The organism is Herbaspirillum frisingense GSF30, from assembly GCF_000300975.2.
In the GTDB taxonomy this organism is placed as follows: domain Bacteria; phylum Pseudomonadota; class Gammaproteobacteria; order Burkholderiales; family Burkholderiaceae_D; genus Herbaspirillum; species Herbaspirillum frisingense.
Genome location: NZ_AEEC02000016.1, coordinates 56,167 through 113,297, shown reverse-complemented (window position 1 = coordinate 113,297; position 57,131 = coordinate 56,167). Strand labels below are relative to the sequence as shown.

49 protein-coding genes (2 of these 49 only partly in view) are annotated in these 57,131 nt (G+C 64.7%); 21 read left to right on the top strand and 28 right to left on the bottom strand.

The genetic code is table 11. The annotated features are described in order from the left end of the window. From tal to pgi, 4 genes are all read right to left on the bottom strand, one after another. A protein-coding gene (gene tal, locus HFRIS_RS12995; RefSeq protein WP_006463829.1) for a transaldolase crosses the window boundary here: on the bottom strand, positions 1 to 686 show its 5' portion. 250 nt of this gene lie to the left of the window's left edge; only the first 686 of its 936 coding nucleotides appear in the window; its start codon is at positions 684 to 686; the stop codon falls past the left edge of the window. Positions 687 to 806: 120 nt separating this feature from the next. Continuing rightward, positions 807 to 1,661 carry an SIS domain-containing protein gene (locus HFRIS_RS12990; RefSeq protein ID WP_034310514.1) on the bottom strand — a complete coding sequence of 285 codons (855 nt, stop codon included), beginning with the start codon at positions 1,659 to 1,661 and terminating at the stop codon, positions 807 to 809. A 38-nt stretch (positions 1,662 to 1,699) separates the two neighbouring features. Continuing rightward, positions 1,700 to 3,166, bottom strand: coding sequence for a glucose-6-phosphate dehydrogenase (gene zwf / locus HFRIS_RS12985; RefSeq protein WP_006463827.1), 1,467 nt, complete (start codon positions 3,164 to 3,166; stop codon positions 1,700 to 1,702). Between the two features lie 50 nt (positions 3,167 to 3,216). Further along, the gene (gene pgi / locus HFRIS_RS12980; protein WP_006463826.1) at positions 3,217 to 4,890 is read right to left on the bottom strand and encodes a glucose-6-phosphate isomerase; all 1,674 of its coding nucleotides are present in this window, start codon (positions 4,888 to 4,890) and stop codon (positions 3,217 to 3,219) included. 385 nt (positions 4,891 to 5,275) lie between these two features. On the opposite strand from pgi, the gene edd reads away from it, so the two are divergent. Together edd and HFRIS_RS12970 are read left to right on the top strand one after the other, a co-directional pair. After that, the gene (gene edd / locus HFRIS_RS12975; RefSeq protein WP_006463825.1) at positions 5,276 to 7,147 is read left to right on the top strand and encodes a phosphogluconate dehydratase; all 1,872 of its coding nucleotides are present in this window, start codon (positions 5,276 to 5,278) and stop codon (positions 7,145 to 7,147) included. Further along, on the top strand, positions 7,144 to 7,773 hold the full coding sequence (locus HFRIS_RS12970) for a bifunctional 4-hydroxy-2-oxoglutarate aldolase/2-dehydro-3-deoxy-phosphogluconate aldolase (protein WP_006463824.1): 630 nt from the start codon (positions 7,144 to 7,146) through the stop codon (positions 7,771 to 7,773). The genes edd and HFRIS_RS12970 overlap by 4 nt, the downstream gene beginning before the upstream one ends. Positions 7,774 to 7,848: 75 nt before the next feature. Here HFRIS_RS12970 and lgt read toward each other — a convergent pair whose 3' ends face one another. Both lgt and HFRIS_RS12960 read right to left on the bottom strand, forming a co-directional pair. Beyond that, the gene (gene lgt, locus HFRIS_RS12965) at positions 7,849 to 8,685 is read right to left on the bottom strand and encodes a prolipoprotein diacylglyceryl transferase (protein WP_006463823.1); all 837 of its coding nucleotides are present in this window, start codon (positions 8,683 to 8,685) and stop codon (positions 7,849 to 7,851) included. Positions 8,686 to 8,793: 108 nt separating this feature from the next. Next, a complete protein-coding gene (locus HFRIS_RS12960; RefSeq protein ID WP_006463822.1) occupies positions 8,794 to 9,696 on the bottom strand; it encodes a LysR family transcriptional regulator in 903 nt (300 codons plus the stop codon). 233 nt (positions 9,697 to 9,929) lie between these two features. On the opposite strand from HFRIS_RS12960, the gene HFRIS_RS12955 reads away from it, so the two are divergent. Next, positions 9,930 to 10,244, top strand: a complete 315-nt coding sequence (locus HFRIS_RS12955) for a c-type cytochrome (protein WP_006463821.1) — start codon at positions 9,930 to 9,932, stop codon at positions 10,242 to 10,244. Positions 10,245 to 10,520: 276 nt separating this feature from the next. Here the strand turns inward: HFRIS_RS12955 and HFRIS_RS12945 are convergent, their stop codons facing one another. The 5 genes from HFRIS_RS12945 to HFRIS_RS12925 all read right to left on the bottom strand — a co-directional run bounded on the left by HFRIS_RS12945 (position 10,521) and on the right by HFRIS_RS12925 (position 16,129). Then, positions 10,521 to 11,525 carry a transketolase family protein gene (locus tag HFRIS_RS12945; RefSeq protein WP_006463819.1) on the bottom strand — a complete coding sequence of 335 codons (1,005 nt, stop codon included), beginning with the start codon at positions 11,523 to 11,525 and terminating at the stop codon, positions 10,521 to 10,523. Then, positions 11,522 to 12,367: a transketolase gene (locus tag HFRIS_RS12940; RefSeq protein WP_006463818.1), complete on the bottom strand. Its 846-nt coding sequence runs from the start codon at positions 12,365 to 12,367 to the stop codon at positions 11,522 to 11,524. The genes HFRIS_RS12945 and HFRIS_RS12940 overlap by 4 nt, the downstream gene beginning before the upstream one ends. A gap of 35 nt (positions 12,368 to 12,402) precedes the next feature. Further along, positions 12,403 to 14,259 carry a TRAP transporter large permease gene (locus tag HFRIS_RS12935; protein WP_006463817.1) on the bottom strand — a complete coding sequence of 619 codons (1,857 nt, stop codon included), beginning with the start codon at positions 14,257 to 14,259 and terminating at the stop codon, positions 12,403 to 12,405. Beyond that, positions 14,256 to 15,305 (bottom strand): TRAP transporter substrate-binding protein, encoded by a 1,050-nt coding sequence (locus tag HFRIS_RS12930; protein WP_006463816.1) that lies wholly within the window; start codon positions 15,303 to 15,305, stop codon positions 14,256 to 14,258. The genes HFRIS_RS12935 and HFRIS_RS12930 overlap by 4 nt, the downstream gene beginning before the upstream one ends. 74 nt (positions 15,306 to 15,379) lie before the next feature. After that, positions 15,380 to 16,129 carry an SDR family NAD(P)-dependent oxidoreductase gene (locus HFRIS_RS12925; RefSeq protein ID WP_006463815.1) on the bottom strand — a complete coding sequence of 250 codons (750 nt, stop codon included), beginning with the start codon at positions 16,127 to 16,129 and terminating at the stop codon, positions 15,380 to 15,382. Between the two features lie 227 nt (positions 16,130 to 16,356). Here HFRIS_RS12925 and HFRIS_RS12920 point away from each other — a divergent pair, with 227 nt between their 5' ends. Further along, the gene (locus HFRIS_RS12920; protein ID WP_006463814.1) at positions 16,357 to 17,244 is read left to right on the top strand and encodes a LysR substrate-binding domain-containing protein; all 888 of its coding nucleotides are present in this window, start codon (positions 16,357 to 16,359) and stop codon (positions 17,242 to 17,244) included. Positions 17,245 to 17,309: 65 nt separating this feature from the next. Here the strand turns inward: HFRIS_RS12920 and HFRIS_RS12915 are convergent, their stop codons facing one another. From HFRIS_RS12915 to HFRIS_RS12905, 3 genes are all read right to left on the bottom strand, one after another. After that, positions 17,310 to 18,203, bottom strand: a complete 894-nt coding sequence (locus HFRIS_RS12915; RefSeq protein WP_006463813.1) for a hypothetical protein — start codon at positions 18,201 to 18,203, stop codon at positions 17,310 to 17,312. 56 nt (positions 18,204 to 18,259) lie between these two features. Beyond that, a complete protein-coding gene (gene cls, locus HFRIS_RS12910) occupies positions 18,260 to 19,675 on the bottom strand; it encodes a cardiolipin synthase (protein WP_006463812.1) in 1,416 nt (471 codons plus the stop codon). Between the two features lie 245 nt (positions 19,676 to 19,920). Beyond that, entirely contained in the window at positions 19,921 to 22,470 is a 2,550-nt protein-coding gene (locus HFRIS_RS12905; protein WP_006463811.1) for a PepSY domain-containing protein, read from the bottom strand. Between the two features lie 335 nt (positions 22,471 to 22,805). Here HFRIS_RS12905 and HFRIS_RS24810 point away from each other — a divergent pair, with 335 nt between their 5' ends. Beyond that, positions 22,806 to 23,186, top strand: a complete 381-nt coding sequence (locus tag HFRIS_RS24810; RefSeq protein WP_006463810.1) for a type II toxin-antitoxin system RelE/ParE family toxin — start codon at positions 22,806 to 22,808, stop codon at positions 23,184 to 23,186. After that, positions 23,170 to 23,607, top strand: a complete 438-nt coding sequence (locus HFRIS_RS24805; protein WP_102663128.1) for a helix-turn-helix domain-containing protein — start codon at positions 23,170 to 23,172, stop codon at positions 23,605 to 23,607. Before HFRIS_RS24810 ends, HFRIS_RS24805 begins: the two co-directional genes overlap by 17 nt. Before the next feature lie 51 nt (positions 23,608 to 23,658). On the opposite strand, the gene HFRIS_RS12895 is transcribed toward HFRIS_RS24805, so the two are convergent. Continuing rightward, positions 23,659 to 24,492, bottom strand: coding sequence for an alpha/beta hydrolase (locus tag HFRIS_RS12895; protein WP_006463808.1), 834 nt, complete (start codon positions 24,490 to 24,492; stop codon positions 23,659 to 23,661). A 38-nt stretch (positions 24,493 to 24,530) separates the two neighbouring features. Continuing rightward, complete coding sequence (locus HFRIS_RS12890; protein WP_006463807.1) at positions 24,531 to 25,445, bottom strand: LysR substrate-binding domain-containing protein; 915 nt, start codon at positions 25,443 to 25,445, stop codon at positions 24,531 to 24,533. A gap of 263 nt (positions 25,446 to 25,708) precedes the next feature. Between HFRIS_RS12890 and HFRIS_RS12885 the strand changes: the two genes are divergently transcribed. Genes HFRIS_RS12885 through maiA form a run of 4 tightly spaced genes read left to right on the top strand, consistent with a single transcriptional unit; the run spans position 25,709 to position 30,413 of the window. Next, positions 25,709 to 27,052, top strand: a complete 1,344-nt coding sequence (locus HFRIS_RS12885; RefSeq protein WP_006463806.1) for an MFS transporter — start codon at positions 25,709 to 25,711, stop codon at positions 27,050 to 27,052. Further along, positions 27,049 to 28,386, top strand: a complete 1,338-nt coding sequence (hmgA, locus tag HFRIS_RS12880; protein WP_006463805.1) for a homogentisate 1,2-dioxygenase — start codon at positions 27,049 to 27,051, stop codon at positions 28,384 to 28,386. The genes HFRIS_RS12885 and hmgA overlap by 4 nt, the downstream gene beginning before the upstream one ends. Next, on the top strand, positions 28,383 to 29,729 hold the full coding sequence (fahA, locus tag HFRIS_RS12875) for a fumarylacetoacetase (protein WP_006463804.1): 1,347 nt from the start codon (positions 28,383 to 28,385) through the stop codon (positions 29,727 to 29,729). Before hmgA ends, fahA begins: the two co-directional genes overlap by 4 nt. Before the next feature lie 36 nt (positions 29,730 to 29,765). Further along, positions 29,766 to 30,413, top strand: a complete 648-nt coding sequence (gene maiA / locus HFRIS_RS12870) for a maleylacetoacetate isomerase (RefSeq protein WP_006463803.1) — start codon at positions 29,766 to 29,768, stop codon at positions 30,411 to 30,413. Positions 30,414 to 30,425: 12 nt separating this feature from the next. Here the strand turns inward: maiA and HFRIS_RS12865 are convergent, their stop codons facing one another. The 9 genes from HFRIS_RS12865 to HFRIS_RS12825 form a co-directional block, all read right to left on the bottom strand. Then, positions 30,426 to 30,875, bottom strand: coding sequence for a MaoC family dehydratase (locus HFRIS_RS12865; protein ID WP_006463802.1), 450 nt, complete (start codon positions 30,873 to 30,875; stop codon positions 30,426 to 30,428). A 155-nt stretch (positions 30,876 to 31,030) separates the two neighbouring features. Continuing rightward, positions 31,031 to 33,058 carry a flagellar filament capping protein FliD gene (fliD, locus tag HFRIS_RS12860; RefSeq protein WP_006463801.1) on the bottom strand — a complete coding sequence of 676 codons (2,028 nt, stop codon included), beginning with the start codon at positions 33,056 to 33,058 and terminating at the stop codon, positions 31,031 to 31,033. 316 nt (positions 33,059 to 33,374) lie between these two features. Then, entirely contained in the window at positions 33,375 to 33,869 is a 495-nt protein-coding gene (locus tag HFRIS_RS12855) for an Lrp/AsnC family transcriptional regulator (RefSeq protein ID WP_081626852.1), read from the bottom strand. Between the two features lie 133 nt (positions 33,870 to 34,002). After that, complete coding sequence (locus HFRIS_RS12850) at positions 34,003 to 35,379, bottom strand: aspartate aminotransferase family protein (protein ID WP_039875619.1); 1,377 nt, start codon at positions 35,377 to 35,379, stop codon at positions 34,003 to 34,005. Between the two features lie 191 nt (positions 35,380 to 35,570). Next, the gene (locus HFRIS_RS12845; RefSeq protein WP_006463798.1) at positions 35,571 to 36,473 is read right to left on the bottom strand and encodes a GNAT family N-acetyltransferase; all 903 of its coding nucleotides are present in this window, start codon (positions 36,471 to 36,473) and stop codon (positions 35,571 to 35,573) included. 73 nt (positions 36,474 to 36,546) lie between these two features. Further along, positions 36,547 to 38,028 carry an NAD-dependent succinate-semialdehyde dehydrogenase gene (locus HFRIS_RS12840; RefSeq protein ID WP_006463797.1) on the bottom strand — a complete coding sequence of 494 codons (1,482 nt, stop codon included), beginning with the start codon at positions 38,026 to 38,028 and terminating at the stop codon, positions 36,547 to 36,549. Positions 38,029 to 38,069: 41 nt separating this feature from the next. Continuing rightward, entirely contained in the window at positions 38,070 to 39,362 is a 1,293-nt protein-coding gene (locus tag HFRIS_RS12835) for an NAD(P)/FAD-dependent oxidoreductase (protein ID WP_006463796.1), read from the bottom strand. A gap of 185 nt (positions 39,363 to 39,547) precedes the next feature. Beyond that, positions 39,548 to 40,474 carry a 2-hydroxyacid dehydrogenase gene (locus tag HFRIS_RS12830; RefSeq protein ID WP_006463795.1) on the bottom strand — a complete coding sequence of 309 codons (927 nt, stop codon included), beginning with the start codon at positions 40,472 to 40,474 and terminating at the stop codon, positions 39,548 to 39,550. A gap of 19 nt (positions 40,475 to 40,493) precedes the next feature. Beyond that, complete coding sequence (locus HFRIS_RS12825) at positions 40,494 to 41,381, bottom strand: GNAT family N-acetyltransferase (protein WP_006463794.1); 888 nt, start codon at positions 41,379 to 41,381, stop codon at positions 40,494 to 40,496. 567 nt (positions 41,382 to 41,948) lie between these two features. Here HFRIS_RS12825 and HFRIS_RS12820 point away from each other — a divergent pair. The 7 genes from HFRIS_RS12820 to HFRIS_RS12790 all read left to right on the top strand — a co-directional run bounded on the left by HFRIS_RS12820 (position 41,949) and on the right by HFRIS_RS12790 (position 50,455). Further along, entirely contained in the window at positions 41,949 to 42,617 is a 669-nt protein-coding gene (locus HFRIS_RS12820; RefSeq protein WP_006463793.1) for a haloacid dehalogenase type II, read from the top strand. A 216-nt stretch (positions 42,618 to 42,833) separates the two neighbouring features. After that, positions 42,834 to 44,465 carry an ABC transporter substrate-binding protein gene (locus HFRIS_RS12815; RefSeq protein ID WP_006463792.1) on the top strand — a complete coding sequence of 544 codons (1,632 nt, stop codon included), beginning with the start codon at positions 42,834 to 42,836 and terminating at the stop codon, positions 44,463 to 44,465. Positions 44,466 to 44,566: 101 nt separating this feature from the next. Continuing rightward, positions 44,567 to 45,523 carry an ABC transporter permease gene (locus HFRIS_RS12810; protein WP_006463791.1) on the top strand — a complete coding sequence of 319 codons (957 nt, stop codon included), beginning with the start codon at positions 44,567 to 44,569 and terminating at the stop codon, positions 45,521 to 45,523. Next, entirely contained in the window at positions 45,520 to 46,401 is an 882-nt protein-coding gene (locus tag HFRIS_RS12805; protein ID WP_006463790.1) for an ABC transporter permease, read from the top strand. The genes HFRIS_RS12810 and HFRIS_RS12805 overlap by 4 nt, the downstream gene beginning before the upstream one ends. A 4-nt stretch (positions 46,402 to 46,405) precedes the next feature. Beyond that, positions 46,406 to 48,328 carry an ABC transporter ATP-binding protein gene (locus HFRIS_RS12800; protein ID WP_006463789.1) on the top strand — a complete coding sequence of 641 codons (1,923 nt, stop codon included), beginning with the start codon at positions 46,406 to 46,408 and terminating at the stop codon, positions 48,326 to 48,328. Between the two features lie 59 nt (positions 48,329 to 48,387). Beyond that, entirely contained in the window at positions 48,388 to 49,128 is a 741-nt protein-coding gene (locus HFRIS_RS12795) for a cupin domain-containing protein (RefSeq protein ID WP_039875585.1), read from the top strand. Position 49,129: 1 nt separating this feature from the next. Next, positions 49,130 to 50,455 (top strand): NAD(P)/FAD-dependent oxidoreductase, encoded by a 1,326-nt coding sequence (locus HFRIS_RS12790; RefSeq protein WP_006463787.1) that lies wholly within the window; start codon positions 49,130 to 49,132, stop codon positions 50,453 to 50,455. Positions 50,456 to 50,476: 21 nt separating this feature from the next. Here HFRIS_RS12790 and HFRIS_RS12785 read toward each other — a convergent pair whose 3' ends face one another. Next, positions 50,477 to 51,421 carry a LysR substrate-binding domain-containing protein gene (locus HFRIS_RS12785; protein ID WP_006463786.1) on the bottom strand — a complete coding sequence of 315 codons (945 nt, stop codon included), beginning with the start codon at positions 51,419 to 51,421 and terminating at the stop codon, positions 50,477 to 50,479. A gap of 150 nt (positions 51,422 to 51,571) precedes the next feature. Between HFRIS_RS12785 and HFRIS_RS12780 the strand changes: the two genes are divergently transcribed. The 3 genes from HFRIS_RS12780 (at position 51,572) to HFRIS_RS12770 (ending at position 54,761) form a co-directional block, all read left to right on the top strand. Beyond that, a complete protein-coding gene (locus HFRIS_RS12780) occupies positions 51,572 to 51,976 on the top strand; it encodes a RidA family protein (RefSeq protein ID WP_006463785.1) in 405 nt (134 codons plus the stop codon). Between the two features lie 66 nt (positions 51,977 to 52,042). Next, positions 52,043 to 53,518, top strand: coding sequence for an aldehyde dehydrogenase family protein (locus tag HFRIS_RS12775; protein WP_006463784.1), 1,476 nt, complete (start codon positions 52,043 to 52,045; stop codon positions 53,516 to 53,518). 31 nt (positions 53,519 to 53,549) lie between these two features. Then, complete coding sequence (locus HFRIS_RS12770) at positions 53,550 to 54,761, top strand: M20 aminoacylase family protein (RefSeq protein ID WP_006463783.1); 1,212 nt, start codon at positions 53,550 to 53,552, stop codon at positions 54,759 to 54,761. Here HFRIS_RS12770 and HFRIS_RS12765 read toward each other — a convergent pair. After that, the gene (locus tag HFRIS_RS12765; RefSeq protein ID WP_006463782.1) at positions 54,748 to 55,878 is read right to left on the bottom strand and encodes a DSD1 family PLP-dependent enzyme; all 1,131 of its coding nucleotides are present in this window, start codon (positions 55,876 to 55,878) and stop codon (positions 54,748 to 54,750) included. The genes HFRIS_RS12770 and HFRIS_RS12765 overlap by 14 nt on opposite strands. A 150-nt stretch (positions 55,879 to 56,028) precedes the next feature. After that, a complete protein-coding gene (locus HFRIS_RS12760; RefSeq protein WP_006463781.1) occupies positions 56,029 to 56,925 on the bottom strand; it encodes a LysR family transcriptional regulator in 897 nt (298 codons plus the stop codon). A gap of 90 nt (positions 56,926 to 57,015) precedes the next feature. Here HFRIS_RS12760 and HFRIS_RS12755 point away from each other — a divergent pair, with 90 nt between their 5' ends. Further along, positions 57,016 to 57,131 carry the 5' portion of a hypothetical protein gene (locus HFRIS_RS12755; RefSeq protein ID WP_006463780.1) on the top strand. The gene runs 85 nt beyond the window's last position, so 116 of the gene's 201 nt are visible here — the first part of the coding sequence; the start codon lies at positions 57,016 to 57,018; its stop codon lies off the right edge, out of view.

The following is a 57,131-nucleotide window of genomic DNA, read 5'->3' as shown; positions in this document are numbered from 1 at the left end:
GCCAGTTCGACGATCTGCGACGTGTTGCGGAAGCTCGCGCCCATCACTTCGGTGGCGTAGCCGAACTTGCGGTAGTAGTTGTAGACCGCCTTGACCGATTGCACGCCGGGATCGTCGCTGCCGGTATATTCCTGGCCGGTGGATTTCTTGTACCAATCGTAGATGCGGCCGACGAAGGGGGAGATCAGTTGCACGCGGGCCTCGGCGCAGGCGATGGCCTGCGGCAGCGAGAACAGCAGGGTCAGGTTGCAGCGGATGCCGTCCTTTTCCAGGATCTCGGCGGCACGGATGCCTTCCCAGGTGGAGGCGATCTTGATGAGCACGCGCTCGCGGGCGATGCCGGCTTCTTCGTACAGGCGGATCAGCTCGCGGCCCTTGGCGACGGTGCCTTCGGTATCGAAGGACAGGCGGGCATCGGTCTCGGTGGAGACGCGACCCGGGATCAGCTTCAGGATCTCCAGACCGAAGGCGATCAGCAGGCGGTCGATGATGGCATCGGTACTCTTGCCGGCGTGGGCCTTGACCACCGACTCCAGCAGCGGCTTGTACTCGGCCTTCTGCACCGCCTTCAGGATCAGCGAGGGGTTGGTGGTGGCATCCTGGGGCGCAAAGGCCTTCATGGCCTGGAAGTCGCCGGTATCGGCCACGATGGTGGTGTACTGCTTCAACTGTTCAAGCTGGCTCATGGAAAGTCCTGTTGCTAGGGTGAAGAATAAGGATAGGCATTGTACGCAATGGCCGTTTCCTGTCTGTCGGTGAATGTCGCTAAATCACTGATCCTTGATCTGCCGCTGCGCTTGGCACGCTTAGCGGAAGAAGGAGTCGAATTGCATGTCGAATTTCTGCAGCGACTTCTGCGCGTTCTGCATCTTCTTGCGGAATTCCGGGCCGCGTCGCAGCGCCAGTCCCACCGCCAGGATATCGATCACCACCAGGTGCGCCAGGCGCGCCGAGATGGGGGTATAGGGGTCGATGTTGAAGGACAGGTCGATCGGCACCAGTACCGTGGCCAGTTCGGCCAGCGGGGTGCCGGAAGGGCCGAGCACGATGATGTCGGCACCGCCCTTGCGCGCCAGCTGGATCGAGCGCAGCAGGGCGGCGTTGCCACCGCGCTGCGAGATCGCCACCACGCAGTCGCCGGCCTTCAGGAGCGAGGCCGCGATGCTGTGGATGTGCGGGTCGGAATACGCCACGGTGGGCACGCCCGAGCGGAAGAACTTGTGCTGCGCGTCGTTGGCCACGATACCGGAGGTCCCCTGGCCGTAGAACTCGATCTTGTTGGCCCGTGCCAGTACGTCCAGCGCCAGCTGGATGGCATCCGGATTGAGGTGGTTGCGCAGGTCCAGCAGGGTATTGATGGAACGGCTGCAGATCTTGTTGACCAGATCGGCGGCCAGGTCGTCCTGGGCCAGCGTTTCATCTGCGCCCGGCAAGGCCAGCGCCAGGCTCTGGGCGAGCTTGAGCTTGAAGTCATGCCAGCCCTCGTAACCGATGGCGCGGCAGAAACGGATCACGGTCGGTTCCGACACTTCCGCATTCTTGGCCAGCGCCGTCAGGTTCTCGGCCAGGGCCAGTTGCGGGTTGGCCAGGATGGTCGCAGCCACCTTCTTCTCCGACTTGGAGAGGGAGTTGATGTGGGTGCGGATGGAGTCGAGCAGCATGGACATGACGGTGACCTGGTGACGCTAGCGGGCGCTGGTCAGACCTCGGGCAGGGCTTCTTCGCGCCACTGCAGTCCGTCGCGACCGATCAGGGCGCTCGCCGCAGCAGGCCCCCAGGTACCGGCGTTGTAGGGGACCGGGTCGGCCTCCTGCTGGTCCCAGTAATCGATGATGGGCTCCACCCATTCCCAGGCGGCCTCCAGTTCGTCGCTGCGCATGAACAGTGTCAGATGACCGCGCAACACGTCCAGCAGCAGGCGTTCGTAGGCGTCCATGCGCGGGGTCTTGAACTTCTCGCGGAAGTCCAGCTCCAGCTCCACCGGACGCAGGCGCATGCCATCGCCAGGCTGCTTGGCCATCAGGTTCATGTGCAGGCCTTCGTCAGGCTGCAGTCGGATCACCAGGCAGTTCGGAGTGTCGTTCTGGTGCGCGAAGATGGAATGCGGCACGCTCTTGAAGCGCACCACGATCTCGGCCAGGGAGTCGGCCATGCGCTTGCCGGTACGCAGGTAGAACGGCACGCCGGCCCAGCGCCAGGTGTCGATCTCGGCCTTGACTGCGACATAGGTCTCGGTGCGCGAGTCGGGGTTGGCATCGGCTTCCTTGCGGTAGCCCGGCACGGCCACGCCATCGACATGGCCGGCGCGGTACTGGCCGCGCACCACGTTCATGGCCAGCGTGGTGGGGGTAAAGCGCTTGAGCGAGCGCAGCACCTTGAGCTTTTCGTCGCGCACGGCGTCGGCCGAGTTCGATACCGGCGGTTCCATGGCGACGATACAGAGCAGTTGCAGCAGGTGGTTCTGCAGCATGTCGCGCAGGGCGCCGGAGGTGTCGTAGTAGTCGAAGCGGCCGCCCACACCGAGTTCTTCGGCGATGGTGATCTGCACGTCGGAAATCCATTCGCGCCGCCACAGGGGTTCGAACAGCACGTTGCCGAAGCGCAGCGCCAGCAGGTTCTGCACCGCTTCCTTGCCGAGGTAGTGGTCGATACGGAAGATCTGCGATTCCTGGAAGAAGCGGCCGACCTGGGCGTTGATGTCGCGGGCGCTCTTGAGGTCGCGGCCCAGCGGCTTTTCCAGCACCACGCGGGAGGTCGGCGTGACCAGTCCGGCCTTGGACAGGTTTTCGCAGATCGAGGCGAACAGGCTGGGCGGAGTCGCCAGGTAGAACACCCGCGCCAGGCCGGCGATGTCGCGCAGGGCATCCTTCAGGTGGCTGAAGCTGTCGGCTTCCTTGGCGTTGACCGAGGCGTATTGCAGGCGGCCGGTGAAGCGTTCCCAGACGCTGGCATCCAGGTTGGCGGCCGGCACGTGGGGTTTGGAATCCTTCTCCACCAGCTTGAGGAAGTCTTCACGCGATTTCTCGTCGCGGCCCAGGCAGATGATGCGTGCATCGGGCGGCAGGTCGCGGGCGCGGTCTCGGGCATACAGCGCGGGCAGCAGCTTGCGCATCGAGAGGTCGCCGGTGCCGCCGAATAAAACCAGATCGAAATCAGAAGTAGCCATGGTGTGTGTCGTCTCTTTGTACGTGAAGTAGCGGATGGAGCGCTACGTGTTTAGTGGCCCTGCCGGCTGGCCTGGGCGGCCTGGCGGGCCAGGGCGATCAGGGCGCTGGTGGAGGCGTCGTGGCGTGCGGCCTGCACAGCATCCTCGGCCTGCAGTTCGCCCAGGATGGTCTTGGCCAGCACCTTGCCCAGTTCCACGCCCCACTGGTCGAAGCTGTTGATGCCCCAGATCGCGCCCTGCACGAAGGTCTTGTGCTCGTACAGCGCAATCATCGCGCCCAGGGCATGCGGGCTCAGTTCCGGCAGCAGCAGGGTATTGCTGGGGCGGTTGCCCTCGAAGGTTTTGTGCGGGATCAGGGCCGCGAGTTCCGCTTCGGGCAGACCTTGTGCCTGCAGATCGGCGCGCACCTCGTCGGCGTCCTTGCCGCGCATGAAGGCTTCGGACTGCGCGAAGCAGTTGGCCAGCAGTGCTTCCTGGTGTCCGGCGATCCCATGCGAGGGTTTGAGGACGGCGATGAAATCGATGGGCGTGATGTCGGTACCCTGGTGCAGCAGCTGGAAATAGGCGTGCTGGCCGTTGGTACCAACGTCGCCCCAGATGGCCGGACAGGTCAGGGTCGTGACCGGCGTGCCGTCACGGGTGATGCGCTTGCCGTTGCTCTCCATGTCCAGTTGCTGCAGGTAGGACGGGAAGAAGCGCAACCATTGGTGATAGGGGGCGATGCTCAGCGAGGCGCTGCCGAGGAAGTTGCGATTCCAGATGCCCACCAGCGCCTGGATTACCGGCATGTTCGATTCCAGCGGGGCTTCACGGAAATGGCGGTCCATATCGTGCGCGCCGGCCAGGAAGGCAGCGAAATTGTCGTAGCCGACCAGCAGCGCCACCGGCAGGCCGATGGCCGACCAGACCGAATAACGGCCACCCACCCAGTCCCAGAAGGGGAACATGTTCTCGGTATCGATGCCGAAGGCGGCCACCTCGGCCGCATTGGTGGAGACAGCCACGAAATGCCGGGCCAGGTCTGCGGGCTTGCCGTGCTGCAAGAACCAGGCGCGCGCCGAACGGGCGTTGAGCATGGTTTCCTGGGTGGTGAAGGTCTTGGAGGCGACGATGAAGAGCGTGGTCTCGGGATCGACGCGGGAAAGCACCTCTTCCAGGTCATGGCCATCGACATTGGAAACAAAGTGGGCGCGCAGGCGTGGGTGCGCGTAGGCGCGCAGGGCGGTGCACACCATCTGCGGGCCCAGGAAGGAGCCGCCGATGCCGATATTGACGATGTCGGTAATCTCGCGTCCGCTGTAGCCGCGCCAGGTACCGCTGCGCACGCGCTCGCTGAATGCGCGGATGTGCTTGAGCACCGCATGAACCTCTGACGCAACGGGTTGTCCGTCCACTACGGCCCCGGCCACATTTTCGGGCGCGCGCAGCGCGGTGTGCAGGACGGCGCGATGTTCGGTAAAGTTGATCTTCTCGCCATTGAACATGGCATCGCGCAGGGCTTCCACGCTGCGCTCGCGGGCCAGGCTCATCAGCAGCGCGAGGGTGTCGGTGTCGATGCGGTTCTTGGAGTAGTCCAGCAGGAGCCCGGCGGCGCGCACATGCATGCGCTCGAAACGGTCGGGCTGGCGGGCGAACAGATCGCGCATGTGCCACTGGACAGCCGTGGCGTGGTGTTCTTGCAATGCCTTGAAGGCGGCCGTGTCGGTCAGGGCGGGTGTATGCATGAGTCGGAGATGGGTTGGCTGTCGTGGCCTGTCATGTCTGGCTGCGGCATCCATCCCTGCGATCCATGCGCCATGTCGTCATGCGCATTGCAGGAAAAGAGCCGGGCAGGCCGTGTTCATGTTCTTGGGACAATGCGGGTGACTATACATCAAATGCCGCCGAAGTGGTAGTTTCACTACAGTTTATGACGGCCCTGTTACATTGCCTGTCGGCATCCATGCCGGTAGCCGGGAAGTGAAGACTGATAAGGCTTTTGAAGCGGATTGATGTTCACCAATGAAAAGATGCACGGTTTGGCCATGCTGCAGTGCTCTAAGTGTATGATTTCATTCGCGCAAATTTATGTAGTAAAATTACAGTGTTAACGCTAACAGGAAACCGACAATGCCTCTCAACGCTACCTTAGCCAGCGTCACCCAACGCATCGCCGAACGTAGCCGTCCTTACCGGACCGCTTATCTCGAACGCCTGGAAGCGGCCCGCCGCAAGGGCGCGCAGCGCGGCGCACTGGCCTGCACCAACCTGGCCCACGGCTTCGCCGCCTTCCCCGCCAATGACAAACTGAAGCTGAAGGAAGACAAGGCGCCCTCGCTGGCGATTGTTTCGGCCTACAACGATATGCTCTCGGCGCACCAGCCCTTCGAGCGTTTCCCCCAGATCATCAAGGACGCAGCCCGTGAAGCCGGCGCCGTGGCGCAGTTCGCCGGCGGCACCCCCGCCATGTGCGACGGCGTCACGCAAGGCCAGACCGGCATGGAGATGTCGCTGTTCTCGCGCGACGCCATCGCCATGGCCACCGCCATCGCGCTGTCCCACAACATGTTCGACGCCGCGCTGTATCTGGGCGTGTGCGACAAGATCGTGCCGGGGCTGCTGATCGGCGCGCTGCACTTCGGCCACCTGCCGGCGGTGTTCGTGCCCGCCGGTCCCATGACCAGCGGCATGAGCAATAGCGACAAGGTCAAGATCCGCCAGCTCTACACGGCCGGCAAGATCGGTCGCGCCGAACTGCTGGAAGCGGAATCCAAGTCCTACCACGGCGCCGGTACCTGCACCTTCTACGGCACCGCCAACAGCAACCAGATGCTGATGGAAGCGATGGGCCTGCACCTGCCGGGCGCGGCCTTCATCACCCCCAACACCCCGCTGCGCGACGCGCTGACTGCGGCCGCCGCCAAGCAGGCCGCCAGGATCACCGACCTCGGCACCCAATACACCCCGGTGGGCCGCATGATCGACGAGAAGGCCATCGTCAATGCCATCGTCGCACTGCACGCCACCGGCGGCTCCACCAATCACACGCTGCACCTGGTGGCCATCGCCAAGGCGGCCGGCATCGTGATCGACTGGGACGACTTCGACAAGCTCTCCGCCGTGGTTCCGCTGATCACCAAGATCTACCCCAACGGCACCGCCGACGTGAACCATTTCCATGCCGCTGGCGGCACCGGCTTCGTGCTGCGCGAGCTGATCGATGCCGGCCTGATGCACGACGACGTCACCACCATCCTCGGCCAGGGACTGCGCCAGCACTGCAAGGAGCCGATGCTGGCTACCGAAGGCGAGAATGGTCGTCCCGGCACCGTGACCTGGCAGGATGCACCGGCCCAGAGCGCCGACGCCGGTGTGCTGGGCACCGTAGCCCAGCCGTTTGCGGCCGATGGCGGCCTCAAGCTGCTGCAGGGCAACCTGGGTCGTGCCGTCATCAAGATTTCGGCGGTCAAGCCCGAACACCGCGTGGTGGAGGCGCCGGCAGTGGTCTTCCATTCGCAGGAAGCCTTCATGGCCGCCTTCAAGGCTGGCCAGCTGGATCGCGACTTCGTGGCCGTGATCACCTTCCAGGGACCGCGCGCCAACGGCATGCCCGAACTGCACGCGCTAACCCCGGCACTGGGTATCCTGCAGGACAAGGGCCGTCACGTCGCCCTGGTCACCGATGGCCGCATGTCCGGCGCATCGGGTAAAGTACCGGCCGCGATCCATGTCACGCCCGAAGTGCTGGGCGGTGGTCCGCTGGGTCGCGTGCGCGACGGCGACATCATCCGCCTGGATGCCGAGACCGGCACCCTGGAAGCCAAGGTCGATGCCGCCGAGTGGGAAGCACGCAGCCTCGACACCAGCGACCTCTCCGGCAATCAGCACGGCATGGGCCGCGAATTGTTCAGCCTGTTCCGCAACGCGGTGGGAACCGCAGAAGAGGGCGGCGCCACCTTCGGCCTGCCGCCGATTTTTGAGAAAGAGAAAGCCACGGTATGAAGACCACACTGGAAATCATGCGCGCCTCGCCGGTCATCCCGGTGATCGCCATCGACAAGTTCGAACACGCCGTGCCGCTGGCACGCGCTTTGGTGGCAGGCGGCATCCGCGTGCTGGAAATCACGCTGCGCACCGAACACGGCCTGCCGGCCATCCGCGCCATCGCCGAGTCGGTTCCGGACGCCATCGTCGGCGTCGGCACCTTGACTGCGCCGGAAGAATTCGCTGCCTCGCGTGATGCAGGTGCCGTCTTCGGTGTTTCGCCCGGCCTGACCCCGGCGCTGATCGAAGCTGCCAAGCGCAGTGGCCTGCCGCTGCTGCCGGGCGTGATGACCCCGTCCGAAGTGATGGCGGCGCGCGAGGCGGGCTTCCGCCAGCTGAAGCTGTTCCCGGCCGTGCCCGCGGGCGGCATCGGCATGCTCAACGGCATCGCCGGCCCCTTGTCGGATGTCTCCTTCTGCCCCACCGGCGGCATCACGCAAGAGACGGCACCGCAGTTCCTGGCCTGCAAGAACGTGGTCTGCGTGGGCGGCTCCTGGCTGACCCCCAAGGCCGCCATCGAAGCGGGTGACTGGGACAAGATCACCGAGATCGCCAAGGCGGCCAGTGCATTGAGGAAGGCCTGAGTTTTCCACAGGCCAGCAAAACGAAGGGCGGTACCGAGTCGATCGGTACCGCCCTTTTTCGTGAGCAGGAGAGGATTACTTCTTGCCGACCAGTGCAGGTTCAGAAGGTGCCTGTGCCTGCTGCTTCAGCTTGTAGGCCAGCACCAGCAGGATGATGCCCAGCACGATCATCGGCACCGACAGCATCTGCCCGGCCGAGATGGTGATGCCGCCGAAGTGGACTTCGTAATCCGGCACGCGGAAGTATTCCGTAAAGAAGCGCGCGCAACCGTACAGCAATGAGAACATGCCGGCCACCGCCATGCGCGGGCGGGAGTGGCGCGCAAAGATCCAGAGGATGATGAACAGCAGGATGCCATCGACCAGCATCTGGTAGATCGGCGAGGGGTGGCGCGGGATGTTGTCCACATTGGGCCAGATCATGGCCCAGGGCAGCGAGGGGTCGGCCGGGCGGCCCGGCAGTTCGGCGTTGATGAAATTGCCCAGGCGGCCGGCGGCATAGCCCAGCGGGACCATGGGCGCGATGAAGTCCATGATGTCCATCAGGTTGCGACCACGCTTGCGGCCCCACAGGTACATGGCCAGCATCACCCCCAGGAAGCCACCGTGGAAGGACATGCCGCCCTTCCAGACCGCAATCATGTCGGCCGGATTCGCAAAATAGTAGGCGGGGTTGTAGAACAGGATTTCACCCAGTCGCCCGCCGAGTACCACCCCGAGCACGCCGTAGAAGAGCATGTCGTCCAGGTCTTCCTTTTTCCAGCCGACGGCGGCGATGTGCGGCTGTTTGATGCGCAGGCGTCCCAGCGCGATGAATTGGGCGAAGGCCAGCAGGTACATCAGGCCATACCAGTGGACGGCCAGCGGCCCGATGTGGATGGCAATCGGGTCGGGCATGGGGTGGACGAGCATGAGTTTGATCTTTCTGTTGTTGGGCGGAACCGCAATTGGAACGCGACGGGCGATGCAAGTTCGTCGATGATTTTCCCGGTAGATGGGAAATGGTGCGGTCCAATGTGATCAGGTCGGCGCGTCCAGCAGGTCCAGCAGGGCTCGCAGGACGCTGGATGGATTGTCGCGCCGCCAGGCCAGGCCGGTCTGGATGTCGGGCGCCGGGTCGGAGAGCCGGCGGTAGTCGACACCCGGGCGTTTCAGGTTCGACACGGATTGTGGCACAAGCGCCATTCCCATGCCAGCCGAGACCAGGCCGACGATGGTCTGCATCTGGATGGCTTCCTGGCCGATGTGCGGGGTCACCCCGGCATCGCGAAAGCACGACAGGATGGTGTCATGGAAGGCTGGAGAGATGCGGCGCGGGAAGATGATCAGCGGCAGCTCGCGCAAGCTTTTCAGCGATACCGGGCCGCGCTTCCTGACGGCACCCTCGGGGATCGCCGCGATCAGCGGTTCGGACAGCACCGGCCGCACATCCAAAAGCGCCGCGGCTTTCTCGGGCAGCGGCGGCAGCAGCAAGCCGGCGTCGATCTTGCCCTGCATCAGGTCTTCCAGCTGGATGTCGGTGGTGGCTTCGCGCAATTCGATCTGTACCTGCGGATAGCGAGCGCGAAAACGTTGCAGCAGCGGTGGCAGGATGCTGTAGTCGGCGCTGGAAATGAAGGACAGCGACAGCAGCCCGGAGGCCCCGCTGGCGGCGCGTCGCGCCAGGTCCGGCAAAGCGGCCGCCTGCTGCAGGATGCGCTGGACTTCCGGCAGCAGGGCTTCCCCCGCCGGGGTCAGCGCCACACTGCGCTTGGTGCGTTGGAACAGCGGCGTACCCAGTTGCTCTTCCAGCGCCGCGATGGTTTGTGACAAGGGCGGCTGGGTCATGTGCAGGCGGGCGGCGGCGCGCCCGAAGTGCTTTTCCTCGGCCACGGCGGCGAAGTAGCGTAGCTGGCGCAGTTCCAGGCGGGGATGATCGGACATGGACTGATATCGGTTCCGAATGAGTCGGGCGTTCATGATATCCCTGGCCATCGGTAGCGGCAAGCCAGCGGCCTTGCCTGATATTTCCGTCATGGAATTTGATCTATGACAGATATACGCCAGGGCAGATAGAGGCGACGTACCGAAGCCGGTTAGAATAGCCCCGCCTGCGAAGCGCCTGGAGAGTGCCGCAGCAGGCGTCACCGTCGTTCACCGCTTGCTGAGGAGCTCCCATGAAATACCTGTTGTTGATTGCCACCCTGGTGGCCGGATCGGCCATTTCGGCCGAAGCGCTGGCCAATGCGCAACTGGCCAAGTCCAAGAATTGCATGGCCTGCCACTCGGTGGATGCCAAGATCGTCGGTCCCGCCTTCAAGGAGGTGGCTAAGAAATACGCCGGCCAGAAGGACGCCGAAGCCAAGCTGACCCAGAAGGTCCTCAACGGTGGTAGCGGCGCCTGGGGCGCGGTGGCCATGCCGGCCAACAAGGGCCAGGTGAGCGAAGCCGAGGCGCGTGAGCTGGTGAAGTGGGTGTTGAGCCTGAAGTAAATCTGCTTGTAAGCAAAAAAAAGGAGACTGCGGTCTCCTTTTTTTGTGCCATGATTTTCACACTTTGGTGATTGCCAGAACAAGAAGGACCAGCATGAGCAAATCCATTCCCATCGCGAGCCTGCCATCGCGGTTTATGTGCGCGACATTCAGGCTAGTACCGATCCTGTTCTGGTGGCGAGTGCACTGGAAGACGTCGCGCGAGCTCGTCACATGAATCACGCGGCCGGCAGGACGAACGAGCAGGCGTGAGTCCTTCCGGTGCATTAGCTCTGCTTACTTCAACCACCCCTTGATGCGTTCGCTCAACACCTCGCAGCTGATCCCGTAACGATCATGCAAGGTCGGCAGCGCACCTGCATCGAGGAAGGCGTCCGGCAGGCCCGCCATCTGGAATCCGGCTGGCTGCACGCCATTGCGCATCAGCGTGCTGGCGACGATCTCGCCCAGGCCGCCGATGACAGAATGGTTTTCGGCGACCACCACCAGGCGGTGCTTCTTCTTGACCTGGGCCAGTACGGTGGCTTCGTCGAAGGGTTTGATGGTCGGGCAGTGCAGCACGGCTACGCTGACCTTGTCCGCCTCCAGCGCCTTGGCCACTTCCAGCGCGCGCATGGTCATGAAACCGCTGGAGATGATCAGCACATCGTTGCCGTCGCGGATTTCCTTGGCACGGCCCATTTCGAAGCGGTAGTCATATTCATCCAGCACCAGCGGCACGTTGCCGCGCGCCAGGCGCATGTAGACCGGCCCCTGGTGGGCGGCGATCTGCGGCACGGCCTGTTCCAGGTCCAGGGCATCGCAGGGATCGACGATGGTCAGGCCGGGAATGGCACGCATCATCGCCAGGTCTTCGGTGGCCTGGTGGCTGGGGCCGTAGCCGGTGGTCAGGCCGGGCAGGGCACAACAGATCTTCACATTCAGGTTTTCTTCGGCGATCACCTGATGGATGAAGTCGTAGGCGCGACGCGTGGCAAAGACGGCATAAGTGGTGGCGAACGGCACCAGGCCTTCCTTGGCCATGCCGCCGGCGGCGGCCATCAGCAACTGCTCGGCCATGCCCATCTGGAAGAAGCGCTCCGGATAGGCTTTCTGGAACAGATGCAGGTCGGTGTACTTGGCCAGGTCAGCGGTCAGGCCCACGATCTCCGGGCGGTCGGCGGCGTAGTCCACCAGCGCCTTGCCGAACGGGGCCGCCTGTACCCGCTGACCTTCGGCAGCGATGGAGGCGATCATGGCCGAGGTGGTCAGGCGCGGCTTCTTTTCTGCGGCGGTGTTCATGCTTGGCTTCCTTGTTGATAAGACTGGTCGAGGATGGACAGCGCCTGCTGCCATTCGGGCGGATCGACGCGGATGAAGTGGTTCTTCTCGCGTTGCTCCAGGAAGGGCACACCACGGCCCATCAGGGTGTCGAACAGGATCACGCGTGGCTTGGCGTCTTTCAGATTGCGTGCAGTGTCGAAGGCCTGTACCACGGCAGCCAGGTCATTGCCGTCCACCCGTTGCACATGCCAGCCGAAGGAGGCCCATTTGTCGGCCAGCGGCTCGAAGCCCATGATCTTGCTGGAGGGGCCATCGGCCTGCTGGTTGTTGATGTCGACCAGGCAGATGAGATTGCCCAACTGGTGGTGAGCTGCGCCCATGGCGGCTTCCCAGGTCGCGCCTTCATCCAGTTCACCATCCGACATGGAGTTGTAGATGAACGCCGGGTTGCCGTTGTAGCGCAAGCCCAGCGCCATTCCCACGGCGATGGCCAGGCCCTGGCCCAGCGAACCGCCGGAGATTTCCATGCCCGGCGTATAGGTCGCCATGCCGGACATGGGCAGGCGGCTGTCATCGCTGCCGTAGCTCTCCAGTTCCTCGTCGGGGACGATGCCGGCCTCGATCAGCGCGGCGTAGAGTGCGATGGCGTAGTGGCCGTGCGAGAGCAGGAAACGGTCGCGGCCGCTCCATTCAGGGTCGTCCGGGCGCAGGTTCATGGCGTGCTTGTAGGCCACTGCCAGTACGTCGGCCCAGCCCAGCGCCTGGCCGATATAGCCCTGGCCCTGGACTTCGCCCATGCGCACGGCATTGCGGCGGATGCGGTATGCGCTGGCGCGCAGCTTGGTCAAATTGTCAGACATTGCGAGTCCTTGCTTGATGGATGAATGCGTAAAAATCACAGGAAGCCGATGGAGAACCAAGGTACGAAGGCCACGATCAGCAGGCCCACCACCAGCGCCCCCAGATAGGGCCAGATGCGCTTGACCGCCACATCCGGATGCACGCGGCCGATGGTGCAGGCGGCGTAGTAACCCAGGCCGAAGGGAGGCGCGAACAGACCCACGCCCATGGACAGGATGATCACCATGGCGTAGTGCACCTCGTGCACGCCGATGGCCTTGGCCACCGGGAACAGCAGCGGTGCGAACAACACCATCGCCGGGATACCCTCCAGCACGCTGCCCAGCACGATGAAGGCCGCAATCGATACCAGCAGGAAGCCGTACTTGCCGCCCGGCACGCTGGTCATGGCCTCGGCCAGTGCATGCGAGAAGCCCGATTGCGTCAGTGCCCAAGACATGCCGGTGGCCGTGCCGATGATGAACAGGATGGCCCCCGACAGGGCGGCCGTATCCACCAGCATGGGATAGAGGCGCTTCCAGTCGAACTTGCGATACACCAGAAGGCCCGCCACTACCGAATAGGCGATGCCGATGGTAGAGACTTCGGTGGCCGTGGCCACGCCTTCGACCACGGCCGTGCGGATCAGGATCGGCAGCAACAGCGCGGGCAGGGCGATGATCAGCGTACGCAGCACCACCTTGCCGGGCGCGCGCTGGATGCCTTCCATGATCTCGGCACTGCGCCAGCGCGCCAGTATCGCCAGCAACACCGCCAGTACGATGCCCGGCATGATGCCGCCGGTGAACAGCGCCGCAATCGAGACGCCGGCCACCGAACCGATGGTGATCAGCACCAGCGAGGGCGGGATGGTCTCGGCCATGGCGCCGGAGGCCGCCAGCAGCGAGATGAGCTCGCCCTCATGATTGCCGCGCCGCTTCATCTCCGGCAGCAGCACCGGTGCGACGGCCGCCATGTCGGCGGTCTTGGCACCGGAAATGCCCGACACCAGCAACATCGCGCCCAGCAACACATAGTTCAGTCCGCCGCGCACATGCCCCAGCAGCGAAGCCAGGAAGTCCACCATGGCCTTGGCCATGCCGGTCATCTCCACCAGGTGGCCGAGCAGGATGAACAGCGGCACCGCCAGCAGGATCAGCGAGGACATGCCTTCGTCGAAGCGTCCCGCCACCACCGCCAGCGGGCTGGTGGTCACGGTCAGCATGAAAGCCACCGTGGCCAGACCGAAGCAGAAGGCGATGGGAATGCCCAGCAGCACCGATACCCCTAGCACCAGACCGAAGAACACCACCAGGTTCCAGTTGCCGATGGCCTGCAGCCAGCCCGCGCCCAGGTACATGGCACCGGCCACTACCGCCAGCACGACCAGCACACCGGCCAGGTCTGTCAGTTTCTGGCGCGAGATGCGCAACAGGCAGATGGCGATCATCAGCGCCGCGCCCACCGCCACGGCGGCTGCGCGCACCGTGTTGGGCCAACCCAGGGCTGGGGTCTGCACGAACATTTCATCCTCTGCGTATTCCCACATCGGGTGCATGAGCAGGAGCAGCATCACGCAGGGCGCGATGATGGCCAGGGCCTCGGCCCAGGCCTTGCCGCGTTCGCTCAGGTAGCCCACCAGCACCGTGGTACGCATGTGGGTACCGCGCCGCAGGGCGACCACGGCTCCCAGGTTGGCCAGCCACAGGAAGAGGATGGACGCCAGTTCATCGGCCCAGGGGATGGGGCTGTTGAAGATGAAGCGCATCACCACGCCGGCCAGCAACACCGCGACTTCGCCGACGACCAGGGCGGCCGCCGGGATTTCGATGGCTACGCCCAGCCAGTTCTCCAGCCGTGCGGCCAGCGAGCGCTCGGCGGTCACCGGCTGCTGCAGCGAGAGGGCGCTCATCCCAGGCCCCCGACGCTGTTTTGCAGCAGCTTCCAGGCCTCATCGCCGAACTTGGCGCGCATCTCCTTGTAGAAGTTGGCCTGGGCCAGTGCCTGCTTGAAGGACTCCTTGTCGGCCTCGATGATCTGCACCCCCTTGCCCTGCAGGTCGTTGCGAGCGAAGCCGGCCAGCGAGGCAATGTCGGCACGTTCGTCGGTGGCGGCCTTGTCCAGTTCGCGGCGCACGATTTCCTGGATGTCCTTGGGCAGCTTTTCGAAGGCACGGCGGTTGCCCAGGATCCAGTAGGCATCCCAGACATGGTTGGAGATGGTGCAGAACTTTTGCACTTCGTAGAGGCGGGCGGTGCTGATGATGGCCAGCGGGTTTTCCTGGCCCTCGACCAGTCGGGTCTGCAGCGACGAATAGACTTCATTGAAGTTGATCGGCGTCGGGCTGGCGCCCAGTGCGGTAAACAGCGAGGTCAGCATGGGCGCGGCCGGTACCCGCAGCTTCAGGCCCTTGAGATCGCCAGCCGACTTGATCGGCTTGGTGGACGTGGTGATCTGGCGGAAGCCGTTGTCCCAGGGCTTGGACATGGTCAGCAGGCCGACCTTCTCGATCTGCGCCCGTACATAGGCGCCTAGCGGACCGTCCATGGCCTGCCAGACTTCCTTGTAGTCGTGGAAGGCGAAGCCAGTATTGACGATGCCGGCTGCTGGCACCAGCGTGGACAGCACCACGCAGGCCTGGTTGAAGAATTCCACGCCGCCATTGCGGATCTGCGACATCAGGTCGGTGTCCGAGCCCAGCTGGTTGGCCGGGAACAGCTTGATCTCCAGGCGCCCATTGGAGGCCTCGCGGATGCGGTCGATGGCTTGCTGCGCACGCTTGTTGACCGGGTGCGACGGGTCCTGGCCGGTGGCGAACTTGTAGTTGAACTCGGCTGCGTTGGCCGGGCGGCTCATGATGGAAAACAGCGGCAATGCCGCGCCGACGGCGCCGGCCTTGAGAAGCTGGCGGCGGCTCAGGGGGGTCTTGCCGCTGTTGTTGTCGTTGTCATGGGTCATGTCAGGTCTCCTGTTGTGTTCTGGTGGTCGGAAAGATGCCGGCCAGGCCGGCGTGCACGAGCATTAGGCTGCGTTTAATGGATCAGCATGCCGCCGTTCACATCCAGCGTGATACCGGTGCAGTACTGCGAGAGGTCGCTACCGAGGAAGACGCAGGCGCCGCCGATGTCGTCGGCCCGGCCCAGGCGTGCCAATGGAATGGTCTCGGCGATCTCGGCCTTCTTTTCTTCGGTGAGCTTGCCCTTGATGATGTCGGTGCCGATCAGGCCTGGCGTGATGCAGTTGACGCGGATGCCTTCCGGGCCGAACTCGCGTGCCATGGCCCGTGCCAGGCCGAGTACGCCAGCCTTGGCGGCAGAGTAGTGCGGGCCTCCGAGGATGCCGCCGCCGCGTTGGGCCGAGACCGAGGAGATGCAGATGATGGAGCCGCTTTGCTGGGCGCGCATGGCCGGCAGCACCGCCTGCGACATGTAGAGCGTGCCGCGCAGGCTCACGTCCAGGATGCGGTCGTAGTCGGCCCCGGTGATGTCCAGCGTCTTGACCGGCTGGGTGATGCCGGCATTGTTGACCAGGATGTCGATGCGCCCGAACTGCTTGAGCACGGCGGCCGCAGCAGCCTCGCAGGAGGCCTTGTCGGTGACGTCGGCCACCAGGCCCAGGTGATGATCGCCCAGGCCGGCGGCGGCGCCGGACGGATCGGCCTGGGCCAGGTCCAGCACCACCACGCGGGCGCCTTGTCCGGCCATCAGGCGCGCCGTGGCGTAGCCCAGACCATTGATACCTGCACCGCCGGTAATGACGGCAACCTTGTCCTTGAGCAGCATGTCGTGTTCTCCAGATGATTTGCGTTCGAGTGAGCAAGTGCGGAGACAGAGCCGACGCGGAAGGTGCGCAGAGGGTGCGTAGATGCAGGCGTGCAGCGGGCCAGCCGCCGTACCACCCTGTCTCCGTTTTTGTTCTGAGCGCATGGTCGGACTTTCCTCGCCTGACGACAAGCGAAGTCTCGTCATGTTAAAGTGACGGATCGTCATCTTAGCTACGGAGCCCGTCCATGGCCGTTCTCCCGCCTCTGCCCAACCTCCAGGCCTTCGAAGCGGTGGCCCGGCGCAAGAGTTTTGCGCTGGCCGCGGCCGAACTGCATTTGACGGCCTCGGCAGTGAGTCACCAGGTGGCACGGCTGGAGTCCTATCTCGGCATCCGCCTCTTCGAGCGCAGCGCCCACGGGGTCCGTATCACCACCGCCGGAGAGAGTTACCTGGCCCGTATCCAGGGCGCGATCTCGGCCATCACGGCGGCATCCATGGACGTGCGCCAGGGCGTCAGCAATACGCTCTACATCCACTCCGCTCCCAGCATTGCCAGCCTGTGGCTGATGGCGCGCCTCAATGATTTCGCACGCAGCTATCCGGAGATCACCTTCAATCTCTCCGCCGCGCATTCGCAGAGCAATTTCGAACTGGGGGAGGTGGATGTGGACATCCGCTACGGTATTCCCAACTGGCCGGGGCTGGTGGTGGAGCCCTTGTTCGAAGAGCGCATCGTGCCGCTGGCCAGTCCCGCCTTCATTCGCGCCGCCCGCATCCGCCAGCCTGCCGACCTGCTGGGGGTGAAGCTCATTCGCAGCAATGTGAGCGTAGTGCAGTGGGCCGACTGGTTCGGGGAGTTTGCCGATGTGCGCCCGCCGGAGCAGTTCGCGGTGCGCTTCGATCGCGCCCAGATGTCACTGGACGCGGCCACCCAGGGCTTGGGCGTGGCGCTGGAAAGCGCCACGGTGGCGGCGCGTCATATCGAGGAAAAGAAACTCAAGGCTATCTTCGGGGTGGACAAGGCGGTGCGGGTCAAGGCCCACTTCGCGGTCTATCCTGCGCACCATGCACGGCGCCCGGCGGTCGCTGCCTTCCTGGAATGGTTGCGCGAGCAGGCGGGCAGCCAGGCGTAGGTGGCATTGAATACCTGTGATACCTGGTGAAGAAAACAGCGGGATGAGAGCCGGCGCGTGCCGGCCTAGCTGCCCGCCTTCTGCTGCCGCGCCACTTCATTGCGCTTCATGCCGAGGTATTCGTCCCGACTGACTTCATGCAGTTGGCGCGGATATTGTTCGGTCGCGTCATACCAGTTGGCCAGGCGCTTTTCCAGTCGTTGCTCGGCGGGCGCCGCCAGTCCGGAAAGGTAGGCGTCGATGGCCAGGTAGTAGCGCATGGTGTTGCGCTCCACGGTGGCACGGGTACCTTCGATGTATTGCGGCTGACCCTGCGCGTCGCGCTTGACCACGCTGAAGCCGACCTTGTCACGCCCGGCCGTCATCAGGTAGGCGCGCAAGGCCAGCTTGCTGGCCAAGCCATACGAATAGGCATAGCTGAAGTGGAGGAAGGAGCGCTTTTCATCCAGGGGGATGGATTCGATCTCGATACGATAGTCGGAGGTATCCAGCGGTCCCTTCTCGGCCAGCATCGAGGACGAGAAATAATCAGCGCCGCTGGCGCCGCCGCGATAGCGCAGGTCGACCCGGTAGGTGCTGTCGAGCGGCTCTTCGGTCTTCTTGCCGACCTGCATGCGCAGGGTGGTCTTCGCGCCATCGTGGAGGAGCCGACAATATTTGGTGTTCAGGTGCAGGATCAGGATGTCACACCAGCGGTCGGGGCCGCCCAGGGCTTCGCGCACCTGGGTGAAGGGATAGTCCAGCACCGCGTAGATATCGCCCTTGACGTTGCCGCCGTCCTCGCGCGAGTTGAGATAGAGCGGGCGGTGGTAGGCATTGTTGTTGAGCTCGCCTTGCAGCTCCGTGTAGCGGCTTTTCATGGCGGCCGCGCCCGTCTGGGTCTGGGCGTGCGCCCAGCCGCAGGCGGCCAGGGCCAGCGTGGCCGGGAAGATCAGATGCAGGGTCAGACGGGACAACATGGATCGCAAACCGGACTCCTCTTCAATGGTGCAGTGGTTTCAGTATTCGATGCTGGCTACAGCAGGCGGGACCAGACGCTGGCGCCGAATTCCTTCATTCTTTCACTGATCGGCCGCTGGTCCCATTGTTCCTTGGTAATTTCCTTGGAGGCGCCGAGATCACGGTCGAACATGCTCTTCATCTGGACGCCGAACTGCGGGCTCAGGATCACCGCATTGATTTCCTGGTTGTAGACGAAGCTGCGCCAGTCCAGATTGGTCGAGCCGATGGTCGACCAGACACCGTCGATGATGGCGGTCTTGGAATGCAGCAGGGCATCCTGGCGTTCGAAGATGCGTACGCCGGCTTCCAGCAGTTCCGCATAGAAGGAGCGGGAAGCATACAGCACCAGCGAGGAATCGCTGTGCGAGGGCAGGATCAGGCGCACGTCCACGCCGCGCCGGGCGGCATCCTTGAGCGAGTCGCGTAGCTGCGGATCAGGCACGAAGTAGGCGTTGGTCAGGTAGATCGAGCTTTCGGCGTGCTGGATGGCGGAGATGAAGGTGGCATAGATGATGCTGTAAGGATCGTCGGGCGAGCTGCCGATGGCGCGCACGATTTCGTTGCCGGCCGGAGCCACCGGCGGGAAGTAACGGTGTTCGCCCAGATCGGGGCCACGCTGCTTGTGCCAGGTTTCGACGAAGAGCTTCTGGAATTCCAGGGCCACCGGGCCATCGATGCGTACTTGCGTATCGCGCCAGGGAATCTGTTCGCCGTCCTTGTTGACGCGCGGTTTTTTCTTGCGGGTGCTGAAGGATCCGCTGGAATAGACGCTACTGATGTTGATGCCGCCCACGAAGGCGGTCTTGCCATCAACCACCAGCAGCTTGCGATGGTCGCGCTGGTTGACCTCCCAGTCCTTGCGCACCTGGGTGGGATTGATGGGGTTGTATTCCAGCACGTGGATGCCGGCATCGATCATCGGCTGGAAGAAGGCGCGCGGGGTGTTGATGGAGCCCACGCTGTCATACATCAGGTTGACCTGCACGCCCTTCTTCTGCATGGAGATCAGCAGGTCGGCGAACTGGCGGCCGACCTCGTCGTCTTCCATGATGTAGCTTTCCATGTTGACGTGGTAGCGCGCTGCCTGGATGGCCTGCTGCATGGAGGCATAGGTCGCGGGACCATCGATGAGCAGCGTCACCTTGTTGCCGGTCACCAGGGGCGAGCCGGTGATGGCGCCTTCGATGGCGACGTGGCGGTCCAGCAGGGTATTGTCGGCGTTCTGGCTGCGCAGCTTGTCCAGCACGGCCTTGGCCTGCGCTTCACTGAGGACGCCGCGTCCCCCCTTCATCTGGATGTTGCGCGCCGACTGCGAATCCATATCGGGCACGATGGTGGGCAACGAGCTGCAGGCCGCCAGCATCAGGGAGAACAACAGCAGCAAGAGCCAGGCAGCGGGCCACTTGGAATTTGTTTTCTTGTTGGTCATGGAAGGTTCCCGGTTGGGCGCTGCCATCGACCTGAGGCTGTCTCGGATGCCGGGGAGGGCAACGCTGTGCGGTCGAGTATATGCCCGACAACAGCACGATGGCGCAGCGGGAAGCGCGAATCGGAACTGTCCTACAGCGGAAAGCGGGGGCTGCCTACAGGGCAGGCCGGGGATGACCGCGCTATTGCATCGTATCTGCGCAGGGAGAGGGCAAGGATGGGCCGGTCGGCCCATCCTGAAGGGGATCAGTAGACGTCGCGGCGGTAGCGGTTCTGTTCGATCAGGTCCTGCAGGCCGGCCTCGCCCAGGACGGCGGTGAGCACCGCGTCGACCCCTGCAGCCATGCCTTCCAGGCTACCGCAGACGTACAGCACCGCACCCTGATCCAGCCAGTGGCGCAGTTCGGCAGCCGCCTCGCGCAGGCGGTCCTGAACATAGATGCGCTCGGGCTGGTCACGCGAGAAGGCCAGGTCCAGGCGCGTGAGCTGACCTTGTGCCAGCCACTGCTGCAGTTGTTCGCGGTAGAGGAAATCGTGCGCCTCGTTGCGTTCGCCGAAGAGCAGCCAGTTGCGTGTCTGCCCGGCGTGGATGCGCGCCAACAGGTGGCCGCGCAGACCGGCCATGCCGGAGCCGTTGCCGATGAAGATCGCCGGCACCTGCGGTGGTGGCGGCGCGAAGCCGGCGTTGTACACCAGACGCAGCTGCAATGCAGACTGCAGCGGCGCGAATTCGGTCAGCCAGCCGGAAGCCAGGCCCAGGCCGTCCTCATGCTGCACCTGGCGCACCAGCAGGTGCAGGGCGCCTTCCTCGGTCACCGAGGCTGCCGAATAGGAGCGGGGCGTCAGGGGCTGCAGCGTATCGACCAGGCCCTGAGCGTTGGCCACGGCATGCTGCGGCAGCACGCTGCATGACAGCGCTAGCGCCAGCGTGCAGGATTGGCCCTGGTGACGCACCGGAGTGGCGCCGTCCAGTTGCAGACGTTGCAAGAGCAGGGCGATGCGGTCCGGCGCATGACGCGGCAGGATTTCCACCAGCGCGCCGGCTTGCCAGACGGGCAGGGTGCCGTCCTGCGGCTGCAGTTCCAGGTGATACAGGGGTGCGCCCTGACTGCCCGGATTCATCAGTACGCGGCGCGTGAGCGTCCAGGTCTGCCAGGCCGGTGCGTGGGTCGGCAGGATATCGCTGACCGCGGCTTGCAGACCATGCGCGGCCAGTTCGCTCTCCCATTTGCGTAGCGCTTCACCATCCATGCGATCCACTTCCACCAGCGGAAACATCGGCTTGGCACCGCACTGACGCAGGCCGTGATCAAGCGAGTGACCGAAGCCGCAGAACTGGGTGTAATGGCGGTCTCCCAGGGCCAGGACTGCGTACTGCACATGCGACAGCGATTGCCCGGCGGCCTGGCGCAGGCGCTTCTCGACGCCGCGTGCGCTGTCGGGCGCATCGCCTTCGCCGAAGGTGCTGGCGATGACGAGGAGGCGACGATGGTGGCGCAGGATTTCCGGGGTGACCTGCGCCAGCGGCAGCAGGGTTACCGGCACGCCGCTCTTGCGCAGTCCGGCAGCGGTATGCAGGGCGATGCGCTCGGCCTGGCCGGTCTGCGAGGCATGGGCCACCAGCACCGGTTCGCCGCCGGTGACGCTGGCCGCCTCGCCACTGTCGATGCTGGCCCGCTCGGCACGCAGCGCGGCCTTCTTGCGGCGCCGATCCAGGTAGAGCATCCAGCCGGAAATGCCGAACAACGGCATCATCAGGCTGGCAACCGCCATGATGATGCGACCCGGCAGGCCGAAGTAGGTCCCCATGTGCAGCGGATAGATGGCGGCGATGAAGCGTCCGCCGCGGCTCTTGTCCTCGTAGCGCTCCAGTTGCCGCACTTCGCCGGTCTGCGGTGCCACCACCATGCGGCTGCGCGCACGCTCATGCGGCGCGTCGTGACTGAGGAAGAAGATCTGCACCGGCTGCGTACCCTGCTCGGGCAGGCGCAACTGGGCATTCTGGTAATCGGGGGCCTGGGTCAGGAAGCTGTTCCAGGCCAGGGTCAGATCCAGCGGCACGGGGGCTGCAGCCGCTTCCTTCTTCTTGCCTTCGCCGCGCTGCATGGGCGCACGACGGCTCTCGCCGGCCAGCGTGTTGACGCCGTCCTTGAACCAGTCCAGCGCCCAGTAGGCGCCGGTGGTGGCGAAGATCACGTACATCACCAGCGACCAGGTACCGATGACCGAGTGCAGGTTCCACAGGAAGGATCGTCCCTGCAGCTGGAAATCCAGCCGCAGCCAGGCCCGCAGCGACAAGGGCCGGCGCGGCCAGCGCAGGTACAGCCCGGACAGTGCCAGGGTCAGCAGCGACAGTGCCAGCGTCCCCAGGACGATCTTGCCGATCTCGGTGGGCAGCAGCAGCCAGCGGTGGAAGCGCTCGGTGAATTCGAAGAACTCCGCGCCCGTCACCGGTGGCAACAGTGCTCCGGTATAGGGATCGGCATAGCGCGCCTGCCCGCGTCGTTCGCCCGGCGGCGGTGCGAAGACCACGCGCACCGAAGCGCCCGGCTCGGCCGACAGGGTCAGGGTGGTGACCCGGCGCTGCGGTTCGGCATCGCGCAGCCGCTCCAGCATCTGCTGCGGTGTCAGCGTGGCCTGCTGGCGCACTTGCACGTGCATCACGCCGGGGCTCAAGGCCTCCATGATTTCTTCGCGGAAAGCCAGCAGCGCACCGGTCACGCCGATGGTCATCAACAGGGTGCCGGCGGTGATGCCGATGAACCAGTGGAGCTGGAACCAGATCTTCTTGAACATGTATCAGTAGGGCGGCGACAGGCGCGGGGAGCGCCTTGTTGATCTTGTCTGCCAGGCCAGTGAAACGGCCGGCGCGTCAATGACCACCCGGACGGGCTGGGCGGATCAGCCCGCTATTATAGATCAGATGAAAATGATTCTTATTGGTATCTGAGTGTTTGCTCGAGGGGCGATGCCGTGGTGCGAAAGTCTTCAATTTCCTGCATTCATTTCCGGCGGGAAAAAATCATTTCAATGGGAACTTGATACTCTGCTGCGCCGTACCTGAAGCCGCCGTCAGCAGGATGTCCAAGGACGAGCTTCATTCTTTTAATGGAATATTCCTTGGAAGGAATGTGAGGACATTTTGCGAGGTAGAATACACGGACGAATTTGGTCAGTGGTGGAATAGTCTTGACGAAGCCGAGCAGACCTCTGTGGCAACCTATGTCGGTTTGCTCGAACAGAATGGTCCGGCTCTCAAGCATCCTTACAGTTCTGGAATCCATGGCTCGCGACACGCCCATATGCGGGAGCTTAGGGTCCAGCATGCAGGTAGACCCTATCGGGTGCTTTATGCGTTCGATCCGTTGCGGCGTGCGATTCTTTTGATTGGCGGAACCAAGGCAGGAAAGAATCGGTGGTACGAACAATACGTACCGCTCGCGGATAAGCTCTACGACATCCATCTTCATTCATTGCGGATAGAGGCAGGCGACCATGTCAAAAAAATTTAGCGAATTGCGCGCTCGCATGCGACCGGAGGCGCAACTGGAGGCTCAATCCAGGACAGAGTCGCTGCAAACGAGTATCAAGCTACAGAATCTCCGAAAGAGTCTGCACGTCACTCAGGCTGCACTCGCAGAAACCCTGCAGGTACAACAGGCCGCGATTTCAAAAATGGAAAATCGGGAAGACTTGCTTGTCAGCAGCATGATGGATTTCGTGCGCGCTCTGGGAGGTCAATTGATATTGACGGCGAATTTTCCAGGAGATAGGACTTTCGATTTAACTCCAGATCCGGGCCCCGCCCCAGCACCAGCGTCAGTGAGTACTCAAAAGGTCGGGAAGCCTAGTTCGCAGAAGCGCCCGATTAAACACCGCAAAAGCAGCGTCGAGGCAACGATCAGAAGCTCGTCTGCAAGAAATCCCACATGAACCGGAGGGCCGGTGCATACCGGATGTGCTCTCCGCAGCTGCAGACTTCATTCATTCCAGCATCATTTTGATCATCGTCCGCGTCAACACACTCCCGGCATCGGCCGCCACGTCCACGATGCTCAGGTGATGTATCTGCGGCAGCGCCACGGTTTCCACCGCATGGCCCGACTGGCGCAGCTTGGCGGCGTAGGTGGCATTCTGGCGCAGGAATTCTTCCGTTTCCTGTCCACCCACGCTCAGCACTGCCTGCGCACCTTGCGGCAGATCCAGTTGCAGCGGGCTGGCCTGCAGGGCGTCGGACGGGGACAGGTGCAGGGATTCGTTGACGTAGGACAGGCGCACCGGCTCCAGGTCGTAGATGCCGGAAAGACCGCAGACGCCGCGTACCGGTGCTGCGCCCAGCGAGGCGATCAGCGCGGCCAGGTGGGCGCCGGCCGAGTGGCCCATGAGCCAGATCGCCTCCGGATCGAAGCGCAGTGCGCCGGCCTTGGCGTGCAGCATGCGCAGCGCCCGACCACAGTCGGCGGCGATGTCACCCATGCGTACCTGCGGTGCCAGGCGGTAATTGATCATCGCCACATTGATGTCCTGCGCCAGGTAGGGCAGGGCCAGCTGGCTGAACTGGTGCTTGTCCAGAGAGCGCCAGTAGCCGCCGTGGATGAACACCAGCAGGGGGCGGCCATTGCTGCGTCCGGGGAAGAAATCCAGGGTCTGCAGCGCATCCTCGCCGTAGGGCACATCGGCCAGGTGGGGGTGGGCCTCACGCGCGGCCAGCCCTTCACGGGCGAAACGGTCGAAGTAGTCCTGGAAATCCGGAATGTGCAGGCGCACGTAATACTGCAGGTCCAGCGCTTCGCGGTCGTAGTCGCGATAGATGTGCATGGTCTTCCTCCCCTGGCCTCTTGCGGCCCTGTTTCCTGTTATTCGGCGAACTGCTCTGAAATCAGATTGCGCAGCCAGACATTGCCCTCGTCCTGATTGTAGCGGCGATGCCAGAACATGTTGGTCTGCAGCGCCGGCAGTCGCAGCGGCGGCTTGATGTAGCGCAGTCCGAACGGCATGGCCGCGCTCTCGGCCAGCTTGCGCGGCACCGTCACGACCAGATCGGTGGTGCTGACGATATAGGGCACGGCGGTGAAATGCGGCACGCGAAAGCGCAGGCTTTGCAGGATACCGGCCTTTTCCAGATTCTGGTTGATACGGTCATAGGGGCTCTCCAGCGACGACACCATCAGGTGTTCGGCCGCCAGGAATTCCTTGAGGCTGACCTCGCCGCGCCGGTCCAGCGCATGGCCGATGCGAAACATGCTGACGTAGTCCTGGCGGAACAGCCGCCGCTGGTACAGTGCCTCGGACAGATTATCGAAGGCGCCGATGGCCAGGTCCACCCGGCCGGCTTCCATCTCGCTCTTGAGATCGACGGCGCCGGCGCGCACCGTGCTCACGCTCACCCCCGGCGCTAGCGTGGAGCAGGCCTCGATCAGCCGGGGCATGAAATAGACCTCGCCGACATCGGTCATGGCGATGGTAAAGCGGCGCTCGCTACTTTGCGGGGAGAAACCTTCCTGCAGGTTGAGAGCCCGCGCCACCTGTTGTAGTGCCGCAGCGACCGGCTCAGCCAGCTGGTCTGCGAACGGCGTGGGTTGCATGCCCTGCGCGGTACGCACGAAGAGTTCATCACCGAAGCTGCGCCGCAGCCTCGCCAGTGCATTGCTGACCGCTGGCTGCGACAGGCCCAGGCGGCGCGCTACCGAAGAAATCTGGCGTTCCTGGAAGACTTCCTGGAATACCACCAGCAGGTTGAGATCGATGTCGCGGGGTTCGATGAGGGCCATGGATGAGCTTGGAGCCTGGAACGTGCACACCGCAGGACGCCCTGCAGTGCACTGCAATATTCACGAAATGAATGGATCGTATTTTCGTATTTATATCGTAAAAGAAGGGCGATTGCACTACAGTGACGTCGCCGCCCCAGCCATCGGGGCCACGTCGCAGGACGTGCGCAGAGCGCCATCCAGAGCGGCATTGTCGGCCGTCATCGGCGCGCCAGACCGGCAACACAATTAAAACAACGTAAAGACAGACGAGGAGTCAAGACATGAGCATCCACGCGAGTGGCGCTCTCCCCACGGTCCATGTGGACCAGGTGGTGGAGCAGGGCCGTTTCGGCACTTTCCAGTTCGGCCTGCTGCTGTTGTGCGGCCTGTGCCTGATCATCGATGGTTTCGACGTCCAGGCCATGGGCTATGTGGCTCCGGCCATCATCGCCGACTGGGGCGTGAGCAAGGCCAGCCTGGGGCCGGTGTTCGGCGCCGGCCTGTTCGGCATGCTGCTGGGTTCGCTGGTGCTGACGCCGGTCGGCGACCGCTATGGCCGCCGCCCGGTACTGATTGTCTCCACTCTCTTTTTCGCGGCCTGCATGCTGGCCACGCCCCTGGTGACGACCCTCGATCAACTGTTGATCGTGCGCTTCATCACCGGTTTCGGCCTGGGCAGCATCATGCCCAATGCCATGGCGCTGGTGGGGGAATTCAGTCCATCCTCGTCCCGGGTCACGCGCATGATGCTGGTCTCCTGTGGCTTCACCGTGGGCGCTGCCGCTGGCGGCTTCGTCAGCGCCGCATTGATTCCGGCGCACGGCTGGCATGCGGTGTTCTGGGTCGGCGGCGCGGTGCCGCTGGTGCTGGGCCTGGTCATGCTGGTCTGGCTGCCGGAATCGATCCAGTTCCTGGTACTGCATCGCCGTCCGCAGGCGCAGGTGGCACGCTGGCTGCGCAAGCTCGATCCATCCATCGTCATCGATGAGCGCACCGAGGTGGTGGTCAAGGAAGCCAAGGCCGAGGGCATGCCGGTGGCGGCGCTGTTCCGTGATGGTCGCGCCGGAGTGACCGTGTTGCTGTGGCTGATCAGCTTCATGAACCTGATCAACCTCTATTTCCTCTCCAACTGGCTGCCCACACTAATCCATGACGCCGGCTATTCCACCAGCATGGCCGTACTGATCGGCACCTCGCTACAGGTGGGCGGCGTGATCGGCACCCTGACCCTGGGGCGCTTCATCAATCGCTATGGATTTACCCGGGTGCTGGGTGTCTGCTTCCTGCTGGCCTGCGTCTCGATTGCCATGATCGGCAAGGTGGCGGCCCTGCCGGCGCTGCTGTTCGTGGCGGTGATCGTGGCCGGCTTCTGCATCGTCGGCGGCCAGCCGGCGGTCAATGCCCTGGCCGGGACCTACTATCCGACCACCTTGCGTTCCACCGGCATCGGCTGGGCGCTCGGTATCGGTCGCATCGGCTCGGTGGTGGGCCCGGTGATTGGCGGCCAGCTGATCGCCCTGCAATGGAGCAATGGTTCGCTCTTCATCGCCGCCGCCGTGCCGGCCCTGATTTCGGCGCTGACCATTGCGCGCCTGCATCGTACTTCCCGAGGAGTTTCCGCATGACTACCGTCACCGATTCCGCCGTCAGTCACCACGTCCATACTCGTGGCTACCAGTCCGGCTTCGGCAATGAGTTCGAGACCGAAGCCTTGCCCGGGGCCTTGCCGGCACACCGCAATTCGCCGCAGAAGGTGGCCTATGGTCTCTATGCCGAACAGATTTCAGGCACCGCCTTCACCGCCCCCCGTGGCCACAATCGCCGCTCCTGGCTGTACCGTATCCGCCCGGCGGCGGTACATGAACCCTTTGCCCCGATGGAGCGCGGCCTGCTGGTAAGCCACTTCGATGACGTGGCAGCGCCGCCGAACCAGTTGCGCTGGGACCCGCAGCCCATGCCCACGGTCCCCACCGATTTCATCGAGGGGCTGGTCACCATGGCCGGCAACGGCTCGCCGCAGGCCCAGAACGGTTGCGCCATCCACCTGTACGCGGCCAATTGCTCGATGACCGACCGCTTCTTCTATTCGGCCGATGGCGAATGGCTGATCGTGCCGCAACAGGGCCGCCTGCAGTTGCGCACCGAACTGGGCGTGATCGACATCGAACCGCAGGAAATCGCCGTCATCCCGCGTGGCCTGCGCTTCCAGGTGCGGCTGCCGGACGGCGAGGCACGCGGTTACGTCTGCGAGAACTTTGGCGCATTGCTGCGCCTGCCGGATCTGGGGCCGCTGGGGTCCAACGGCCTGGCCAATCCACGTGATTTCGCTACGCCCCATGCCTGGTATGAAGATCGCGAGGGAGATTTCCAGTTGATCGCCAAGTTCGGTGGCAACCTGTGGCAGGCGAAGATCGGCCATTCGCCGCTGGACGTGGTGGCCTGGCATGGCAACTACGCGCCCTACAAGTACGACCTGCGCCACTTCAACACCATCGGCTCGATCAGCTACGACCACCCCGATCCCTCGATCTTCCTGGTGCTGCAGTCGCAGAGCGATACGCCGGGCGTGGATACCATCGACTTCGTGATCTTCCCGCCGCGCTGGCTGGCCGCCGAGAATACCTTCCGCCCGCCCTGGTTCCACCGCAACGTGGCCAGCGAATACATGGGCCTGATCACCGGCCAGTACGATGCCAAGGAAGGCGGCGGCTTTGTCCCTGGCGGCGGCAGCCTGCATAATTGCATGAGCGGCCACGGACCGGACGCGGCCACCTTCGAGAAGGCCAGCCGCATCGATACCAGCCAGCCGAACAAGGTCGATCACACCATGGCCTTCATGTTCGAGACCCGCAACATCCTTTGCCCCACCCGCCACGCCCTGGCGTCGCCGACCCTGCAGCGCGACTACCAGGATTGCTGGCTGGGGATCCAGAAGAACTTCAACCCGGAGCGCGCATGAGCCTGCCTAGCCTGAAACTGAACGAAACCCACGACACCGAGCTGCGCAGCTGGGTCGAGAGCGCCAATACCGACGGCTGCCCATTCCCGATCCAGAACCTGCCTTATGGTGTGTTCCGTCGCGCCGCAAGTGAAGAAAGCTTCCGTGCAGGCGTGGCCATCGGTGACCAGATCCTGGACCTGCCGGCGGCGCAGGCGGCCGGTGCCTTCTCCGGCTTTGACGAAGCCACGCGCCAGGCCGCCCACGCGGCCTGCAGCGGTAGCACGCTCAATGCCCTGATGGCCTTGACCCCGGCAGCCTGGTCGGCGTTGCGCCTGGCGCTGTCGCGTCTGCTGCGCAGCGGTTCGCCGCACCAGACCGAACTGGCGGCCTGCCTGGTGCCGCAGGCCCAGGCCCACTACGACGTGCCGGCCGCCATCGGCGACTACACCGACTTCTATACCTCCATCCATCACGCCACCTCGGTGGGCAAGCTCTTCCGTCCGGACAATCCGCTGCTGCCCAACTACAAGTGGGTGCCGATCGGCTACCACGGCCGTGCTTCGTCGATTGCGGTCTCGGGCCAGCAATTCCGCCGCCCGGTCGGCCAGACCAAGGCGCCGGATGCTGATACACCCAGCTTCGGACCCTGCAAGCGCCTGGATTACGAACTGGAAATGGGCATCTTCATCGGCGGTGGCAATGCTCTCGGCGAACCGGTACCGATGAGCCAGGCCGAAGACAAGGTGTTTGGCCTGTGCCTCCTCAATGACTGGTCGGCACGCGACGTGCAGGCCTGGGAATACCAGCCGCTCGGCCCCTTCCTGTCGAAGAGCTTCGCCTCCACCATCTCGCCCTGGATCGTCACGCTGGAAGCGCTGGCCCCGTATCGTTGCGCCTGGACCCGTCCGGCCGACGATCCGCAGCCGCTGCCCTACCTGGATGCCCCCACCCTGCGCGAGAGCGGCGCCTTCGATCTGCAGCTGGAAGTGCTGATCCAGACCGCCGCCATGTGTGAGGCCGGCACCGCCCCGCAGCGCCTGTCGCTGTCCAACTACCGCGACGCCTACTGGACCGTGGCGCAGCTGGTGGCGCACCACACGGTCAACGGCTGCAACCTGCGGCCCGGTGATTTCCTGGGTACCGGCACCTTGTCCGGTGCGCAAGCTGACGAAGCCGGCTCGCTGCTGGAACTGAGCGCCGGCGGCAAGGCACCCATTACCTTGGCCAACGGTGAACGTCGCGTGTTCCTGGAAGATGGCGACACCATCATCCTGCGTGCTGCCGCCCGTCGCGACGGCCTGCCCACGATAGGGTTCGGCGAAGCCGCCGGCACCGTGCTCCCGGCGCGCAGCCTGGCCTGATGCGCCCGGTTTCCAAGGAAGGATGAAAGGAAGAGGATGACTACCCTGTACAGCTATTTCCGCAGCTCGGCCTCCTACCGCGTGCGCATTGCCCTCAATCTCAAGGGCGTGAGCTACGAGACGGCGGCGGTGCACCTGCTCAACCAGGGCGGCGAGCAATTGCTGCCGGCCTTCACGCAACTGAACCCGCATGCGCTGGTGCCGGTGCTGGCCGACCAGGGGCAACTGCTGAGGCAGTCGATGGCGATCCTGGAATATCTGGAAGAGCGCTATCCCACGCCTTCGCTGCTGCCCGGCGATGCCTTCGCGCGCGCCCGCATCCGCGAACTGTCGCTGGCCATCGCCTGTGAAATCCATCCCCTGAACAACCTGCGCGTGCTGCGTTATCTCAAGCACCAGCTCAACGTCGACGAAACCCAGAAGACCGCCTGGATCCAGCACTGGATCAAGCTCGGCTTTGCCGCGCTGGAGCAGCAACTGGCCGCCGACACCACGCGCGGCCACTTCTGCGTGGGCGATGCGCCGACCATGGCCGATTGCTTCCTGGTGCCGCAGATCTTCAATGCGCGCCGCTTCGAGGTCGACATGGCACCCTATCCGACGCTCTGCGCCATCGAGGCTGCCTGCAATGTCCTGCCAGCCTTCGAACAGGCGCATCCGGCACGCCAGCCGGACGCCGCCTGAACTGGGCCAGGCTTAGCTGCGGCGCGGCACCAGCAGGTTGCCGGTCATGATCAGCACGGCTTCGTCGTGCTGGTTGTAGGTGGTCACGCGATGGTTGAGAAAACCCTGCAGGGGGCGCGATTGCGAGGTCTTGATACCCAGCACTTCGGCCTCCAGGCGCAGCACGTCGCCGGGGCGGGTGGGGCGTGGCCAGCGGAATTCGTCGAAGCCGGCGCCGATGATGCCGCCCTGGATGTGGAGCGTATCGACCAGCAGGCGCATGGTCAGCGCGGCGGTATGCCAGCCGCTGGCCGCCAGTCCGCGAAAGAAGGTCTGCTGGGCGGCAGCGTCATCCAGGTGGAAGGGCTGGGGATCGAACTGGGTGGCGAACTGCTTGATGGCCTCGGCATCCACGGTCAACGTGGCGGGTGAACGGAAAACCTGGCCGGGCTGGAAATCTTCCAAATACTTGGGCGTATCCACGATGTCTCCTGATCGTTGTTATCGCTGTGATGTCCCGGTCTTCAGGAAACCGGAAAGGCCCCCAGTATAGCGACTTCCGCAAAAACCACAGGCCGCAGCGGAGGGCGCGCTGCGGCCTGTGGTGTTGTCACCGGCGATCGACCCGAGGTTCGGGCTCAGGACGACTTCGACAGCTTGGTCAACTGCTGCGTCAGATAGCTTTGCCTTGCCTGCATGGTTGCCAGCGTGACGTTCAGGCGATTGAACTGGTTGGTGTAGTTATCCTTCAGGTCCTGCAGGCGCGAATTGGCCGCCGTCTGCTGGTCCGTGACGATCTTCAGGCTGGCCTGCAGGCCCTTGGTCTTGGTGGCCAGCGTGCCACCTTCCTTCAGGATGCCATCCATCACCGTCTGCAGCTTGGTGACCACGCCGCCCGTGGCGGTGAAGAGCTTGCTGATGCCCTCGAAGTCCTTGTTGGCAGCCGTGGTCAGCTTGGTCGAATCCAGCGCCAGCGTGCCGTCCTTCTGGAAGGAAATGCCGACCTGCGACAGGTTCATCCCCCCGCCTTCGCCCAGCGCCCCCAGCATGGTGCTGCGGATCTGCGCCATCATGTTCAGCACCGATGATTCCGAGGCCAGCGGCGAGCCGGTATTGGCCTCGCCCTTGGTGGTGGACGGGGTTTGCTTGGTCAGGTTGGTCACCGCCTTGGCCAGCGTGTTGTAGGCGTTGACGAAGGTATTGGCGGCGGTGGTCAGGCCACTGGTGTCATTGGAAATGGCCAGCGTGAAATTGTCGGTGGCATTGGTGACCTTGCTCAGGTTCAGCGTCACCCCCGAGATCACGTTGGTGACCTTGTTGCTGGTGCTGGTCACGACCACGCCGTCGATGGTCATCCGCGCATCCTGCGCCTTGGCCAGCTGGCCCATGCTGCTGCCGGTGAGGCCGGCGTAATCATTGCTGCCGGTCAGCTTGACCGCGTCGCTGCCGGTCGGGGTGAGCACCAGCTGCTCCTTGCCGCCGCTGGTGGTGATGCTGGCTGTCACGCCGGTGTTGGCGTCGTTGATGGCCTTCATCACGTCATTGAGACGGATGTCGCCGCTGGCGTCCAGATCGGTCGGGGTGATGTTGAAAGACTTGTTGCCCACCTGCAGTGCCAGCGCGCCAGTGGTGAAGGTCTGGCCAGCCGTCACGCCCGGGGTGGTGACGGTGCCGCTGGGATCGAAGGCGAACGGCGCAAACGCGCCGGTGCCGCTGACCCGCAGGGTGTTGGCCGCGCCGCTATCCTTGGCGGTCAGCACCAGGTGGTCATTGGTGCCATCGCTGACGATGGAGGCGCTCACGCCCGCTTCGCTGGCGTTGATGGCATCACGCACACCGGCCAGGGTATTGGTTTTGGGCTGGATCAGCACGGTCGAGCCGTTGCCGGTCTTGATGGCCAGCACGCCATTGTCGAAGGTGCTGCCCGGGGCGATGCCGGCCGAGCTGACCTTGACCGCCTGCGCCAGCTGGTTCACCGCCAGGCTGTACGAGCCCGAAGCCGCCTTGGCCGCGTCGCGCGGGGCCTGCACCTGGGTCACGCTGCCCGGCGTGCTGGAGGCCGGATCGTAGCTCAGCCCCGAGAGGGTGTTGTTGGCGGTGATCTTGATGGTATTGGCGGTGCCGCCGGTATTGGATTCCAGCACCAGGTGGTCGCCGCTGCCGTCGGTGGTGATCGACGCCGTGACCCCGGCCTTGGAGGCATTGATCGCATCGCGCACGCCGGCCAGCGTGGCATTGGCCTTGAGCGTGATGAAGGTGGGCTGGTTGCTGCCCACCTTGATGGCGACCGAATCGCCGGCATTGAAGGTGGTGCCGGTGGCATAGCCGCCCGACTTCAGCTTCTGCGCCAGTACCTCGGTCGATTCATCGGTGTTGGTCTCGGCCGTGAGCGGATCGGTGGTGAGGCCCGTGCCGGTACCGGCATTGGTCAGGGTGGTCTTCTGGGCGCTGAAGGTGGCCGAGGTCATCCCCTTGAGGGCGCTCTGATAGGTCGACAGCGCGTTCTTCAACGTCCCGTAGGCCGAAATGAGCGTGTTGAAACCGGTTTCCTTGTTTTTCAGCGGCGTGAGCCGCGACTTGCTTTCAACCGAAATGAGCTGGTTGACCAAGGTCGCCACATCGAGCGGACCGGCTGACGTGGAGATGGACCCGGTGGAAGTTGCCATGTTGACCCCTGAACAATATCGAATTCTTCTTGTAATCTGGAAACACTGACAAATCGTCAGTGTTCGCCACATTAACGGCAGCTCTTTACAAAAGTAAAGGTCAGTTTGCTGACCAAAACTGGAATTTGTTCGGGATTTTTGTGGAGATTTGATGGAGATGCGGCTCGCGCAGCTAAACAGGGCGGCCAGCGGACGGGGGAGGGGGGCGGGAAGACAGAAGGAAGGCTGCAGAGGGCGGCAAGGAGCGGCAGGGAGCGACAAGGAGCGGCACGGAGCCTTCGGCCCATGCCCCGTCCCGCCCTGGCTTCAGTCCGGATCAGGTCTGGATGAACTTTTCCAGCGGGTAGTGATGCTTGATGAAGGGCGACTTGATGACGATGTAGCTGAAATACTTTTCAATGCGCAGGTTCTGTTCCAGCAGCGACTCGATCACGCTCTGATAATGCACCACGCTGCGGGTCATGAACTTGAGCAGGTAGTCGTAACCCCCGCTGACCAGGTGGCATTCGATGATCTCGTCGACATTGCGGATATAGGACTCGAACTTGGCGAAGTCTTCGCGGCGGTGGTCCGACAGCGTCACCTCGGTGAACACGATCTGCACGTCGGCCAGTTTTTCCAGGCGGATGTAGGCGCCGTAGCCGCTGATGTAGCCGGCCTTTTCCAGGCGCTTGACGCGGATCAGGCAGGGGCTGGGGGACAGGCCGACGGCGTCGGCCAGGATCACATTGGTAATGCGGCTATTTTCCTGCAGGTGACACAAAATCCTCAGATCGATCCGGTCCAGTTTCAACGCGCCGTTAGTCATCATGTTGCCTCGGGTTATTCGACTCAACCGGCCTGCTGTCCCTGGGCGGGGAAGGCAGGCCGGATGTCAGGGCATTTTAACCCCTCCGGTCCCTGTTTTTGGCATGTGACCGGGGGCTTTGCTCGCATCGACCGGCTTATTTGACGGCCTGGCGCACCTCGGGCTGGGCCAGCACTTCGTCGAGGATGGCCTTCAGCCGCTGGAACATCAGCTCGAAATCGGCCGGTGTATAGCACAGCGCCGGCGCAAAACCGAGGATGTTGTCGCCGAAGGCGCGGAACACCAGGCCCTGCTGGTAGGCCACCTTGAAGATGCGTTCATGCAGCATCAGTTCGGGCGCGAAGCGCGCCTTGGTGTGCTTGTCGGCCACCAGTTCCAGCGCACCCAGCAGCCCCCGGCTGCGGGCATCCCCCACCAGCGGATGATCCAGCAGGGCGCGCAGGCCAGCTGTGAAATGGGGCTCGACCCGACGACCGTTTTCCAGCAGACCACCTTCCTCGTACAGGCGCAGCACCTCCAGCGCCACCGCCGCACTGACCGGATGGGCCGAATAGGTCTGGCCGTGGCCGACCACGGTGCTCATGGGCGCGCCATCGGCAATGCCCTGGTAGACCCGGTCCGACATCATCACCGCGCCCATCGGCGCGTAGCCCGCGGTCAGGCCCTTGGCCATGGTCATCAGGTCCGGCTGCACGTCTTCGTCCAGGCAGGCAAACATGGGGCCGGTGCGGCCGAAGCCGGTGATCACCTCATCCACCACGAACAGGATGCCCAGCTCGTTGCAAGCCAGCTGCATGGCCTTCAACCAGCCCTTGGGCGGCACTACCACACCGCCCGAACCCTGGATCGGTTCGCAGAAGAAGGCCGCCACCTGGTCCGCGCCCAGTTCGGCCACCTTGCTGCGCAGCGCCTGTACCGAGGCGGCGATGATGGCTGCGTCGTCGGCCAGTTCGCTGCGGTAGGGATAGGGCGAGGGCAGGTAGTGCTGGGTCGGCAGCGGCAGATCGAAGTTGAAGTGGAAATTGGGCAGCGCCGTCAGTCCCGCCCCCACCGAAGAGGAACCATGGTAGCCACGCTGCAGCGAGATGAAATGCTTCTTGGCCGGCTTGCCGATGGCGTTGTGGTAGTGCGTGATGTAGCGGACGGCGGCATCCACCGCGTCCGATCCGCCCAGGGTGAAGTAGACATGCCGGAGCGAGGCCGGGCTGATGTCCACCAGCTTCTTGGCCAGCAGGATCGCCGGTTCCGAGGCGAAGTGGAAGTAGCCCGTGGCATACGGCAGGCGCTGCATCTGTTCGGTGGCGGCACGGATCACGCTCTCCTGGCCATAGCCGGTGTTGACGCACCACAGGCCCGAGAAGGCATCCAGCAGTTCCTTGTCCTGATGGTCGGTCAGGTAGGCGCCACGGCCGGACTTGAGGATGATGGGACCCAGCTCTTCGTGTTCGCGAAAGCTGGTCACGGGATGGATCAGGTGGCTGCGGTCGAGGGCAGCCAGGGTCGATGTTTGCATGAAGGAGGACTCGCTGACGATGGCGTTGAACAAGGTCGTGCCAGGCGGGCGACACAACCGGGATGCGTTCTATGCTATGCCTGCCCGGTCGCAGCGGATGCGCAAGATGCGGGGTCCAAAAAGCATCTTCATGGGTTTTGCGGGCGGCTTTGGCATTTTCTGCGGCGCACCCCGTGCGACCGGCTGCGGCCTCAGCCCAGCGCCTGGTTGACGATGGAAAACAACTGCATGCCCGCATCGCGCGCCGGCGGCGTACCCTTGCACATGCGGGTGACATGGTCGACATTGGTCAGGCCCAGCGTGTCCAGCCAGGCCGGCAGGCCGCTCGATTCGAACACGTCGATGCGGATGAAGGAATCCGAATAGGTATTGATCCAGTGCGCGATCAGGCCCTTGGCCCGTTCGGCATCGGGTGCCACCACCGGCCCGATCACACGGCCATGGCCGAAGCGACGCACCAGCGCAAAGCCCAGCATCTCGCCATCGCGGTCCAGCGCCACGCCTTCGGACATCTCCAGCAGGGCCAGCAGCAGCTTGCTGCGCTCCATGCCGGTGGCGCGCGCATCCAGCGCCAGCAGCCGCTGCACATCATTCTTGCCCATCGGCCGCACGCGCTCGCCGGGCGGCAGCGAGACCAGTACCGGCTGCGCCGACGAGCCCTGGAACTGGTGCAACACATCCTGCTGAATAAAGCCCAGTTGCCGATACAGCGGCATGCCCGCCGCGGTGGCATTGACCACCAGGCTGCGGCCATTGACCTGGCTGGCGGTGTGCTGCATCAGCCGCCGCCCCAGGCCGCGGCGCTGCAGCTCGGCCTGCACCAGCAGCATGCCGATGACCGCGTGCTGCTCGCCGTAGCAGGTGCACACCACCGAACCCACTACCGGCAGCGCGGCACCGTCGGCGGTGTGTTCCAGCAGATAGCCCTGGCCCATCTGCAACAGGAATTTCCAGTCCTCCAGCCGGTGTGGCCACTTGAAGCGCAGCGACAGCCGGTGGCAGTTGCCCAGGTCATCGGCGGCGATGGCACGCAGGCGCAGGTCGGGCAAGGCTTCCTGGCCGCTGCTCGGGACGGGGGTGGTCGGCGCTGGCATGGGGGCTCCTGGTCGGTTCGTTGAAGGTAACGTAGTACAGGGATTTCAGGGCTGCGATTTCAGGGCTGCGGTCTCACAGCTGGCCCTGGCACACGTACTTGGTATGCAGATAATCATCCAGCCCGTGCACCGAGCCTTCACGACCATAACCGGATTCCTTGACGCCGCCGAAGGGGGCCGCCTCGGCCGCCAGTGCGCCCTCGTTGACCCCGACGATGCCGCTCTCCAGTGCATCGGTGACACGATGGATGCGCCGTACATCGGTCGAATAGAAATACGCGGCCAGCCCGAAGGGCGTGCCATTGGCCGCGGCGATCACTTCTTCCTCGCTGGTGAAGCGCGTCACCGGTGCCACCGGGCCGAAGGTCTCTTCGCAGCTGCATTGCATGGCATCGGTCACGTTGGCCAGCACGGTGGGCGCGTAGTAGTTGTCGCTTTCGTAGCCGGGCCCCTGCAGGCGCTGGCCGCCGGTGATCACGTGGGCACCGCGGGCGACGGCATCGCGCACGTGCTGGTCGATCTTGGCGATGGCACGGGCATTGATCATCGGGCCGATCTGCGAGGCCGGATCGGTGGCCGGGCCGACCTTCAGCGCCGCCACCCGGGCGCCCAGCCTGGCCACGAAGGCGTCATAGACCTGCTCTTGTACGTAGATGCGGTTGGGGCTCACGCAGGTCTGGCCGCCATTGCGGAACTTGGCCGCCATCACGCCGTCGATGGCGGCATCCAGATCGGCATCGTCGAAGACGATGAAGGGCGCATTGCCGCCCAGTTCCAGGGAGAGCTTTTTGAGGGTATCGGCCGAATGACGCGCCAGGTGCTTGCCCACGGCGGTGGAGCCGGTAAAGCTGATCTTGCGTACCCGGCTGTCGGCCAGCCACACGTCGACCACTTCCGGCGTGCGCTCGCGCGAGGCCGTGACGATGTTGATCACCCCGGCCGGCACGCCCGCTTCCTGCGCCAGGCGCACCAGTGCCAGCGAGGTCAGCGGTGTATCCTCGGCCGGCTTGCACACCACGGTGCAACCGGCGGCCAGGGCCGGCGCGATCTTGCGGGCGATCATCGCGGCCGGGAAATTCCAGGGCGTGATGGTGGCGACTACGCCCACCGGTTCCTTCAGCGCCAGCATGCGGCGGCCGGTGACCGGGGCCGGGATGATGTCGCCATTGGCGCGGGTGGCTTCTTCGCCGAACCATTCCACATAGCTGGCCGCATAGGCCACTTCACCGCGCCCCTCGGCCAGCGGCTTGCCCTGCTCGCGCGAGATCAGGCGACCCAGGTCTTCCTGGTGCGCCAGCAGCAAGTCGTTCCAGCGTTTGAGGATGGCGGCGCGCTGCTTGGCCGGCGTGGCACGCCAGGCTGGGAATGCAGCAGCAGCGGCATCCACCGCGGCGCGGGCATCGCCGGCATTGCCGTCGGGGACGCTGGCAAACACCTTGCCGGTGGCCGGATCACTGACCGCAAGTTCGCGACCGTCAGCCGCTGCGCGCCATTCGGCGCCGATCAGGTGGGCACCGGGCAGCAGGTCCTGGCGGTGCAGTTCGAGTGTAGTCATGGCAGGCATTCAGTCAAAGTGAAGAGGATTCGAAAGGGCATTCACGCCAGCTTATCCTTGAGCCGGTAGTACATGCCCACCACCGGCAGGAACCAGGGTGGCCCGAAATGACCGGGGATGGCCGGCCATTCGCGGTCACGCCAGGGATTGGCCAGCGCATCGCCGGCCATCACCTGCGCCATGCACTGGCCCATGTGCACCGACATCTGCGTGCCGTGGCCGCTGTAGCCCATGGAATAGAACAGGCCATCGCGTTCTCCCGCCTGCGGCAGGCGGTCGCGGGTCATGTCGACCAGCCCGCCCCAGCAATAGTCCAGGCGCACCGGTCCCAGCTGCGGGAAGGTCTGCTGCAGGCCCTGGCGCAGGATTTCGCCACTGGCGGCATCGGACTGCGGGCTGGAAATCGCAAAGCGTGCCCGTCCGCCGAAGACCAGGCGGGTATCGGGCGTCATCCGGAAATAGTGATGGATATTGGCCACCGTGGTGTAGGTGCGCTGTTGGCTCAGCAGGCTGGCCGCGCGTTCGGCTCCCAGCGGCTCGGTCACCACGATGAAGCTGCCTACCGGCACGATGCGCCGGCGCAGCCAGCCGAAGCTGCGGTAGGCGCCGTGACGGCTGGCACCGGTGGCCAGCAGGACCTGCCGCGCCAGGATGCTGCCGCGGGGCGTATGGACCCGATGTCCGTAGCTGTCGCCGATGCGTTCCAGCCGTCGTACCTCGGTGCCGGTATGGATGGCCGCGCCGTGGCGTTCGGCCGCCAGCGCCAGGCCATAGGCGAAGCGGCCCATGTGCATCTGCGCGCTGCGCTTGTAGAGCATGCCGCCATGGAAGCGCTCGCTCTGCACCTCGGCACGCACGCGGGCGGCGTCCAGGATCTCGATGTCGCGGTCCACGCCGTCGGCGTAGAGGCGCTCGGCGCTGCGTTGCAGGGCCTCCATCTGTTGCGGCCGTGTAGCCATCTTGAGCTTGCCGTGGCGCAGGAAGTCGCAGGCGATGCCTTCTTCCTGCACCAGCCGTGCCACCGTATCGACCGCATCGTCATAGGCGTGGTACCAGGCGCGGGCGCGTTCGACCCCGACCCGGGCGGCGACCTCCGCGTAATCCATCGCCAGGCCGTTGTTGACGTGACCGCCATTGCGGCCCGAGGCTTCGGCTGCCACGTGCGCGCCGGCTTCCAGCACGACCACCGAGGCGCCGCGCCTGGCCAGCGCCAGTGCCGCCGACAGGCCGGTAAAGCCGCCACCGACGATGGCCACGTCGACCTGGGCTGGCAGTTCTCGCGAGGGGGAGATATACAGCGGGGCAGAATCGGTCCAGTAGGATTCCAGCTTCATGGTCGGGATGTCGGGCAGGTGGATAGGGGCAGGGCGGCGCGTCTGCTGACGCAGCACGCCATGTCATCAAGGATAGGGCGTGCCGGCAAGCGATGTGGCGCGAACTGCAGCGCGCCGGCGGCATGGCATGCCGTTCTGGCGTGGGCAATCGGCATTTTGTTTGCCATGCGGCATCGCCTCCCGAGTCAGTAACCGCGCTGGCGGTCGATCAGACCCAGCAGCGGCAGGCCGGCACGATGACGGCGCAGGTTTTCCAGCACCGCTTCCACGGCGCCATCGGGCTGGGTCATGCTGGCGATGTGGGGCGTGAGCACGATGTCGGGATGCGACCAGAACGGGTGGCCCGGCGGCAAGGGTTCGACCTCGCACACATCCAGTACCGCCGCACTGAGCTGGCCATCAGCCAGGGCGGCCAGCAGGTCGTCCTCGACCAGGTGGCCGCCACGGCCGACATTGACCAGCGCCGCCCCGCGCGGCAGTTGCTCAAACAGTGCGCGACACAGGATGCCGCGCGTATCGTCGGTCAGCGGTACCAGGCATACCAGCACATCGGTGCGTGCAAGGAAATCCCTCAGGCCCGCGCTGCCGCTGTAGCAATCGATGCCCTCCAGCTGGTGCGCCGAACGGCTCCAGCCGGCGCAGGGGAAACCCAGTCCATGCAACTGCTGCAGCACCGCCTGGCCCAGCATGCCCAGGCCTAGCACCCCGACCCGGCAGGCCGTGGCCGGCCGCACGCGATGCGCCCGCCACACCTGTTCGCGCTGCTGGCGGGCATAGAGGCGGCTGTCGCGATGCAGGCCCAGCACCGCATGGGTCACGTATTGCACCATGCCGGCGGCAATACCGGGTTCGGTCATGCGCACCACCGGCAATGCCGGGGGCAGGGTGGACATGTCGAACTGGTCGATGCCGGCACCGACCGAAAACAGGATTTCCAGGTTGGGGAAGCGCTGTGCGATATCGTCCGGCGGAGTCCAGGCCGCCAGGTAGCGCACGCTGGCGTCATCGCCCTGGTGTGGCCAGATCTGGAAGGGCTGCTCCGGTGCCTTTTGCGCAAACAGCTCGGCCCATTCGGCGCCCCGCACGGGGTCGGCTTTGTAGAGAAAGGTCATGGTGAGTCGCGCCGGCCGTTCAGCCCAGCGCCTGGTTGATCATGGAATAGGTGCGCCAGGTCGGATCCGCCTTGGGCGGCGTGCCCCGGCACATGCTGACCACGTCGTCCACGCAGGTCAGGCCGATCTCCTGCAGCCAGGGTTTGAGGCCGGTACGGCCCGGCACGTCGATGCGCAGGTAGGCGCCCGGGTAGGCGTTGACCCAATAGGCGATCAGCGCCTTGGCGTCTTCCACGTTGCTGGCGATGACCGGCCCGATCACGCGGCCGCGGCCGAATTCGCGCTGGAAGGCCACCCCCGCCACCTGTCCCTGCCGCTCCAGCACGACCACCTCGGCCAGTTTCAACAAAGCCTGCAGCAGGGCGCTGCGGTCGATGCCGCTGGCCTGGCGATCCAGTGCCAGCAGGGCCGGCACTTCATCCGGGCGCAGCGGGCGGATGTGCGTGCCTGGCGGCAGCGTGGCGGGCGCGCTGGCCATGGTGCTCTGGTGCTGGCTGAGGGTATCGGTGACCACGAACCCCAGTTTTTCATACAGCGGGCGTCCGGCCTCGGTGGCATTGAGGATGACGTTGCGGGAGCCGGCATCGGCCAGCAGGCGCTGCATCATGGCGCGCCCCAGGCCGCGTCCCTGCAGGGCATCAGCGATGATCACCAGACCCAGCGACGCATAGTCATCGTCCAGCCGGCACAGCATGCCGCTGCCGGCCACATTGAGGGTGCCATCAGGCTGTTCCTGTTCGACCGCCCAGCTGCTGCTGACCTGATGGTGGAACTGCCAGTCCGCCAGGCGGTGCGGCCAGTGCAGATGGAGGCTCATGGCATGGCAGGCCGGCAGATCCGTGGCGCGCATGGGGCGCAGCGTGGTGCGGTCGGCCTGGGTGGTGTCGAGCGTGCTTTCAGTGTGCATGAAGCTTGTCCTTATCAATACGTGTCGATCCATGTGATCGCGTTCTATATGAGTGCTGCCTGCGGAGCTGCCGGGCAGTCGGCACACCTCAGCGATGATGCGCCATCGGCGGCATGCGGCGGAGGGTTTCGGTGCCGCGAATTCGCAATCTTATGGCGATCTGCACCCCTATCTCGGCACAAAATTGGGCGGCATCGGCATTAGCATGGTGCTGCCCCGCATGCCTCACTGCTAAATGATTTACGCATGTGTGGTGCAAGCGATTGCCCGGGCAGGGGTCATCTGCGCCAACACCCTGCCTGCCTCCGGATCGCCAGCCTGCCGATAGAAACCGCACCAGCTTGGTGAAAGTGCCCCAAAGCAGCGCACCCGGCTCGCATTGCTGCACTGCTCGGCAAGCTATGCTGATTGGGCCGTCGAAAACACATATTTCTGTTTCGCGGCCCCGTCAAAAAGGAATAAACCGCAAGTGTCGCCATGTTGTAATCCTTCTCATGCATTGAACCTCAGGCAAGAGAATTCGCCGCATCCCTTTGCAGGATCATTTTTTTGACAGGACGATTTTCCATGAGCACTTTCAAGCCCAAATTCATCACCTTCGACTGCTACGGCACGCTGACCCGTTTCCAGATGTCGGAAACCGCGCAGAAGATCTACGCCGACCGTGTATCGGCCGAGGACATGCCTTTCTTCCTGCGCCAGTTCGCTGCCTATCGCCTCGATGAAGTGCTGGATCAGTGGAAGCCCTACGAACAGGTCTGCAAGAACGCCATCACCCGTACCTGCGCGCGCTGGGGCATCAAGACCACCGACGAGGAGACCGGCGCCTTCTACAAGGCCGTGCCGACCTGGGGCCCGCATGCCGACGTGCCGGCCGGCCTGTCCAAGGTGGCCAAGGAGTTCCCGCTGGTGATCTTCTCCAACGCCGACGACAGCCAGATCATGCATAACGTCGAACAACTGGGTGCGCCCTTCCACAAGGTCTTCACCGCCCAGCAGGCGCAAGCCTACAAGCCGCGCCTGAGCGCCTTCGAATACATGCTCGACAACCTCAACTGCAATCCGGAAGACGTGTTGCACGTCTCTTCCAGCCTGCGCTACGACCTCATGCCGGCGTCCGACATGGGGATCAAGAACAAGGTCTTCGTCAATCGCGGCCATGAGCCCTCGACGCCGTACTACGGCTATACCGAGATCAAGGACATCTCCGGCCTGCCGGGTGTGCTCGGGCTGTAAGCCGGGCAGGAGCAGGAAGGGAGCCGCCCACGCACAGCCCGTGCGCAGGCACTCCCGGTAACAGCAGTGTTCCGGTCGCCGCCGGCCTGGCATCAGGCTTGCGATCCATGCGACCGGCCCCATCAGGTGGCACGCCCTGTGCGGAGGGATCTGCGACAGCAGACGCCAGGGCAGGCCGGTGGTCTTCGTGGTTGAACTTTTATCGTGAGGCTTTTCATGAGCAAGCAGGAAAACGGACGACTCCCCGCAGAGGGCTCCATCATCACCGACCTATCGCTGGAAAATGCGCAGGGCGGTTTCACCCGCCGCGACATGATGCGCACCCTGCTGGCCGGCAGTCTCATGACGGTGGGCGGCACGGGCCTGCTCACGGCCAGCGGCAGCGCAATGGCGCAGGCGGCACAGACCGGCAAGCGCGGTGGCAAGATGCGCATCGCCACCCAGACCAGCTCCACCGCCGACACCCTGGACCCGGCCAAGACCGCGCACTCCACCGACTACACCCGGGCGCACATGTTCTACAACGGCCTGACCAAGCTGGACGGCAAGCTGGCGCCGCAAATGGTGCTGGCCGAGGAAATGCTCACCAACGACGCCATCACCTGGACCGTCAAGCTGAAGAAGGGCGTGACCTTCCACGACGGCAAGCCCCTCACCCCGGCCGACGTGGTGTTCTCGCTCATGCGCCACAAGGACCCGGCCACCGCCTCCAAGGTCAAGGTGCTGGCCGACCAGATCGAATCGGTCAAGGCCACCGGCCCCAATGAAGTGCAGATCAAGCTCACCAGCGCCAATGCCGACCTGCCGGTGATCCTGGCGACCGCGCAGTTCCTGATCGTGCGCGACGGCACCACCAACTTCAGCAGCGCCAACGGCACCGGTGCCTTCAAGCTCAAGGAATTTACCCCCGGCGTGCGCACCATCGGCGTACGCAACGAAAACTACTGGAAGAGCGGCCTGCCCTACCTGGACGAGGTCGAACTGTTCGGCATCCCCGACGAGGCGGCCCGCGTCAATGCGCTGCTCTCCGGCGACGTGCACTGGATCAACGACGTCAACGCCCGCTCCACCGGCCGCGTCAAGGGTACCGCCGGCTATACCGTCATGGAAACCAAGTCGGGCCAGTACACCGACCTGATCATGCGCCAGGACGTGGCACCCGGCAGCAGCATGGATTTCACCCTGGGCATGAAGTATCTGCTGGACCGCGAACAGATCAAGATGGCCGCCTTCCGCGGTTACGCCGTCACCGCCAACGACCAGCCGATCGACCCCACCAACCGCTTCTATTTCGCCGGCCTGCCGCAGCGCGCCTTCGATCCCGACAAGGCCAAGTTCCATCTGGAGAAGGCCGGTGTCATGGGCAGCACCATTCCGGTCGTGGCCTCGGTGGCCGCCACCGGCTCGGTGGACATGGCCGTGCTGATGCAGCAGAGCGCCGCCAAGATCGGCCTGAAGCTTGATGTCAAGCGGGTCCCGGCCGATGGCTACTGGTCCAACCAGTGGATGAAGGTGCCGGTCGGCTTCGGCAACATCAATCCGCGCCCCAGCGCCGACATCCTGCTGACCCAGTTCTTCAAGTCGGATGCCCAGTGGAACGAATCGGGCTGGAAGAATGCCCAGTTCGACCAACTGGTGGTGGCCGCGCGCGGCGAGACCGACTTCACCAAGCGCAAGTCCATGTATGCCGATCTGCAGACCATGATCCACGAGAAGTGCGGCATCGGTATCCCGGTCTTCATCATCAACCTGGAAGGCATGAGCACCAAGGTCAAGGGCATCGATCCGGTGCCGCTGGGTGCCTTCATGAACTACACCTGTGCCGAGTACGTCTGGCTGGATGCGTGAGAACGGGAAAGTCTCGCGCCTGACGCAATGAAGGCAGTGCAAGTCGCATGGGACCGGTCGGCACAGTCGGCCGGTCCCGGCACTGGTTACCGAGGATAGCTATGAATGGAATGGTCCTGCGTCTGATCGTGCGCCGCCTGCTGCAGGCGGTGCTGACGCTGTTGCTGGTGTCGGCCGGCGTGTTCTTCATCACCAACCTGTTGCCGGGCGATGCCGCCCAGACCGCGCTGGGTCAGGCTGCCACGCCCGAGACGGTGGCCGCATTGCGCCTGCAGTACGGCCTGGATCTGCCAGCTCCGCTGCGTTATGCCCACTGGCTGGGCAACCTGGTCTCGGGCAATCCGGGCATGTCGCTGGTCAACAACGTGCCGGTGGCGCAGATGATAGGCGGGCGCCTGCCGGCCTCGCTGATGCTGGCCGCCGTCACCGCCCTGGTATCGGTGCCGCTGGCGCTGTTCCTGGGCATCTTCTCGGCCATGTACCGGGGCTCCTTCTTCGACCGCGCCGTCAACGTCAGCGCGGTGTCGATGGTCTCGGTGCCGGAGTTTCTGGTCGCCACGGTGGCGGTGATGATCTTCGCCGTCAAGCTGCGCTGGCTGTCGGCGCTGTCGCATGCGAGCGAGGCCGCCACCCTGGGGGCCTTCATCAAGGCCTATGCCATGCCGGTGCTGACCCTGTGCTGCGTGATCGTGGCCCAGATGACGCGCATGACCCGCGCCGCCGTGATCGACCAGCTGCGTTCTTCCTATGCCGAGATGGCCTTGTTGAAAGGCGTCAAGCGTACCCGCATCGTGCTGCGCCACGCGCTGCCCAATGCCATCGGCCCGATCGCCAACGCGGTCGCGCTGAGCCTGTCCTACCTGCTGGGCGGGGTCATCATCGTCGAAAGCATCTTCAACTATCCCGGCATCGCCACCCTGATGATCGATGCCGTGACCACCCGTGACATGCCGCTGGTGCAGGCCTGCTCGATGATCTTCTGTGCCGGCTACCTGCTGCTGGTACTGGCGGCCGATGTGCTGGCCATTGTTTCCAATCCAAGGTTGAAGACCCGATGAAAGCCCTCCACGATTCCACCGGCGGGGAAGCTGCCGCCGCGCCTGTGCCCGCTTCTGCTCCCGTGAAGCGCGTGCGCCGTCACTCGACCATGGCCTGGATCGGCATGGCCATCGTCGGCTTCTGGGTGCTCATGGCCATCCTCGGCCCCAGCATCTCGCCCTATGACGCCACGGCCATCGTCGATACTGACGTGTTTTCCGGCATGAGCCACAAGTTCCTGCTGGGCAGCGACTACCTGGGCCGTGACATGTTGAGCCGCATCCTCTTCGGCACCCGCGCCACCATCGGCCTGGCGCTGGCGGCGACCGTACTGGCCAGTGCCACCGGCACGGCCGTGGCGCTGTTTGCGGCCTTCTCCGGTGGCTGGCGCGATGCCGTCATCAGCCGCGCCCTGGATGCCCTGATCTCGATCCCCAGCAAGATGTTCGCGCTGATGATGGTGGCCACCTTCGGCTCTTCCATGCTGCTGCTGGTAGTCACTGCGGCCATCACCTACATGCCCGGCGCCTACCGCATCGCCCGTTCGTTGGCGGTCAACGTGCAGGCCATGGAATACGTGCAGGCTGCGCGTGCCCGTGGCGAGGGCGTGTGGTACATCATGACCACCGAAATGCTGCCCAACATGATTCGCCCGGTGCTGGCCGACTTCGGTCTGCGCTTCGTCTACGTGGTGCTGCTGCTGTCGGGCCTGAGCTTCCTCTCGCTGGGCGTGCAGCCGCCGGATGCCGACTGGGGCTCGCTGGTGCGGGAAAACATTTCCGGCCTGGGCGAGGGCGCCCTGGCGGTGATCATGCCGGCGCTGGCCATTGCCTCGCTCACCATCGGCGTGAACCTGCTGATCGACAACCTGCGCGGCAAGCGCGCTGCCAAGGAGTAAGCCTGTGAAGCAGTTCGATACTTTCCTCGGCAAGAAGGGCAGCACGCCCGCCTCCCCGACCGGTCAGCCCCTGGTCGACGTGCAGGGCCTGCGGGTCACCGCCCGCAAGGACGATGGCAGCTCGGTGGAAATCGTCAAGAACGTCGATTTCACCGTGGCGCCTGGCGAAGTGCTGGCGCTGATCGGTGAGTCCGGCTCCGGCAAGACCACCATCGCCCTGTCGCTGCTGGGCTATGCCCGTAGCGGTTGCCAGATCGCCGGCGGCCAGATCCGCATCGGCCAGCGCCAGATCGACCAGATGGATGAAAAGGCGCTGCTGGCCATGCGTGGCCATCATGTGGCCTATATCGCCCAGAGTGCGGCGGCGGCCTTCAACCCGGCGCGTACCTTGATGGATCAGGTCATCGAAAGTGCCCTGCAACATGGCGTGATGGACAAGGCCAGCGCCCGCGCCAAGGCGGTCGAGCTGTTCCGCGCACTGGCATTGCCGAAACCCGAGAGCATCGGCGACCGTTATCCGCACCAGGTCTCCGGTGGCCAGCTGCAGCGCGTGATGGCGGCCATGGCCCTGATCACCGACCCGGAACTGGTGATCCTGGACGAACCCACCACGGCCCTGGACGTGACCACCCAGATCGAGGTGCTGCGCGCCTTCAAGAAGGTGGTCAAGGAACTTGGTACCACCGCCGTCTATGTCTCGCACGACCTGGCCGTGGTGGCGCAGATGGCCGACCGCATCATCGTGCTGCGCGATGGCGCCGTACGCGAAATGGGCAGTACCGGACAGGTGCTGCATGAACCCGCCGACAGCTATACCCAGAGCCTGATCGCCGCCGTCTCCCCGGCCACGCGGGTGGCGCAGTTACGTGAAGTGCTGCCGACCAGCATGCCGGCCGACGCCAGGGCGCCGCTCTTGCGCATCAGCGGCCTGGTGGCCGGCTACGGCGCTCCGGACCGGCTGGGCCTGCCTGGCGTGCGCATCCTGGACGACATCAACCTCACCATCCAGCGCGGCAGCACGGTGGGCATCATCGGCGAATCCGGCTCCGGCAAGACCACCCTGGCACGCGCGGTGGCCGGCATGATCGCCCCGGCGCGCGGCAGCATCCAGCTCGATGGACAGAACCTCTCGCCGACCCTGGAGGGGCGCACCCGCGAACAGTTCCGTCGGGTGCAGATCGTGTTCCAGAACGCTGATACCGCGCTCAACCCGGCCCACAGCATCGGCCGCATCCTCAACCGTCCGCTGGCCTTCTATCACGGCCTCAAGGGCGATGCCATGCGGCGTCGCACGGCCGAACTGCTGGACCTGGTCAAGCTGCCCTCCAGCGTGATCGACCGGCTGCCGGCCGAACTCTCCGGCGGCCAGAAGCAGCGCGTGAACCTGGCCCGCGCCCTGGCCGCCAAGCCCGACCTGATCCTGTGCGACGAGGTGACCTCGGCCCTGGATACGGTGGTGGCTGCCGCCATCCTGGAATTGCTGGCCGAGCTGCGGCGCGAGCTGCAGGTGTCCTACATGTTCATCAGCCACGATATCAGCACGGTGCGCGCCATCTGTGACGACATCGTGGTGCTCTATGCCGGTCGCATGGTGGCCAACCGCCCGCGCGAGGCGATGATGGCGCCGCCTTACCACCCGTATTCGCACCTCCTGCTGTCGTCGGTACCGGCCATGCAGCAGGGCTGGCTGGAACAGGTGGCCGGGGCCGGTCAGCACAAGCTGCCGCCCATCGGCGCGGCCGATCCGTCGCCTGAGATCTGTGCCTTCCTGCCGCGCTGTTCGTTGCGGGTGGATGGTGTCTGCAACGTGGTGCCGCCGCGTCGCCGCAACATGGAACATGGCGGCGAGATCCTGTGCCATCGCTCCGACGCCGACCTGCAGCAGGCACAGGCGCCGCTGCTGCCGGTGGAAGGCGTGACGGTCTGATCCCGGCACCGGTATTCGAATTCAAGGCCAAGTCGATTGGCCATCCCATAGGAGAAGAAATGTCTGCAGCGTTGGTGTTGTACCGTGCCTCTGGCGCCCCCTTGTCCACCCCGTTCCACCCGGCCGCGCTGGGCCAGGCCGATCCCTTTGCCGCTTCGCGTGAAATCGCCTGGCAGGGCAATGGCGGCATGAGCGCCGGACGGCTGCGCCTGGATGGCGCGTTTGCAATCGATATCACCCGTTTCCCGCACCAGGAAACCCTGGTAGTGGTGCAGGGCGAACTGCATGTCGAGACCGAGGGCGCCGCGCCGCTGGTGCTGAAACCCGACAGCGGTGTGGTGCTCACCACAGGTGCCGCGCTGCGCGTATCGGCCCCGGTGCCGACGCTGGTGGTGTTCTGCGCCGCCGATTGCCCGCAACCGGTGCAGCCGGGCGTGTTCCCGCTGGTGGCCGAGGCCGACTTCAAGCCCTCGGTCAATTCCCTGCCCAAGGAAATCCTGCTGGGGCCGGTCCCGCAATGCCGCAGCGACAACGTGGTCGATGAAACCTCCATCCACGCCAAGATCGGCACCTGGGATTCCACCCCTTACCACCGTATCGTGCGCGCCCATCCGGTCAATGAATTCATGCACATCCTTGATGGCGGGGTGCGTTTCGCCGAGCCCGATGGCAGCGTGGTGGCGGTGGAGCGGGGCGATGCCGTGTTCGTGCCGCAGGGTGCGTCCATCGGCTGGGAGAGCAGCGAGCGCGTGGCCAAGTTCTATGTGGTCCAGACCGTGCCGGCCGGGGAGGAAAAGTAAGATGTCGCCCCCACTCGTCCAAGTCCAGAGCCCGACCACGCCGCCTGCTGCGGCCGATGTTGTCATCATCGGTGGTGGCATCATCGGCATCTTCACCGCCTACTACCTGGCCAAGCGCGGCATCTCGGTGGCCGTGGTCGAAAAGGGGCGCATCGGTGCCGAGCAGTCCAGCCGCAACTGGGGCTGGTGCCGCCAGCAGAACCGCGATGCCCGCGAGCTGCCCATGGCGACCAAGAGTATCGACCTGTGGGAGCAGTTCGCCGCCGAGAGCGGCGAGGACACCGGTTTCACCCGCTGCGGCCTGCTCTACCTGTCCAACGATGACGAGGAAATCAATCGCTGGGCCACCTGGGGCAAGTTCGCCAAGAGTGCCGGCGTGACCACCTATATGCTCGACAGCAAACAGGCCGCCGAACGTGGCCACGCCACCCGACGTCCCTGGAAGGGCGGGGTGTTCTCGCCCACCGACGGCACTGCCGATCCGGGCAAGGCGGCACCGGCGGTGGCGCGCGCGGTGATGAAGCTGGGCGGCCACGTGATCCAGCAATGCGCGGCGCGTGGTATCGAAACCGAAGGTGGACGCGTCTCCGGCGTGATCACCGAAGCCGGCGTCATCAAGACCCGCACCGCCATCCTGGCCGGCGGCGCCTGGGCGTCATCGTTCTGCCACCAGCTGGGCATCCGTTTTCCGCAGGCCTCGGTGCGGCAGTCCATCATGAGTGTGGCGCCGACCAGCGAGCCCTTGCCGGGCGCGCTGTACACCTCGGGTGTGGCGGTCACGCGGCGCAGTGACGGCTCTTATGCACTGGCCATCAGTGGTCGGGCGCGGGTCGATCCGACCTTGCAGTTCCTGCGCTTTTCGCCGCAATTCCTGCCGATGTTCGCCAAGCGCTGGCGCAACCTGTCGCCGGGTGGCCTGCAGGCCTGGCGCAGTGGCCACGAGAGCCTGTCGCGCTGGCGCCTGGATGCGCCCACGCCGATGGAACACATGCGCATCCTGGATGCGCCGGCCGATCCGGTGTCCATCCGTGCCACTCATCGCCGCGCCATCGAACTGCTGCCCGAGCTGGCAGAGGCCCGCGTCACCCATACCTGGGCCGGCTACGTGGATAGCACGCCCGACGGCGTGCCAGGCATCGGCGAATTGCCGCAGACCCCGGGGCTGATCCTGGCGGCCGGTTTCTCCGGCCACGGTTTCGGCATCGGACCGGGTGCCGGGCACCTGATCGCGGACCTGGCCAGTGGCGTTACGCCCATCGTCGATCCGCGCCCCTATCACCCGAATCGCTTCAACGATTCGTCCTGGGGCAAGGTGGCGGACTTCTGACGTGGCCCCCGGCGGCTCTTGTCAGCGACGCCAGGGAACCGGATCGAAGGCGCGCCGGGCCGCTTCCAGGAAGACCCGCTGGCGCGTGGTCAAGCCCTCGCGCCCGGGCAGCAGCGCCATGACGGGTGCCGGCTCCAGCTGCCAGCCGGGCAGGATGCGGGCAAGGCGGCCCTCGGCCACCAGATGGGCGCAATCCCATTCGGAACGCGCCACGAAGCCTTCGCCGTCGAGCGCCCAGTCGCGGGTGATGGTGCCGTCATTGGACGAGAGCATGCCCTTGAGCTTGACCGTCAGGGCCTTGCCGGTACGCCCTCCGGCACGGTCCACGGGAGTGAAGCGCAGGCGACTGACGTCGTCGTCGTTCTCGCGCAGGCAGACATAGGGATACTCGGCCAGTTCGGACGGATGTTTCAGGCGCTGCATGCGTCGTGCCAGCGTCGGTGCGGCGCACAGGAAGCGTTCGTTGGGCGCCAGGAAATGCCCGACCCACGAAGAGTCCTTGACGCGCCCGATGGAGATCACGGCATCGGCGCCGGTGGCGGCCGACAGGGGACTCTCGGCCAGCAGCAGGGAAATTGCCAGCTGCGGGTGGCTGCGCTGCAGATCGCGCACCAGCGGTGCCACATGGCGGCGACCGAAGCCGAACGGGGCCACCACCCGCAGCGATCCGCTGATCTGGGTCTCGCCAATGGACCCGCCGCGGTCGGCCTCGCGCGAGATGCTGGCGGTGAGCGATTCGATGCGCTCCAGGATGTCCATGGACTCCTGCACCAGGCGCTGGCCTTCGTCGGTCAGGGCGATGCCTCGCGCAGCGCGGTGCGCCACGCGCACGCCGATGCGGTCCTCGATGCGCTGCAGGCGCACCGTGACGGCAGGCGGCGTCAGATCCAGCAGGCGAGCGGCGGCGGCCAGCGAAGACGACGCGCCAAGGGCGCGCAGCAGTTGCATGTCATCGAGTTGCAGCATTAAAGACCTCTTAATGGTGAATTGAACGGATATTAAACATGGATGAGCGCCATCTGGCTACAGTCCATCCAGGGAAACTGCGGTCGCATAGCGTTTTGCTTTCCGGTTTCTTATCTGTTTTCTGACTTTTCACTTCGATCAATGGACCTCATGAATCACGATACCGATCCCCACCGCTACCCGGTCACCCTCAACCCGGTCGGCCTGGCCACGCCCGGCGGCCACTACAGCCATGTCGCCAGCGGCAACGGCATGTTGTTCATCTCCGGCCAACTGCCCATCGATGCCAGCGGCCACAAGCTCACCGAGGCGTCCTTCGAAGTCCAGGCACGGCAGGTGCTGGCCAATGTCGAGACCGCCCTCATCGGTGGCGGCAGCGAGATCGGCAAGCTTCTGCAGGTGCGAATCTACCTCACCGACGTGGCGCACTGGCCCCTGTTCAACCAGATCTATGCGGCCTGGGCCGGGGCTGCCCGTCCGGCGCGCGCGGTCGTACCGGTACCGGCTCTGCATTTCGGTCTGCAGATCGAGGTCGAGGCGACCGCGCTGTTGTGAACACGCCGCTGCGGTGAACACGCCGTTGCGCGAGCAGGACCCACTCCGACCCAAGGACATCCCGACATGACCCTCCACGCTTCTGCCTCACTTCCGCTGGACCACCTGGGCCGCACCGCCCGGCTGGCGCATTTCTATATCGATGGTGCCTGGGTGCGCCCGCAGGGCAGCGAATGCGCCAGCGTCATCGCCCCGGCCACCGAAGCGGCGGTCGGCGAGATCGCGCTGGGCAATGCTGCCGATGTGGACCATGCGGTGCAGGCCGCACGACGGGCCTTCCCGGCCTGGGCCGCGACTTCGCCGGCCGAGCGCGCCGCCTTGCTGGGCCGCGTGCATGCCTTGCTGCTGGAGCGCAGCGAACTGTTCGCCCAGGCGCTCACGCTGGAAATGGGCGCGCCCATCGGCTACGCCCGCAACGCCCACGTGCCGCTGGCGGCCGAGCACCTGCGCGTGGCCCGCGACAACCTGGCCGCCTATCCCTTCATCCGCCCACGTGGCACCACCGCCATCGTGCGCGAGCCCATCGGCGTGTGCGCCCTGATCACGCCCTGGAACTGGCCGATCTACCAGATCACCGCCAAGGTCGGCCCGGCCCTGGCGGCCGGCTGCACGGTGGTGCTCAAGCCCAGCGAACTGTCGCCGCTGTCGGCGCTGCTGTTCGCCGAGATCGTGCATGAAGCCGGGGTGCCGGCCGGGGTCTTCAACCTGGTCAATGGCACCGGCGCCGAAGTCGGCGCGGCCCTGTCCGTGCATCCCCAGGTGGACATGATTTCCATCACCGGCTCCACCCGTGCCGGCGTGCTGGTGGCGCAGGCGGCCGCGACCACCGTCAAGCGCGTGGCCCAGGAGCTGGGTGGAAAATCGCCCAACCTGGTGCTGCCGGATGCCGACCTGGAGCGCGCCATCCCGCCCGGGGTGGCGGCCGCCCTGCGCAACATGGGCCAGTCCTGCAGCGCGCCGACGCGGCTGATCGTGCCCCGCGTGGCGCTGGATCGTGTGCATGCCCTGGCGCTGGCAGCGCTGGCGCAGATGAAGGTGGGCGACCCCTGGCAGGAGGCCACCACCCATGGCCCGCTGGCCAATCGCGCCCAGTTCCTGCGCGTGCAGCAGATGATCGAGGCCGGCCTGCAGGATGGTGCCCGGCTGCTGGCCGGCGGTCCCGGACGCCCGCAGGGGCTGGAGCAGGGCTACTATGCGCGGCCCACGATCTTCTCGGACGTGCATACCGACATGGTGATCGCGCAGGAGGAAATCTTCGGCCCGGTCCTGGCCATCCTGCCCTACGACAGCGTGGAAGAAGCCATCGCCATCGCCAATGACAGCGTCTATGGCCTGGGCGCCCATGTGCAGGGGACCGACAAGGACCAGGTACGCGCCGTGGCGGCCCGCATCCAGTCCGGCCAGGTCCACCTGAACTACCCGGCCTGGGACCCGCAGGCGCCTTTCGGCGGCTACAAGCAGTCCGGCAACGGCCGCGAATACGGCGTCGAGGGCATGGAAGAGTACATGGAAGTGAAATCGATCCTGGGCTATTACGCCTGATTGCCTGCCGAACCGGAGACAGAGCCGCATCATGGAACACACCCCCCATCAGCACGACAGCCTGCACCCGCATCTGGCCCACTGGGCCGGCCTGCGCCGCGACCTGCATGCGCATCCCGAACTGCGCTTCGAGGAACATCGCACCGCCGACGTGGTGGTGCGGGAACTGGCGTCACTGGGCTATGCCGTCACCCGTGGCCTGGGTGACACCGGCGTGGTGGCCAGCCTGCCGGGCAGCGACCCGCAGCGCGGCATCGTGCTGCGCGCCGACCTGGACGCCCTGCCCATCACCGAGGCCAATGACTTCGCCCATGCTTCCTGCTCGCACGGCGTCATGCATGCCTGTGGCCATGACGGCCATACCGTCATGCTGCTGGGTGCGGCCCGGGTGCTGAGGCAGATGCCGACGCTGGCGGGCAGCGTGCACTTCGTGTTCCAGCCGGGCGAGGAGGGTGGAGCGGGGGCGCGCAAGATGATCGAGGATGGCCTCTTCGAACAGTTCCCGACCGAGGCCGTGTTCGGCATGCACAACTGGCCAGGCCTGCCGGCCGGGCAGTTCGGCCTGCGCACCGGTCCCATCATGGCCGCCGGCTCGCGCCTGAAGATCACCATCACCGGCAAGGGCGCGCACGCGGCCCAGCCGCATCTCGGGCTGGACCCGATTCCGCTGGCCTGCTCCATGGTCTTGCAGTGCCAGACCATCGCCGCCCGTCACAAGGACCCGGTCGATCCGGCCGTGATCTCGGTGTGCATGTTCCATGCGGGTGATACCGACAACGTGATTCCCGACCGCGCCGAGCTGCGCGGCACCATCCGCACGCTCTCATCGACCCTGCAGCAGAAGTTGCAGGAAGACATCCGCCGCATGTGTCATGCGCTGGCCGACGCCTATGGCGCGCAGGTGGAGGTGGAATTCTTCCAGTACTACCCGGCGACCATCAATACACCGGCCGAGACCGACTTCTGTGAACGGGTGATCCGCACCACCTTCGGTGATGCGCGCATCCACACCGGCATCCCCGCCAACATGACCTCCGAGGATTTCGGTTTCATGCTGGAGGAGCGGCCGGGGACCTATGTCCTGATCGGCAATGCGCCGCAGGACCGCAGCTCCCATTCGCTGCACCACCCGCACTACGACTTCAACGATGACATCATCGAAGAGGGCGTGCGCTACTGGGTGGCGTTGGCGCAATCCTATTTCAGCAGCGGCCTGAACGGCGCGGCGCCTACCAGCCGTTGAAGCGCGGCCAGGTCGTCACGCTGCCGTCGGCGGCGATGGCCTGATAGTGCGGGTACTGCGCACCGGTGGCGCAGGCGTGGTTGGGCAGGATGCGCAGGCGCGTCCCGATCGGCAGGTGCTGTGCGATCTGGCTATCCGGGCTGCCCTGGCGCGAGAGGATGCCGTGCTCCTGGTTGGCACCGCTCATCAGGTAGCCTTGCAGCACCTGGCCATCCTCGGTGCAGACCTGGCCATAGCCGAAATCCTGGCGGCGCCCTTGGGTACCCCGGTCGCGACTCATGGCCATCCATCCGGCATCGACAATGGCCCAGCCTTTCTCGGGCTGGTGGCCGATCACGGTGGTCAGCACGCTCAGCGCGATGTCATCGAGCGTATTGACGCCTACGTTGTACATCACCAGATCGAACATGGCGTAGACCCCGGCCCGCACCTCGGTGACACCACGCAACTGTTCGGCGCGCAGGGCGGTCGGGGTGGAACCGATGCTGACGACCTCGCACGGCAGGCCGGCGGCGCGCAGGCGTTCGGCGGCGCGTACGCAGCCGGCGCGTTCCTGTTCGGCCACGGCGATGAGGGCGGCATCGTTGTCATGGTCGTAGCTGGAGCCGGCATGGGCCAATACCCCGCCGAGGCGCATGCCGCCTGCGTGCAGTATCGATCCCACGGCCAGCAGGACGGCATCGTCCGGGGCGATGCCGGAGCGATGGCCATCGACGTCGATTTCGATCCAGACTTCAAACGATGCATCGTGCTCCCGGCCGAAGGCCACGATGGCCTCGGCACAGGCCACGCTGTCGGCCACGATCTTGAGATCGCAGCCCTGGCGACGCAGGGCCAACGCCTGCTCCAGCTTGGTAGGCGCCATGCCTACGGCATAGACGATGTCGCCGATGCCGGCGGCAAAGAACTGCTCGGCCTCCTTCAGGGTGGAGACGGTGATGCCGCTCGCCCCGGCCTGCAATTGCGCCTGCACGACCTGCTGGCACTTGGTGGTCTTGACGTGGGGGCGGAAGCGCACGCCCAGCGCATCCATGCGCTGCTGCATGCGGGCGATGTTGCGCTCCATGCGGGTGATGTCGATCAAGGCGGTGGGCGTGGGCAGGGATGCCAGGCTCATGGGGAACTCCTGAAAATTGCACGTGAAGGAGTGCTGACTATAGGAGATGCGCCCGGGGCTGTGCTTAATGCTCATTGAATCCAGCATTAAACGCTCGTTAATGAGCCTGTGTGTGCCTCCGGAAGACGGGCTGGCAGGGGAGACCCCGGTTCAGGCCTGCTCGAACTGCCGTATCGTCTCCAGCACGTTGGCCGTCGCCTTGTCCAGGCCGGGCAGGGCACGATGCGCCACGCCGATGTGGCGCTTGAGTACCGGGGAGAGGGGAACGATGCGGATATCCTTGTGGCGCTCCAGCTCGGCGGCCAGGGGCTGTTCCAGCGGCAGGACGGCGGCGCCGTAGCCGGCCGAGACCAGGCTCTTCATGGCTTCGTTGTAGTTGAGTTCGATACGCGCGCGCGGGTTTTCCCCGGCCTCGGCAAACCAGGCCATGGTCAGGCGATACATTTGCGTGGTCGCGTCGTTGAAGATCATTGGCTTGTCCACCAGCCAGCCCGGCTTGATGGCAGCCGGTGATTTCCATGTGGCCGGCAGGAAGGCCATCATGCGGTCACTGCGCCAGTGCGTGATCAGGATGTCCTTGGAAGACTGGATCGGGGTGGCCACCAGGCCGATGTCGAGCGTGCCTTCCTGCAGGCGCGCCATGGTCTCGTTCGAGCCCAGGATGTTGACCTCCACATCGATGCCGGGAAAGCTGCTTTCCAGCTTGCGCAATACGCGCGGCAGCAGATTGACCACCACCCCCGTCGACGTCCCCAGTCGCACCCGGCCCACCTTGCCTTCCACGTGTTTTCTGGCCACCTCCAGCAGATCGTCGGCGTCGCGTAACAGTCGCCTGGCCCGTTCGATCACCAGTGCGCCCAGGGCCGTGGCCTGTACGCGGCGACTGCCACGCATGAGCAGGGCACCGCCCAGGCGCGCCTCAAGATCGCTGACATGCAGGCTGATGGTGGGCTGGGCCAGGTGCAGCGCATTGGCAGCGGCCGAAAAAGTCCCCAAATCGACGATGGTGACCAGTGTACGCAACTGGTCCAGGCTGAGTTCTCGCATCAGTTTTCCTGATAATAGGTGTCATCAAACTCAATTTTACCAATAGCCTGGATTGCCTGATCATGTGCGCATTCAACCAAGGAGAAGTCCATGTGGCCTATCGTCAGCCAGGTCCTTGCCCGCGTACTCGGGGACTACAGCAGATCACGCGGCGCCGCAGTCGTTGAGATCCGGGGCATGGATGCCCGCGAACTCAATGACCTGGG

Coding starts and splice junctions, on each gene's coding strand:
- HFRIS_RS12855 (WP_081626852.1), bottom strand. CDS start 33,869: ATGATGACTAACGGCGCGTTGAAACTGGACCGGATCGATCTGAGGATT.
- HFRIS_RS12960 (WP_006463822.1), bottom strand. CDS start 9,696: ATGTCCGATCATCCCCGCCTGGAACTGCGCCAGCTACGCTACTTCGCC.
- HFRIS_RS12925 (WP_006463815.1), bottom strand. CDS start 16,129: ATGCTGCTCAAGGACAAGGTTGCCGTCATTACCGGCGGTGCAGGTATC.
- HFRIS_RS12770 (WP_006463783.1), top strand. CDS start 53,550: ATGGAACACACCCCCCATCAGCACGACAGCCTGCACCCGCATCTGGCC.
- HFRIS_RS12840 (WP_006463797.1), bottom strand. CDS start 38,028: ATGACTACACTCGAACTGCACCGCCAGGACCTGCTGCCCGGTGCCCAC.
- HFRIS_RS12765 (WP_006463782.1), bottom strand. CDS start 55,878: ATGAGCCTGGCATCCCTGCCCACGCCCACCGCCTTGATCGACATCACC.
- HFRIS_RS12830 (WP_006463795.1), bottom strand. CDS start 40,474: ATGACCTTTCTCTACAAAGCCGACCCCGTGCGGGGCGCCGAATGGGCC.
- HFRIS_RS12835 (WP_006463796.1), bottom strand. CDS start 39,362: ATGAAGCTGGAATCCTACTGGACCGATTCTGCCCCGCTGTATATCTCC.
- fahA (WP_006463804.1), top strand. CDS start 28,383: ATGAGCCTGCCTAGCCTGAAACTGAACGAAACCCACGACACCGAGCTG.
- pgi (WP_006463826.1), bottom strand. CDS start 4,890: ATGCATACACCCGCCCTGACCGACACGGCCGCCTTCAAGGCATTGCAA.
- HFRIS_RS12930 (WP_006463816.1), bottom strand. CDS start 15,305: ATGACCCATGACAACGACAACAACAGCGGCAAGACCCCCCTGAGCCGC.
- HFRIS_RS12820 (WP_006463793.1), top strand. CDS start 41,949: ATGAGCACTTTCAAGCCCAAATTCATCACCTTCGACTGCTACGGCACG.
- HFRIS_RS12955 (WP_006463821.1), top strand. CDS start 9,930: ATGAAATACCTGTTGTTGATTGCCACCCTGGTGGCCGGATCGGCCATT.
- HFRIS_RS12970 (WP_006463824.1), top strand. CDS start 7,144: ATGAAGACCACACTGGAAATCATGCGCGCCTCGCCGGTCATCCCGGTG.
- HFRIS_RS12780 (WP_006463785.1), top strand. CDS start 51,572: ATGAATCACGATACCGATCCCCACCGCTACCCGGTCACCCTCAACCCG.
- HFRIS_RS12920 (WP_006463814.1), top strand. CDS start 16,357: ATGGCCGTTCTCCCGCCTCTGCCCAACCTCCAGGCCTTCGAAGCGGTG.
- HFRIS_RS12775 (WP_006463784.1), top strand. CDS start 52,043: ATGACCCTCCACGCTTCTGCCTCACTTCCGCTGGACCACCTGGGCCGC.
- HFRIS_RS12785 (WP_006463786.1), bottom strand. CDS start 51,421: ATGCTGCAACTCGATGACATGCAACTGCTGCGCGCCCTTGGCGCGTCG.
- HFRIS_RS12795 (WP_039875585.1), top strand. CDS start 48,388: ATGTCTGCAGCGTTGGTGTTGTACCGTGCCTCTGGCGCCCCCTTGTCC.
- lgt (WP_006463823.1), bottom strand. CDS start 8,685: ATGCTCGTCCACCCCATGCCCGACCCGATTGCCATCCACATCGGGCCG.
- HFRIS_RS12885 (WP_006463806.1), top strand. CDS start 25,709: ATGAGCATCCACGCGAGTGGCGCTCTCCCCACGGTCCATGTGGACCAG.
- HFRIS_RS12940 (WP_006463818.1), bottom strand. CDS start 12,367: ATGTCTGACAATTTGACCAAGCTGCGCGCCAGCGCATACCGCATCCGC.
- hmgA (WP_006463805.1), top strand. CDS start 27,049: ATGACTACCGTCACCGATTCCGCCGTCAGTCACCACGTCCATACTCGT.
- maiA (WP_006463803.1), top strand. CDS start 29,766: ATGACTACCCTGTACAGCTATTTCCGCAGCTCGGCCTCCTACCGCGTG.
- HFRIS_RS12850 (WP_039875619.1), bottom strand. CDS start 35,379: ATGCAAACATCGACCCTGGCTGCCCTCGACCGCAGCCACCTGATCCAT.
- HFRIS_RS24805 (WP_102663128.1), top strand. CDS start 23,170: ATGTCAAAAAAATTTAGCGAATTGCGCGCTCGCATGCGACCGGAGGCG.
- HFRIS_RS12810 (WP_006463791.1), top strand. CDS start 44,567: ATGAATGGAATGGTCCTGCGTCTGATCGTGCGCCGCCTGCTGCAGGCG.
- edd (WP_006463825.1), top strand. CDS start 5,276: ATGCCTCTCAACGCTACCTTAGCCAGCGTCACCCAACGCATCGCCGAA.
- HFRIS_RS12845 (WP_006463798.1), bottom strand. CDS start 36,473: ATGCCAGCGCCGACCACCCCCGTCCCGAGCAGCGGCCAGGAAGCCTTG.
- HFRIS_RS12895 (WP_006463808.1), bottom strand. CDS start 24,492: ATGCACATCTATCGCGACTACGACCGCGAAGCGCTGGACCTGCAGTAT.
- HFRIS_RS12760 (WP_006463781.1), bottom strand. CDS start 56,925: ATGCGAGAACTCAGCCTGGACCAGTTGCGTACACTGGTCACCATCGTC.
- HFRIS_RS12935 (WP_006463817.1), bottom strand. CDS start 14,259: ATGAGCGCCCTCTCGCTGCAGCAGCCGGTGACCGCCGAGCGCTCGCTG.
- HFRIS_RS12790 (WP_006463787.1), top strand. CDS start 49,130: ATGTCGCCCCCACTCGTCCAAGTCCAGAGCCCGACCACGCCGCCTGCT.
- HFRIS_RS12825 (WP_006463794.1), bottom strand. CDS start 41,381: ATGCACACTGAAAGCACGCTCGACACCACCCAGGCCGACCGCACCACG.
- HFRIS_RS12815 (WP_006463792.1), top strand. CDS start 42,834: ATGAGCAAGCAGGAAAACGGACGACTCCCCGCAGAGGGCTCCATCATC.
- HFRIS_RS12805 (WP_006463790.1), top strand. CDS start 45,520: ATGAAAGCCCTCCACGATTCCACCGGCGGGGAAGCTGCCGCCGCGCCT.
- HFRIS_RS12945 (WP_006463819.1), bottom strand. CDS start 11,525: ATGAACACCGCCGCAGAAAAGAAGCCGCGCCTGACCACCTCGGCCATG.
- HFRIS_RS12905 (WP_006463811.1), bottom strand. CDS start 22,470: ATGTTCAAGAAGATCTGGTTCCAGCTCCACTGGTTCATCGGCATCACC.
- HFRIS_RS12890 (WP_006463807.1), bottom strand. CDS start 25,445: ATGGCCCTCATCGAACCCCGCGACATCGATCTCAACCTGCTGGTGGTA.
- cls (WP_006463812.1), bottom strand. CDS start 19,675: ATGACCAACAAGAAAACAAATTCCAAGTGGCCCGCTGCCTGGCTCTTG.
- zwf (WP_006463827.1), bottom strand. CDS start 3,166: ATGGCTACTTCTGATTTCGATCTGGTTTTATTCGGCGGCACCGGCGAC.
- HFRIS_RS12915 (WP_006463813.1), bottom strand. CDS start 18,203: ATGTTGTCCCGTCTGACCCTGCATCTGATCTTCCCGGCCACGCTGGCC.
- fliD (WP_006463801.1), bottom strand. CDS start 33,058: ATGGCAACTTCCACCGGGTCCATCTCCACGTCAGCCGGTCCGCTCGAT.
- HFRIS_RS12990 (WP_034310514.1), bottom strand. CDS start 1,661: ATGCTGCTCGACTCCATCCGCACCCACATCAACTCCCTCTCCAAGTCG.